General features: G+C 59.1%; 54 protein-coding genes and 2 tRNA genes (1 of these 56 cut by a window edge). 24 read left to right on the top strand and 32 right to left on the bottom strand.

The features are described from left to right. The first annotated feature begins 41 nt into the window (after positions 1 to 41). Entirely contained in the window at positions 42 to 947 is a 906-nt protein-coding gene (locus QRN38_RS12975) for a LysR substrate-binding domain-containing protein (protein WP_007246000.1), read from the top strand. Between the two features lie 46 nt (positions 948 to 993). Here the strand turns inward: QRN38_RS12975 and QRN38_RS12970 are convergent, their stop codons facing one another. From QRN38_RS12970 to ribBA, 5 genes are all read right to left on the bottom strand, one after another. After that, complete coding sequence (locus QRN38_RS12970) at positions 994 to 2,148, bottom strand: ABC transporter ATP-binding protein (RefSeq protein ID WP_057418133.1); 1,155 nt, start codon at positions 2,146 to 2,148, stop codon at positions 994 to 996. Further along, a complete protein-coding gene (locus tag QRN38_RS12965; protein ID WP_057418134.1) occupies positions 2,145 to 2,960 on the bottom strand; it encodes an ABC transporter permease in 816 nt (271 codons plus the stop codon). The genes QRN38_RS12970 and QRN38_RS12965 overlap by 4 nt, the downstream gene beginning before the upstream one ends. 6 nt (positions 2,961 to 2,966) lie before the next feature. After that, positions 2,967 to 3,923: an ABC transporter permease gene (locus tag QRN38_RS12960; RefSeq protein ID WP_080395365.1), complete on the bottom strand. Its 957-nt coding sequence runs from the start codon at positions 3,921 to 3,923 to the stop codon at positions 2,967 to 2,969. Next, entirely contained in the window at positions 3,908 to 4,933 is a 1,026-nt protein-coding gene (locus QRN38_RS12955; RefSeq protein ID WP_005762684.1) for an ABC transporter substrate-binding protein, read from the bottom strand. The genes QRN38_RS12960 and QRN38_RS12955 overlap by 16 nt, the downstream gene beginning before the upstream one ends. A gap of 289 nt (positions 4,934 to 5,222) precedes the next feature. Further along, on the bottom strand, positions 5,223 to 6,332 hold the full coding sequence (gene ribBA / locus QRN38_RS12950; RefSeq protein ID WP_057415295.1) for a bifunctional 3,4-dihydroxy-2-butanone-4-phosphate synthase/GTP cyclohydrolase II: 1,110 nt from the start codon (positions 6,330 to 6,332) through the stop codon (positions 5,223 to 5,225). A 94-nt stretch (positions 6,333 to 6,426) separates the two neighbouring features. Here ribBA and QRN38_RS12945 point away from each other — a divergent pair, with 94 nt between their 5' ends. Beyond that, positions 6,427 to 6,717: a DUF1330 domain-containing protein gene (locus QRN38_RS12945; protein WP_005762682.1), complete on the top strand. Its 291-nt coding sequence runs from the start codon at positions 6,427 to 6,429 to the stop codon at positions 6,715 to 6,717. Positions 6,718 to 6,803: 86 nt separating this feature from the next. On the opposite strand, the gene QRN38_RS12940 is transcribed toward QRN38_RS12945, so the two are convergent. From QRN38_RS12940 to QRN38_RS12915, 6 genes are all read right to left on the bottom strand, one after another. Then, complete coding sequence (locus QRN38_RS12940) at positions 6,804 to 7,367, bottom strand: NUDIX hydrolase (protein ID WP_057418136.1); 564 nt, start codon at positions 7,365 to 7,367, stop codon at positions 6,804 to 6,806. Position 7,368: 1 nt separating this feature from the next. After that, positions 7,369 to 8,121: a GntR family transcriptional regulator gene (locus QRN38_RS12935; protein ID WP_057418137.1), complete on the bottom strand. Its 753-nt coding sequence runs from the start codon at positions 8,119 to 8,121 to the stop codon at positions 7,369 to 7,371. Positions 8,122 to 8,327: 206 nt separating this feature from the next. Further along, positions 8,328 to 8,813, bottom strand: coding sequence for a flavin reductase family protein (locus QRN38_RS12930; RefSeq protein ID WP_003382778.1), 486 nt, complete (start codon positions 8,811 to 8,813; stop codon positions 8,328 to 8,330). Positions 8,814 to 8,826: 13 nt separating this feature from the next. After that, positions 8,827 to 10,308 (bottom strand): aldehyde dehydrogenase, encoded by a 1,482-nt coding sequence (locus tag QRN38_RS12925; protein ID WP_057418138.1) that lies wholly within the window; start codon positions 10,306 to 10,308, stop codon positions 8,827 to 8,829. Further along, positions 10,305 to 11,153 (bottom strand): alpha/beta fold hydrolase, encoded by an 849-nt coding sequence (locus QRN38_RS12920; RefSeq protein ID WP_007246008.1) that lies wholly within the window; start codon positions 11,151 to 11,153, stop codon positions 10,305 to 10,307. Before QRN38_RS12920 ends, QRN38_RS12925 begins: the two co-directional genes overlap by 4 nt. Before the next feature lie 34 nt (positions 11,154 to 11,187). Then, a complete protein-coding gene (locus tag QRN38_RS12915; RefSeq protein WP_005762667.1) occupies positions 11,188 to 11,778 on the bottom strand; it encodes an amino acid synthesis family protein in 591 nt (196 codons plus the stop codon). Positions 11,779 to 12,064: 286 nt separating this feature from the next. Here QRN38_RS12915 and QRN38_RS12910 point away from each other — a divergent pair, with 286 nt between their 5' ends. The 5 genes from QRN38_RS12910 (at position 12,065) to QRN38_RS12895 (ending at position 17,201) form a co-directional block, all read left to right on the top strand. Next, entirely contained in the window at positions 12,065 to 13,204 is a 1,140-nt protein-coding gene (locus tag QRN38_RS12910) for a glutathione-independent formaldehyde dehydrogenase (RefSeq protein WP_003382771.1), read from the top strand. A gap of 94 nt (positions 13,205 to 13,298) precedes the next feature. Further along, positions 13,299 to 14,159, top strand: coding sequence for a glucose 1-dehydrogenase (locus QRN38_RS12905; protein ID WP_007246009.1), 861 nt, complete (start codon positions 13,299 to 13,301; stop codon positions 14,157 to 14,159). Between the two features lie 200 nt (positions 14,160 to 14,359). Continuing rightward, positions 14,360 to 15,334, top strand: coding sequence for a lytic transglycosylase domain-containing protein (locus QRN38_RS12900; RefSeq protein WP_080269950.1), 975 nt, complete (start codon positions 14,360 to 14,362; stop codon positions 15,332 to 15,334). Between the two features lie 284 nt (positions 15,335 to 15,618). Next, positions 15,619 to 15,846, top strand: a complete 228-nt coding sequence (locus QRN38_RS28025; RefSeq protein ID WP_225982993.1) for a low affinity iron permease family protein — start codon at positions 15,619 to 15,621, stop codon at positions 15,844 to 15,846. After that, entirely contained in the window at positions 15,771 to 17,201 is a 1,431-nt protein-coding gene (locus QRN38_RS12895) for an NAD-dependent succinate-semialdehyde dehydrogenase (RefSeq protein WP_057418139.1), read from the top strand. Before QRN38_RS28025 ends, QRN38_RS12895 begins: the two co-directional genes overlap by 76 nt. Before the next feature lie 75 nt (positions 17,202 to 17,276). On the opposite strand, the gene pbpG is transcribed toward QRN38_RS12895, so the two are convergent. Beyond that, positions 17,277 to 18,218 carry a D-alanyl-D-alanine endopeptidase gene (pbpG, locus tag QRN38_RS12890; RefSeq protein WP_010213291.1) on the bottom strand — a complete coding sequence of 314 codons (942 nt, stop codon included), beginning with the start codon at positions 18,216 to 18,218 and terminating at the stop codon, positions 17,277 to 17,279. Between the two features lie 260 nt (positions 18,219 to 18,478). On the opposite strand from pbpG, the gene QRN38_RS12885 reads away from it, so the two are divergent. Beyond that, positions 18,479 to 19,039, top strand: a complete 561-nt coding sequence (locus QRN38_RS12885) for a hypothetical protein (RefSeq protein WP_054091089.1) — start codon at positions 18,479 to 18,481, stop codon at positions 19,037 to 19,039. Between the two features lie 102 nt (positions 19,040 to 19,141). On the opposite strand, the gene QRN38_RS12880 is transcribed toward QRN38_RS12885, so the two are convergent. Next, the gene (locus tag QRN38_RS12880; protein ID WP_005737770.1) at positions 19,142 to 19,324 is read right to left on the bottom strand and encodes a hypothetical protein; all 183 of its coding nucleotides are present in this window, start codon (positions 19,322 to 19,324) and stop codon (positions 19,142 to 19,144) included. 172 nt (positions 19,325 to 19,496) lie between these two features. Then, the gene (locus QRN38_RS12875; RefSeq protein WP_003410180.1) at positions 19,497 to 19,853 is read right to left on the bottom strand and encodes a hypothetical protein; all 357 of its coding nucleotides are present in this window, start codon (positions 19,851 to 19,853) and stop codon (positions 19,497 to 19,499) included. A 201-nt stretch (positions 19,854 to 20,054) separates the two neighbouring features. On the opposite strand from QRN38_RS12875, the gene QRN38_RS12870 reads away from it, so the two are divergent. Beyond that, positions 20,055 to 20,870: a shikimate 5-dehydrogenase gene (locus tag QRN38_RS12870; RefSeq protein WP_005762648.1), complete on the top strand. Its 816-nt coding sequence runs from the start codon at positions 20,055 to 20,057 to the stop codon at positions 20,868 to 20,870. 24 nt (positions 20,871 to 20,894) lie between these two features. Here the strand turns inward: QRN38_RS12870 and QRN38_RS12865 are convergent, their stop codons facing one another. Continuing rightward, positions 20,895 to 21,560, bottom strand: a complete 666-nt coding sequence (locus QRN38_RS12865) for a YceH family protein (RefSeq protein ID WP_057418140.1) — start codon at positions 21,558 to 21,560, stop codon at positions 20,895 to 20,897. A gap of 155 nt (positions 21,561 to 21,715) precedes the next feature. Between QRN38_RS12865 and QRN38_RS12860 the strand changes: the two genes are divergently transcribed. Then, a complete protein-coding gene (locus QRN38_RS12860; protein ID WP_005762644.1) occupies positions 21,716 to 22,225 on the top strand; it encodes a DUF1993 domain-containing protein in 510 nt (169 codons plus the stop codon). A 263-nt stretch (positions 22,226 to 22,488) separates the two neighbouring features. Beyond that, positions 22,489 to 23,643, top strand: coding sequence for an MFS transporter (locus QRN38_RS12855; RefSeq protein WP_057418141.1), 1,155 nt, complete (start codon positions 22,489 to 22,491; stop codon positions 23,641 to 23,643). Here QRN38_RS12855 and nhaR read toward each other — a convergent pair. Continuing rightward, positions 23,640 to 24,542 (bottom strand): transcriptional activator NhaR, encoded by a 903-nt coding sequence (gene nhaR / locus QRN38_RS12850; protein ID WP_007246017.1) that lies wholly within the window; start codon positions 24,540 to 24,542, stop codon positions 23,640 to 23,642. The genes QRN38_RS12855 and nhaR overlap by 4 nt on opposite strands. A gap of 133 nt (positions 24,543 to 24,675) precedes the next feature. Here nhaR and QRN38_RS12845 point away from each other — a divergent pair, with 133 nt between their 5' ends. Next, on the top strand, positions 24,676 to 24,918 hold the full coding sequence (locus tag QRN38_RS12845; protein ID WP_005762638.1) for a hypothetical protein: 243 nt from the start codon (positions 24,676 to 24,678) through the stop codon (positions 24,916 to 24,918). A gap of 34 nt (positions 24,919 to 24,952) precedes the next feature. After that, on the top strand, positions 24,953 to 25,714 hold the full coding sequence (locus QRN38_RS12840) for a TerC family protein (protein WP_011104146.1): 762 nt from the start codon (positions 24,953 to 24,955) through the stop codon (positions 25,712 to 25,714). Positions 25,715 to 25,815: 101 nt separating this feature from the next. On the opposite strand, the gene QRN38_RS12835 is transcribed toward QRN38_RS12840, so the two are convergent. Next, on the bottom strand, positions 25,816 to 25,995 hold the full coding sequence (locus QRN38_RS12835; RefSeq protein WP_007246018.1) for a hypothetical protein: 180 nt from the start codon (positions 25,993 to 25,995) through the stop codon (positions 25,816 to 25,818). Positions 25,996 to 26,214: 219 nt separating this feature from the next. Between QRN38_RS12835 and QRN38_RS12830 the strand changes: the two genes are divergently transcribed. Beyond that, the gene (locus tag QRN38_RS12830) at positions 26,215 to 26,910 is read left to right on the top strand and encodes a peptidase C39 family protein (RefSeq protein WP_024667989.1); all 696 of its coding nucleotides are present in this window, start codon (positions 26,215 to 26,217) and stop codon (positions 26,908 to 26,910) included. 71 nt (positions 26,911 to 26,981) lie between these two features. Here the strand turns inward: QRN38_RS12830 and QRN38_RS12825 are convergent, their stop codons facing one another. Then, positions 26,982 to 28,265 (bottom strand): NAD(P)/FAD-dependent oxidoreductase, encoded by a 1,284-nt coding sequence (locus QRN38_RS12825; RefSeq protein ID WP_057418142.1) that lies wholly within the window; start codon positions 28,263 to 28,265, stop codon positions 26,982 to 26,984. A gap of 182 nt (positions 28,266 to 28,447) precedes the next feature. Here QRN38_RS12825 and QRN38_RS12820 point away from each other — a divergent pair. Next, positions 28,448 to 28,524: transfer RNA gene (locus QRN38_RS12820), tRNA-Val, on the top strand. Positions 28,525 to 28,689: 165 nt separating this feature from the next. Beyond that, positions 28,690 to 28,766 (top strand) — tRNA-Val (locus tag QRN38_RS12815). A 125-nt stretch (positions 28,767 to 28,891) separates the two neighbouring features. On the opposite strand, the gene QRN38_RS12810 is transcribed toward QRN38_RS12815, so the two are convergent. From QRN38_RS12810 to QRN38_RS12800, 3 genes are all read right to left on the bottom strand, one after another. Then, the gene (locus tag QRN38_RS12810) at positions 28,892 to 29,953 is read right to left on the bottom strand and encodes an SDR family oxidoreductase (protein WP_005762629.1); all 1,062 of its coding nucleotides are present in this window, start codon (positions 29,951 to 29,953) and stop codon (positions 28,892 to 28,894) included. Positions 29,954 to 30,064: 111 nt separating this feature from the next. Beyond that, positions 30,065 to 30,451 (bottom strand): NUDIX hydrolase, encoded by a 387-nt coding sequence (locus tag QRN38_RS12805; protein ID WP_005762628.1) that lies wholly within the window; start codon positions 30,449 to 30,451, stop codon positions 30,065 to 30,067. Between the two features lie 323 nt (positions 30,452 to 30,774). Beyond that, positions 30,775 to 31,851, bottom strand: coding sequence for an NAD(P)-dependent alcohol dehydrogenase (locus QRN38_RS12800; RefSeq protein WP_044389807.1), 1,077 nt, complete (start codon positions 31,849 to 31,851; stop codon positions 30,775 to 30,777). A 290-nt stretch (positions 31,852 to 32,141) separates the two neighbouring features. On the opposite strand from QRN38_RS12800, the gene QRN38_RS12795 reads away from it, so the two are divergent. Next, the gene (locus QRN38_RS12795; protein WP_024666566.1) at positions 32,142 to 35,036 is read left to right on the top strand and encodes a bifunctional diguanylate cyclase/phosphodiesterase; all 2,895 of its coding nucleotides are present in this window, start codon (positions 32,142 to 32,144) and stop codon (positions 35,034 to 35,036) included. A 179-nt stretch (positions 35,037 to 35,215) separates the two neighbouring features. Beyond that, positions 35,216 to 35,770: a hypothetical protein gene (locus QRN38_RS12790; RefSeq protein ID WP_024666565.1), complete on the top strand. Its 555-nt coding sequence runs from the start codon at positions 35,216 to 35,218 to the stop codon at positions 35,768 to 35,770. A gap of 397 nt (positions 35,771 to 36,167) precedes the next feature. Here the strand turns inward: QRN38_RS12790 and QRN38_RS12785 are convergent, their stop codons facing one another. From QRN38_RS12785 to QRN38_RS12750, 8 genes are all read right to left on the bottom strand, one after another. After that, positions 36,168 to 37,106, bottom strand: a complete 939-nt coding sequence (locus tag QRN38_RS12785; protein ID WP_057418143.1) for a carbohydrate kinase family protein — start codon at positions 37,104 to 37,106, stop codon at positions 36,168 to 36,170. Positions 37,107 to 37,130: 24 nt separating this feature from the next. Continuing rightward, the gene (gene xylB / locus QRN38_RS12780) at positions 37,131 to 38,612 is read right to left on the bottom strand and encodes a xylulokinase (protein WP_057418144.1); all 1,482 of its coding nucleotides are present in this window, start codon (positions 38,610 to 38,612) and stop codon (positions 37,131 to 37,133) included. 10 nt (positions 38,613 to 38,622) lie between these two features. Then, positions 38,623 to 40,104, bottom strand: coding sequence for a mannitol dehydrogenase family protein (locus QRN38_RS12775; protein ID WP_122223114.1), 1,482 nt, complete (start codon positions 40,102 to 40,104; stop codon positions 38,623 to 38,625). An 18-nt stretch (positions 40,105 to 40,122) separates the two neighbouring features. Further along, positions 40,123 to 41,229: an ABC transporter ATP-binding protein gene (locus QRN38_RS12770; protein ID WP_003382859.1), complete on the bottom strand. Its 1,107-nt coding sequence runs from the start codon at positions 41,227 to 41,229 to the stop codon at positions 40,123 to 40,125. A 31-nt stretch (positions 41,230 to 41,260) separates the two neighbouring features. Next, positions 41,261 to 42,094 carry a carbohydrate ABC transporter permease gene (locus QRN38_RS12765; protein ID WP_003382858.1) on the bottom strand — a complete coding sequence of 278 codons (834 nt, stop codon included), beginning with the start codon at positions 42,092 to 42,094 and terminating at the stop codon, positions 41,261 to 41,263. Between the two features lie 10 nt (positions 42,095 to 42,104). Further along, on the bottom strand, positions 42,105 to 43,037 hold the full coding sequence (locus QRN38_RS12760; RefSeq protein WP_005762613.1) for a carbohydrate ABC transporter permease: 933 nt from the start codon (positions 43,035 to 43,037) through the stop codon (positions 42,105 to 42,107). 87 nt (positions 43,038 to 43,124) lie between these two features. Then, positions 43,125 to 44,447 carry an ABC transporter substrate-binding protein gene (locus QRN38_RS12755; RefSeq protein WP_003382856.1) on the bottom strand — a complete coding sequence of 441 codons (1,323 nt, stop codon included), beginning with the start codon at positions 44,445 to 44,447 and terminating at the stop codon, positions 43,125 to 43,127. Positions 44,448 to 44,687: 240 nt separating this feature from the next. Next, positions 44,688 to 45,593: an AraC family transcriptional regulator gene (locus tag QRN38_RS12750; protein WP_005762608.1), complete on the bottom strand. Its 906-nt coding sequence runs from the start codon at positions 45,591 to 45,593 to the stop codon at positions 44,688 to 44,690. Between the two features lie 127 nt (positions 45,594 to 45,720). Between QRN38_RS12750 and cobF the strand changes: the two genes are divergently transcribed. Next, positions 45,721 to 46,506, top strand: a complete 786-nt coding sequence (gene cobF / locus QRN38_RS12745; RefSeq protein ID WP_005762606.1) for a precorrin-6A synthase (deacetylating) — start codon at positions 45,721 to 45,723, stop codon at positions 46,504 to 46,506. Here cobF and QRN38_RS12740 read toward each other — a convergent pair. Both QRN38_RS12740 and QRN38_RS12735 read right to left on the bottom strand, forming a co-directional pair. After that, positions 46,491 to 47,813 carry a glycosyltransferase gene (locus QRN38_RS12740; RefSeq protein ID WP_005762604.1) on the bottom strand — a complete coding sequence of 441 codons (1,323 nt, stop codon included), beginning with the start codon at positions 47,811 to 47,813 and terminating at the stop codon, positions 46,491 to 46,493. The genes cobF and QRN38_RS12740 overlap by 16 nt on opposite strands. Continuing rightward, the gene (locus QRN38_RS12735) at positions 47,806 to 48,165 is read right to left on the bottom strand and encodes a response regulator (protein WP_005762602.1); all 360 of its coding nucleotides are present in this window, start codon (positions 48,163 to 48,165) and stop codon (positions 47,806 to 47,808) included. The genes QRN38_RS12740 and QRN38_RS12735 overlap by 8 nt, the downstream gene beginning before the upstream one ends. Positions 48,166 to 48,511: 346 nt before the next feature. Here QRN38_RS12735 and QRN38_RS12730 point away from each other — a divergent pair, with 346 nt between their 5' ends. From QRN38_RS12730 to QRN38_RS12710, 5 genes are all read left to right on the top strand, one after another. Continuing rightward, positions 48,512 to 52,024 (top strand): response regulator, encoded by a 3,513-nt coding sequence (locus tag QRN38_RS12730; protein WP_057419308.1) that lies wholly within the window; start codon positions 48,512 to 48,514, stop codon positions 52,022 to 52,024. Between the two features lie 79 nt (positions 52,025 to 52,103). After that, on the top strand, positions 52,104 to 52,925 hold the full coding sequence (locus QRN38_RS12725) for a CheR family methyltransferase (protein ID WP_057415272.1): 822 nt from the start codon (positions 52,104 to 52,106) through the stop codon (positions 52,923 to 52,925). Beyond that, entirely contained in the window at positions 52,922 to 53,536 is a 615-nt protein-coding gene (locus QRN38_RS12720; RefSeq protein WP_011104154.1) for a chemotaxis protein CheB, read from the top strand. Before QRN38_RS12725 ends, QRN38_RS12720 begins: the two co-directional genes overlap by 4 nt. Then, positions 53,530 to 54,711 carry a hybrid sensor histidine kinase/response regulator gene (locus QRN38_RS12715; protein ID WP_011104155.1) on the top strand — a complete coding sequence of 394 codons (1,182 nt, stop codon included), beginning with the start codon at positions 53,530 to 53,532 and terminating at the stop codon, positions 54,709 to 54,711. Before QRN38_RS12720 ends, QRN38_RS12715 begins: the two co-directional genes overlap by 7 nt. A gap of 91 nt (positions 54,712 to 54,802) precedes the next feature. Next, positions 54,803 to 55,180, top strand: coding sequence for a response regulator (locus QRN38_RS12710; RefSeq protein WP_057419307.1), 378 nt, complete (start codon positions 54,803 to 54,805; stop codon positions 55,178 to 55,180). A 27-nt stretch (positions 55,181 to 55,207) separates the two neighbouring features. Here QRN38_RS12710 and QRN38_RS12705 read toward each other — a convergent pair whose 3' ends face one another. Beyond that, positions 55,208 to 55,841, bottom strand: partial view of a response regulator gene (locus QRN38_RS12705; RefSeq protein WP_057419306.1) — the final stretch only. Its footprint extends 1,397 nt past the window's final position; the window shows 634 of its 2,031 coding nt (coding positions 1,398–2,031); its start codon lies off the right edge, out of view; the stop codon is at positions 55,208 to 55,210.

Here is a 55,841-nt window from a genome sequence, read left to right as displayed (position 1 = left end):
AAAGATAATCAGCCGATTAATGGATTGAGAAAACACGATTCATGAATTATCCAAACCTCGATGACCTGAACGTGTTCATTCACGTCGCTCGACGCTCGAGCTTTGTTGGCGCTGCCAATGAACTGGGCATGTCTGCCGCGTACGTCAGCAAGCGCGTCAAGCTGCTGGAGCAGAACATGGGCGTGGTGTTGCTGCACCGTTCCACAAGGCAAGTGTCGATTACCGAAGATGGCGAGCGGGTTTATGAGTGGGCCAAGGGCATTCTGGAGTCTGTGCAGCAGATGGGCGATGAGGTCGCGGCGCTGCACGGCGAGCCCAGCGGGCTGTTGCGAGTGGTCAGCAGTCAGGGCCTGGGTCGCCGCTTCGTGGCACCGGCCTTGTCGGAGCTGGCGGCGCGTTACCCGAAGCTGGATATCCGCCTGGACATTCAGGATCGGTTGGTGGACCTGATCGAGGAGGGCGTGGATCTGGACATTCGCGTCGGCAACGACATCGCCCCGCACCTGCGCGCCAGGCATCTGGCCAGTAATTGGCGCGTGCTGTGCGCAAGCCCCGCGTATGTGCAGCAGCACGGCGTTCCGCTCAGTCTGGCTGAACTGGCCAACCACGATTGCCTGGTGATCAAGGAGCGTGACCGGCCGTTCGGTATCTGGCATCTCAACGGCTCGCAAGGTGCTGAAACCGTGAAGGTGACCGGCAGCCTTTCCACCAACCACGGCGAAATCGCCCGGCAGTGGTGTCTGGACGGGCGCGGGGTGTTGTTGCGTTCGCTGTGGGATGTGCGTACCGATCTGGCTGAAGGCCGGTTGGTTCCAGTGCTGCCCGAATACCGGCAGGATGCCGATATCTGGGCAGTTCACACCTCGCCGCTGATGAGTTCGGCCAAGGTCCGTGTCACGGTGGAGTTCTTGCGTGAGTATTTTGCCGTGCACCACGCGCCTGTCTGATTCTGGGTCGTGATTGTGTGGTACGACTCTGAATCATGACTCTGAATCAGTGTGCGCCAGCCGCCTTGTTCAGATCGCTGTCGGTCCATTCGGTGTAGATACACGCATCGGCGGCGGCCCAGCGCACGCGCACCGGATCTGCGGCTTTTAAGGGCATGCCGGTGGCGGACAGCGCTTTGACGGTCATCGCTGTGCCGCCAGTGGTCACCACCGAGCACGTCTGGCTTTCGCCGAGAAACAGCACCTCGGTGACAGTGGCGCTGACCTCGTTCCAGCCGGCTTCCAGCGGCGTGGCGGCGGCCTGGGCCACACTCAGTGCCTGGGCTTTTTCCGGGCGCACCATCAGCAGCACGTCCTGATCGGTTTTGAGGTTGGAGGTCAGCCGAATCGCCAGCGAACTGCCTTCAAACGTCGCGACGGCGTTGCCCTGTGCCTTGAGCTTAAGGAAGTTCGAGTTGCCCAGAAACGAGGCGACAAAGGCATTCGGCGGGTTCTGATACAGGTCGTAACCGGTGCCCAGACCGACGATCTTGCCGTGGCTGAAAATCGCGATGCGCTGGGACAGGCGCATGGCTTCTTCCTGATCGTGGGTCACGTAGACAATGGTGATGCCTAGCCTGCGGTGCAACTGGCGCAATTCGTCCTGCAGGTCTTCGCGCAGCTTCTTGTCCAGCGCACCGAGGGGTTCGTCCATCAGCAGGATGCGTGGCTCGTACACCAGCGCCCGGGCAATGGCGACCCGTTGCTGCTGGCCACCGGACAATTGCGAAGGGCGACGATGAGCGAAGGCTTCCAGTTGAACCAGCTTGAGCATGGCATCGACCTTCTTTTCGCGCTCGGCCGCGGGCAGCTTGCGGATCGCCAGCGGGAAGGCAATGTTGTCGCGAACCGTCAAGTGCGGGAACAGCGAGTAGCGCTGGAACACCATGCCGATGTCGCGCTTGTGCGGCGGCACATTGACCAGCGATTTGCCGCTGACCAGGATTTCACCTGAACTGGGCGTCTCGAAACCGGCGAGCATCGACAACGTGGTGCTTTTACCCGAGCCACTGGAGCCCAGAAACGTCAGGAATTCACCGTCCTGAATCTCCAGAGAAATATCATCGACGGCGGCGAAGTCACCGTAATGCTTGTTCAGGTTGCACAGCGCAACCAGCGGTTTCTGATGCGCTGGGGCGGGGTCTTTGATCACGGCACTCATGATGTACTCCTGGCTTCGTTGCGGCGACGCAGGGTCGCGGCGATGAACATGATCAGCACCGACAGGGCGATCAGCAGCGTTGAGGCGACGGCGATGACCGGCGTCAGGTCCTGACGCAGGGTGGTCCACATTTTCACGGGAAGGGTTTGCAGGGTCGGGCTGGCCATCATCACGCTCAGCACCACCTCATCCCACGACACGAGAAACGCGAACAGCGCGCCGGCCATCATGCCCGGACGGATGCCGGGGAAGGTCACCTTGTAGATCGCCTGCAAGCGTGACGCGCCGCAGATCACCGCAGCGTCTTCAATGGACTGATCGAACAGCTTCAGCGAATTGATAATCGAGATGATGGTGAACGGCAAGGCGACGATCACATGGCTGACCACAAAGGAAAACAGCGTCCCGGTATAGCCCAGCTTGAGAAACAGCGCGTAGACCGCCACGGCGATGATCACCAGCGGCACGATCATCGGCAACGTAAACACGCCGTACAGGATGTCGCGTCCCGGAAAGCGGCCGCGCACCAGTGCGAACGCGGTCGGCAGGCCGAGCGCCACCGACGCGATGGTGGTCAGAATCGCCACCTTGAAACTGGACATGGCGGCGGCCATCCAGTCAGGGTTTGAGAAAAACTGCTGATACCACTTCAGCGTCCAGCCGGGCGGCGGAAACACCAGCCACTGCGAGGAACCGAACGACAACAGGATGATGAACAGGATCGGCAGCAACAGAAACAGCGCGATCAGCGCGGTGGTCAGGTACAGACCCGTGCGCAGACCAGGGCTCATGGCATTGGGCGTCAGGAGCATGGCGGTTTACCTCGCGTTGCTGGCGCCGACCGGAGATTCCGGCTGGAGCTTCAGGTAAAAGTAGAACAGCACCAGCGTGATCAGCACCAGCAACGCAGCGGCGGCACTGGCCAGCCCCCAGTTGAGGAACGACTGCACCTGCTGGACGATGAATTCGGGCAGCATCATGTTCTGCGCGCCGCCGAGCAGCGCCGGGGTGACGTAGTAACCGAGCGACATGACAAATACCATCAGGCCTCCGGAAAACAGCCCCGGACGGCACAGTGGCAGAAACACTCTGAAAAAATTGCTCCACGGGCTGGCCCCGCAGATCGAACCCGCCTGCAGCACCATCGGATCGATGGCCTGCATGGTCGCCTGCAATGGCAGGACGATGAACGGAATCATGATGTAGCTCATGCCGATCACCACACCGGTCAGGTTGTGGACCATTTCCAGCGGTTGATCGATGATGCCCATGCCCATCAGCGCCTTGTTGATGACCCCGGACGCTTGCAATAGCACCAGCCAGGAGTAGGTGCGCGCCAGCAGGCTGGTCCACATCGACAACAGCACGATATTCAGAATCCAGCGTCCCCAGCCGCGTGGCACCAGGGTGATCACCCAAGCGAGCGGGAAGCCCAGCAGCAGGCTGAACAGCGTCACCAGGCCCGCTACGGAAAAGGTATTGAGCAGCACCCGCGAATAGGCCGAGTTGGCGAACAGTTGCTCATAGTTGCCAAGGCCGGGCACCGGTTCTAGTACCCCGCGCAGCAACAGGCCGATCAGCGGAGCGAAGAAAAACAGGCCCAGAAAGATCAGCGCCGGCAGCAGGTTGCGGCTGCCACGCCAGCGCTGCGCAAGGGAAGGGGATGGCTGCATGCTCGTCGCCTTATGGTGTGCCGTGCCGGCGGTGCTGGGTGCACCATCGGCCGGGATGGGTTGACGAGGAACGGCAGCCGTCATTTTTACTTGACCAGCCATTCGTTCCACCGTGTCGCAATGTCGGAACCGTTCTTGGCCCAGTAGGCGAAGTCGAGGGTGATCTGGTCGGCGACATGCGCGGTCGGCAGGTTAGGCGCCAGCGTGGAGTCCAGACGCGCCACACTTTGCGTGTTGACCGGTGCGTAGGCACTCAGGTTGGAGAAGTCGGCCTGGCCTTTGGCGCTGGTCGCGTTGGCGATGAACTTCATCGCCGCGTCCTTGTTTTTTGCGCCTTTGGGTACGACCAGAAAATCAGCCATGACCAGGTTCTGCTTCCAGCTCACGCCCACCGGTGCGCCGTCCTGTTGCAAGGCGTAGACTCGGCCGTTCCACATCTGGCCCATCGACACTTCGCCGGAAGCCAGCAGTTGCTGCGACTGTGCACCGCCGCCCCACCAGACGATGTCTTTCTTGATGGTGTCGAGTTTCTTGAAGGCGCGATCCAGGTCCAGCGGGTAAAGCTTGTCGGCGGCTACGCCATCGGCCAGCAGGGCCAGTTCCAGCACGCCGGGGCTTGGCCATTTGTACAGGGCGCGCTTGCCGGGGTAGGTCTTGGTGTCGAACATGGCAGACCAGTCCGCAGGCGGCTTGGCGCCTACCTTGCTCTCGTTGAAGCCGAGCACGAAGGAGAAGAAGAACGAACCGGCGCCGTGATCGGTCACGAAACGTTTGTCGATTTCGTCCCGCTTGATGGTGTTGAAATCCAGCGGCTCCAGCAGACCTTCACTGGCGGCACGCAAGGCAAAGTCGGCTTCGACATCGACCACGTCCCACTGCACGTTACCGCTTTCGACCATGGCCTTGAGTTTGCCGTAGTCGGTCGGGCCATCCTGCACGACCGTGATACCACTGGCCTTGCTGAACGGTGCCGCCCAGGCCTCTTTTTGAAAGTCTTGGGTCGAACCGCCCCAACTGACGAAGTTGACGCTGTCGGCAGCCAAGGCGGCGGCGCTGGAAAAAGCCAGCACGCCTGCTGCCAGGACTGCCGTTGCACGTTTGTTCAACACCATGTTCACGCCCTCATTTGTTGTGTTTTGAGCGGGCTTTTGTCGCCCGCTTAGTCGGGAGCAGTAGGTCCAATGGGCCTTGAAACTGAAAACTGTCAGGTGCTTTTATTGGTGTTTTTGCTTGCCGATGTACCTGACAAAATATTCGGTTGATGGAATGTCATATTATGGTATTCCAAGCTTTCTGCAAGCGTTTTGCCCTGTCAAAATGCCTTCATCGCCTGTTTTCAACGGTGAATACCAGAGGCTGCCAGTGGCCGGTTATCGTGCTTGCCTGGCCTGATCATCTGGCTCAGCCGGGAAATGGAATACTTTCAATCACTTCCAGATCGTAGCCGGTCAGGCCGGCATATTTGAGCGGCGGGCCGAGGTGGCGCAGCTTGCCGATCCCCAGGTCCTGCAAAATCTGCGCGCCGGTGCCGACCTCGGAATAGATACGTGATTGCGAGCGGGTGTACTGGCGCGGTGGCTGGGTCAACTGCGGAATGCGCTCCAGTAACGCTTGTGACGATTCGTGATTGGCCAGCACCACGACCACGCCGCAGCCTTCTTCTGCGACGCGCTGCAAGGCGGCCCAGAGCGTCCAGTTGGCCGGACCGGTGTACTCGGCGCCGACCAGATCACGCAGCGGGTCAACCACATGCACGCGCACCAGCGTCGGGTCTTCGCGACGGATATCGCCCATCACCATGGCCATGTGCACGCCGCCTTCGATGCGGTCTTCGTAGCTGAACAGGCGGAAGGTGCCGTGCACCGTGGGCAGCTCGCGCTCGCCGATTCTGACGATGGTGTGCTCGGTGCTCAGCCGGTAATGGATCAGGTCGGCGATGGTGCCGATACGGATGCCGTGTTTTTCGGCGAACAGCTCCAGGTCAGGGCGACGCGCCATTGTGCCGTCGTCATTCATGACTTCGACAATCACCGAGGCGGGGGTAAAACCTGCCATGCGTGCCAGGTCGCAACCCGCTTCGGTGTGCCCGGCGCGGGTCAGCACGCCGCCGTCGCGAGCGCGTAACGGGAAAATATGGCCCGGCTGCACCAAGTCGTCAGGCACTGCCCCCGGATTGACCGCCGCCTGCACGGTGCGCGCGCGATCTGCTGCGCTGATGCCGGTGGTCACGCCCGTCGTCGCTTCGATGGACACAGTGAACGCGGTGGCGAAAACGCTGCCGTTGCTCGGCACCATCTGTTCCAGCCCGAGGCGTTTACAGTGCTCGTCGGTCAGCGTCAGGCAGATCAGCCCGCGTGCTTCACGAGCCATGAAACTGATCGCCTGGGCTGTGCAGCAATCGGCGGCAAGCAGCAGATCACCTTCGTTTTCACGGTCTTCATCATCGACCAGCAACACCATCTTGCCTTGGCGATAGTCTTCAATGATGTCTTCGATGCGATCGAATGCCATGCTCATGATCCCGGTTTTATGGATGAATGAATCGTGGTATACCATAAGACAGAATATTTCATAGATTCCCTATCATTGAAACAGCGAGATCGTGATGAAGGCTTATTGGATTGCCCACGTGGATGTGACCGACCCTCAGCAGTACAGCGAATACACCCAGCGCGCGCCAGCCGCTTTCCAGCTATTTGGCGGCAAATTTCTCGCCCGGGGCGGCCGCTCGGAAGCGATTGAAGGGCGAGCAACGCCGCAACGCACGGTGATTATCGAATTTGAATCCTACGAACAGGCAGTTGCCTGTTACCACTCGCCCCAATACCAGAATGCCATGAGCCATCGGCAGGGCGCGGCAAAGGCCGAAATCGTGATAGTTGAGGGGCAGCCTTAGGGTGTCAGCTGCAAGCTACAAGCAAAATCAGGTACGCCTTGGACCGCTTCACTTGCAGCTTGCAGCTAACCGCTTGCAACTGCTCTTCACCTTATAAAGTGGACCTTGCCGGTGTCGTCGTTGCCGATATAGATGCCGTAGACACCGGCCTGGCGTTCTTCAATATAGCGCTCAAGAATCTGGCGGATGGCGGGGTAGTAGATGCTGTCCCAGGGGATGTCTTCGGGGGCGAAGAATTTGTAGTCCAGGGTTTCCGGGCCGAACTGACCAGTGACTTCCAGCGCGATGGCGCGGAACACGATGTACACCTCGCTGATGCGCGGCACGCTGAAGATGGAGTAGGGCGAGACGACTTCGGCGCGCACGCCGCTTTCTTCCCAGACTTCACGCAGCGCCGCCTGCTCGGTGGTTTCGCCACTTTCCATAAAGCCGGCTGGCAGTGTCCAGGTGCCGGGGCGCGGCGGGATGGCGCGCTGGCAGAGCAGGTACTTGCCTTCCTGTTCGATGATGCAGCCGGCAATGATCTTCGGGTTGACGTAATGAATGTACTGGCAACTGCCGCATATCAACCGCGCATGGGTGTCGCCGCCGGGGATGCGCTGAGCCAGGTCAGCGCTACCGCATTGAGGACAGAAGCGCGGTGTCACCATGTCAGCGACCTATGCGAGGTTCTTTGAGGACCACAGGCGCGACGATCTCGCGGACTTTGGTGCCTTCGTCCTGCTTGGATTTCAGGTATTCCAGCGCAACTTTGGCGGCGTTACGGACGTGATCGACCGACGCCTGATGCGCGGCCAGCGGATCGCCGCTCTTGATGGCGTCGACCATCAGTTCCATTTCCTTGTTACTCGCACCGCGGCGGTTTTCCTGGGAGACCGAGGTGGCGCGCAGGTAGCTGATGCGTGCCTGCAACTGACGTAGCTGGGTGGCGGCAACGTGGTTGCCCGAGCCCTCCAGCAATACGTCGTAGAAACCCTGCACCGAATCGATGACCTGCTGCAACTCGCCTTCCTTGAGCGATTGGCGATTCACTTCCAGCGCCTTTTCCAGCGCGCGGATGTCCTTGGGGCTGGCGCGCAGGGTGAACAACTGGACGATCAGGCCTTCCAGCACGCAGCGCAACTCGTAGATATCGCAGGCATCTTCCAGCGTAATGATGGCCACCCGTGGGCCTTTGGCGTCGGCGAACTCCACCAGCCCTTCGGACTCCAGATGGCGCAGTGCTTCGCGTACCGATGTACGGCTGACCCCAAGCCGGTCACACAGGTCCCGCTCGACCAGACGATCGCCCGGCAGCAGCTGGAAGTTCATGATCGCGCTGCGCAGCTTGTCCAGCACAATCTCCCGCAGGGTGACGGGGTTGCGGTTGACTTTGAAGGTGTCGTCGAGTGGCAGGCGTTTCATCGGGTGTGCTCGAAATGGGCTGTCAATGTAGAAGGCTGGCAATGTAGAAGGCTGGCAATGTAAAGAAGTGACCTTAAGCATAGCCTGAATCCTATCGGCAGTCCGCTGAGTACGCGGGCTGCTGCGTGCCCCGAAAGTTCAGACCCGGAGCGCGGCCGAGTTTATCACGCTCATGCCCGCAACCACCAAAAGCGCCCGATGCCGCCTCAGACGATCGGCGCCAGTGCCCCCATCTTGCCCCGGTGATAAATCATCGGTGTCACGGGAATGGCGGGCAAAATCAGGTTTTTCACCGCGCCGACGATGATCGCGTGATCGCCGCCGTCGTATTCGCGCCACAGTTCGCACTCGATGATAGCCGTTGCCTTGCCCAGCAGCGGGTTGCCCAGCTCGCTCAGGTGCCACTCGATGCCTTTGGTCTTGTCCTTGCCTTTGCTGGCGAACGCATAGGCTTCGACCTGCTGGTCGGCAGACAACAGGTGAATGGCAAACTTCTTGCTGTCACGCAGCACCGGGTAGGTGTCGGAGGCGTAATTGGGGCAGAACAGCACCAGCGCCGGGTCAATGGACAGCGCGCTGAAGGCACTGGCGGTGATACCGACCAGATTGCCTTCAGGGTCCAGCGTGGTGACTATCGTCACGCCCGACGGGAATGACGCCATGACTTCTTTATAGATACTGGGTTCGATCATCGCAGCGGCCTCGTTAACGCATGACAAATGGATCAGGCATGGGCGCCTGCGAAAGGTTGATCCACACCGTTTTCAGCTCGGTGTAGGCCAGCACGGAGTCTATCCCGCTCTCGCGGCCGTAGCCGCTATTTTTGAAACCACCGATGGGCGCCATCGCCGATACGGCGCGATAGGTGTTGACCCAGATGATCCCGGACCGAATATCCCGTGCCAGCCGGTGGGCGCGGCCCAGGTCGCGGGTCCAGATCCCGGCAGCCAGGCCGAACTGCGAGTCGTTGGCGATCGCCAGCGCCTCGGCTTCGTCCTTGAAACGGATCACAGAAGCGACCGGGCCGAACACTTCTTCCTGCATGATCTTCATCGAGTTGTGGTCGCACTCGAACAGCGTCGGCTCATAAAACCAGCCTTTGCTGTCCAGCTCGGGCCGTTTGCCGCCCAGCCGCAGGCGTGCGCCTTCGGCCAGCGCGTCGGCTACCAGGCTTTCTACCACCGCCAACTGCTGGGCAGTGGCCATCGGGCCCATTTCGGTGCTTTCATCCTGCGGGTTACCGATGCGGATACGGCTGGCGCGTTCAGCCAGACGCTCGACGAATTCATCGTAGATCTCGTCCTGCACCAGCAGCCTGGAGCCGGACACGCAGCTTTGCCCGGACGCCGCATAAATGCCAGCGACCGCGCCATTGATGGCGCTGTCCAGGTCGGCGTCGGCGAAAATGATATTGGGTGATTTGCCGCCCAGTTCCAGCGACAGTTTGGCGAAGTTTTCGGCGCTGCTGCGCACCACATGACGCGCCGTGGCTGCGCCGCCGGTGAAGGCAATCTTGCGCACCAGCGGGTGGCGGGTCAGGGCTGCGCCGGTGGTCGGTCCGTAGCCGGTGATGACGTTGACCACACCGGGCGCAATGCCGGCTTCAAGCGCCAGTCGCGCCAGTTCCAGCACGGTGGCCGACGCGTGTTCCGAAGGCTTGAGGACGATGGTATTGCCGGCAGCCAGTGCGGGTGCCAGCTTGATGGCGGTCAGGTACAGCGGGCTGTTCCAGGGGATGATCCCGGCAACCACGCCCATCGGCTCGTGCACCGTGTAGGCAAACAGGTCCGGCTTGTCGAGGGGCAGGGTGCCGCCTTCGAGTTTGTCAGCCAGCCCGGCGGTGTAATGAAAGAACTCTGGCAGGTAACTGACCTGGCCACGGGTTTCGCGAATCAGTTTGCCGTTGTCGCGGCTTTCCAGTTGCGCCAGGTGTTCCTTGTTCTCGGCGATCAGATCACCCAGCCTGCGCAGCAACTTGCCGCGTGCGGTGGCAGTCAGGCCTCGCCACTCCTGGCTTTCAAACGCTTTTTGCGCCGCCTGCACGGCGCGCTCGACATCCGCCTCACCCGCGTCGGGCAACTGCGCCCAGGGTTCGGCCAGTGCCGGGTTGAGGCTGTCGAAGGTGTTGCCGGACAGCGCATCGACCCACTGGCCGTCGATGCACATCTGAAAGCGGGTAAGGCTCATGCAACGCTCCCCTTTATCGAACTGTCGGCGGATGCCGGGTTGGCGAGGCCGATTTTTTCAAAGAACCCGAGTAACACCTGGTTGACCAGACGTGGCGACTCAACCGGCATCATATGACGTTGATCGGGCAATATCGCGACGTCTGCACCGCTAATACGCATGGCCAGCTCGCGAGCCATTCCCGGCGTGGAGCCAGGGTCGAGTTCACCAGTGGCGATCAGCGTCGGCGCGCGAATATCGCCCAAATCCTCTGCACGGTACATGTCTTGTGTGGCAAACAGCTTGTAGGTGGTCAGATAGCCCTGCGGATCATTGCTCGCCAGATTCTGCCTGATGGCGGCGATCTGTGCCGGGTTGGCCGCCTGGTATTCGTGGCTGAACCAGCGCGACAGCGCCTCGCCTGCGTTGGCGTCCGGGCCATGCTCGGCTGCCTGGCTGGTGCGTGCAATGACGCCCGCCCGCTGTTCCGGGCTGCGATTGAACACGCTATTGAGGATGACCAGCCCCGACAAAAGCTGAGGGAATTGCAGCGCGAACGCCCGCGCCACAAGCCCGCCCATCGAGAAGCCGACAACCGATGCCTGCGGCACGCCAAGGTGTGCCAGCAGTTCGCGCAATTGCTCGGCGTAGCCCGGCAGGCCGGTGTCCGGATCAGGCCGCGGGCTGGCGCCGTGGCCCAGCATGTCGTAGGCAATAACCCTATAACGCGGGGCCAGCCCGACGATCTGGCCGCCCCACATCTCTTTGTTCAGGCCCACCCCGTGAATCAACACCACGGGATGGCCTTGGCCGGTAGCCAGGTAGCTGGTACCTGCCGGGGTGCGCTCAGCGGTGAGCTGAATCATGGATCGCTCCTGCGCAGACGTTGAGAGGGGTGGGTTACTGAGCCTTTTCAGCGGCCAGTTCTTCCAGATCGATATAGCGATTGCCGATGCGCGGGTGCAGACGTCCGCCGTTGGCAGCGCCCAGGACGATGATGATTTCGTCGGCGCGTGGCGAATCTTCGATGTGCATTTCCAGGGTGATGTAGTGCGAGCGCAGGCCTTCATCGTCCTTGTGCATCATCGGCACCTGAATGGACGTGCCCGGACCGCCGCGTTTGTTGGTAAAGCTCAGGTAACTCTTGGCCTTCACCGCTTCACGGTAATGATTGCCGAAGCGCAGGGTGTGAATCACCGCCGAAGCGTGTTCGATCTCGCCGTCCGCACCGACCACTGCAGCCTTGCCATAGGCCTCAATGTTGTCTGCGCCGCCGATGGCATCGGTAAGGCGCTTGACCATCAATTCACCGAGGTCCGAACAGTTGGCGCGGATCTCCGGTTTCAGGTCTTCGACAAACCCGCGACCCAGCCACGGGTTCTTGATCACCACCGCCAGGCCAGTCATGGTGACCGGTTTGTCGGTGGCCTTGCCGCCTTCGATGAAGGTTTCTTCGGTGTAATTGACGATCTTGCGAATTTCAAAACTCATGACGACTCCCGGATCGATCACTGTTGTATTTCGTATGATGGTATACCATAAGATTGGGCATGCAAGCGCTTTATTTGCAGGTCTTGCCGCGCCTCTTCGCCTGGCTGCGCCGTCGCAAAACATAAGGCAATGACGACATTGCACTGACTGCGCCGACGACCACTCGTCAGGTCTAGGGGCAATCGCTTTGAACAGGGCTGCTCTCGTTTTGACAGACATTCAGTGAGTCATAAAAAGCTTCACTGAATTTTTCACTTCGCAAATTTACACGTCAGGAGAGCCCTACATGAAAGCCATCGTCTATAACGGTCCGCGCGACGTCAGTGTCAAAAACGTGCCGGATGCGAAGATAGAGAAGCCGACAGATGCTCTTGTCAGAGTGACGACCACCAATATCTGCGGCTCGGATCTGCACATGTACGAAGGTCGCACGTCATTCGAGACCGGACGTATTTTCGGTCATGAAAACATGGGCGAAGTTATCGAGGTCGGCGCAGGCGTGGACCGTGTCAAGGTTGGCGACCGGGTTTGCCTGCCATTCAATATTGGCTGCGGGTTCTGCGAAAACTGCGAAAAAGGCCTGACCGGTTACTGCCTGACCGCCAACCCCGGCAGCGCAGGTGCTGCCTACGGTTTCGCTGAAATGGGCAGCCACGAAGGCGGCCAGGCCGAACTGCTGCGCGTGCCTTACGCCGATTTCAACTGCCTGCTGTTGCCCGAAGACGCCGCCGAGCGTGAAGACGATTACGTCATGCTCTCGGATATTTTCCCTACCGGCTGGCACGCCACCGAGCTGGCGGGCCTGTTGCCCGGCGAAAGCGTCGCCATCTATGGCGCAGGCCCGGTCGGGCTAATGGCCGCCCACTCGGCAATGATCAAAGGCGCGTCGCAGGTATTTGTCGTGGACAACCACCCGGATCGCCTCGCGCTTGCAGCGAAGATGGGCGCCACTCCGATCAACTCGCTGGAGCAGGGCGCGGTTGACCAGATTCTCAATCTCACCGACGGCCGAGGTACCGACCGCGGCTGCGAATGCGTCGGTTATCAGTGCTGCGACCGGCACGGTCATGAAGCCAACCACGTCACCATGAACAACCTCGTGGCCTCGACCAAGGCCACTGGCGGGATCGGCGTCGTGGGCGTCTTTGTACCGCAGGATCCGGGCGCTCACAGCGACCTGGCGAAGGAAGGCAAGATGGCCTTCGACTTCGGCTCGTTCTGGTTCAAGGGCCAGCAGATCCGTACCGGTCAGGCCAACGTCAAGGCCTACAACCGTCGCCTGGCCGAGCTGATCCACCATGATCGCGCCAAGCCTTCGCAGATCATTTCCCATCGCCTGAAGCTAGAAGAAGGCCCGGCTGCCTACCAGCACTTCGATGCTCGTGACGATGGCTGGACCAAGGTCGTGCTCAAGCCAAACGGCTGATCGACCGCGCGCCTCTGGTGAGCCCTGTCGTGCTGGTAACGCCACCGACAGGGCTCGCTGACCGACCGAAAACCCTTTTCGAGGAGATACCCACATGAATGAAGACTATCCCAAACCGCCGTTTGCCAGTCAGCCCCAGAATGTACCTGGCGAGCAAGGCCGGATGGATCCGTACCCGGATTGCGGAGAAAAAAGCTACAAAGGCTCAGGACGTCTGCAAGGCAAGATCGCGCTGATCACCGGCGCTGACAGCGGCATCGGCCGCGCTGTCGCGATTGCCTTTGCCCGCGAAGGCGCGCAGGTTGCGATCTCGTACCTGAACGAGCACGAAGACGCTCAGGAAACCAAGCGCTGGGTTGAAGAGGCGGGCATGAGATGCCTGCTGCTGCCCGGTGACCTGGCGCACAAACAGCAGTGCGAAGACATCGTCAGCAAGACTGTCGCCGAGTTCGGCCACATTGACGTGCTGGTCAACAACGCTGCATTCCAGATGACCCATGAGGCGTTGGAAGACATCTCCGACGAAGAATGGGTCAAGACGTTCGATATCAACATCACTGCGATGTTTCGCATCTGCAAGGCCGCAGTCCCGCACATGCCGCGCGGCGGTTCGATCATTAACACCAGCTCGGTCAATTCCGACATGCCCAAGCCGACATTGCTGGCCTATGCCGCCACCAAAGGTGCAATTGCCAACTTCACCGGCGGCCTGGCGCAATTGCTCGGCGAGAAGGGCATCCGCGTCAACAGCGTGGCTCCCGGCCCGATCTGGACGCCGCTGATCCCTGCGACCATGACCGATGAAGACGTGAAAACCTTCGGCAGCGAGACACCCTTGGGTCGCCCCGGCCAGCCGGTCGAGGTTTCGCCGATTTATGTGCTGCTGGCCTCTGACGAAGCCAGCTACATCTCTGGTTCGCGCTATGGCGTGACGGGCGGCAAGCCTATTCTGTAGCAGCGAAAACGTCTGCGGTTGAAACGGTGCCTGAACAGGCATCGTTTTTTTGTCCCTGTCAGCAGCAGGTCCATTCTCCGGGGAACCGAGTCACTCAGTGAACCACTCAGTTGTGTTTGTCTTTATTTCGATTATGCCTCTGTCGCGCCACGGCACATTCCAGGAGGTATTGATCCATCACTTGAGTGAGGTAACTGGCTATGACCATGGGTGTTTCACCTATTCGTAACTCAAACTCCCTACCGATCGATTTTTCGTCGTTGAGCGCAAAGAGTGGCGGGCATAACGGGCTGGGCAGCGGAGACAATTCGACTATCGACCCGAGTACGTTGTTGTTCGGCAATCAAGGGCAGACGCAGGTCAATTTCGCTCCGCCCAACAGCACGGACTCCTCAACCAGCGGTGTGAACGCTGCGTCAGGTAATACGGCGTCCGGCCTGGTCGAGCAAATCATGAGCCTGCTGAAACAATTGATGCAGATGCTGATGCAAAACAACAATGCTTCCAGTAACCCTCAGACTGATTCGTCAACGCCAGGCGTCGGCAGTGGCAACAGCGTCGGGAGCGGCGGTACTGGAAGCAGTCTCGCAGGCAGTGACGGTGGCGACGAAACGTCCGGTGTCGGTAACGGCGGTTTAGGCGACGCGGGCAGCACGCCAACAACGAGCGCGGCCGATGGTGTGCCCTCGGATACTTCACTCACGGGTAGCGGTGGGCTGCATTTGCCTCAACAGCTTGAGCAGTATCGAGGCGACATTATGGACGCCGCCAAAGCCACCGGCGTGCCGCCCAGCGTGATCGCCGGGCAGATATGGGCTGAGTCGCGCGGTCAGTTGAATGCGGCCACCACCAACGTCAACGGCAAGGCCGATGCGGGCCTGATGCAGGTCAACGCAGACACGTTCAAGTCATTGCAGCAGCAAAACCCGGGGTTGCTGGGCAACGACGTCAACGATTCGCACACCAACATCATGGCGGGCGCGCTCTACCTGCGAGACCAGAACAAGGAGTTCGGCGACATGGGGGCAGCACTTCGCGCATACAACTCCGGGCCCGACAAGGTCAATAAAGCCGACCTCAGCGACACGGGAGGCGTGGGTGGCAGCAGCTACCCGGCGGACGTACTGAACTTCGCGAAAATCATCGAGAGTGGGCAGGGCAATTTACCCGCTTGATGCCTGTGTCGAACGGCCCGCGCAACGCGGACCGTTTTTAACTGCACAGGGCAGGGTGCACCTGACCGACAAAGCTGTCGATAACCTGAACGGGTGACGGACAGCAGGACATTTCAAGCCACGCGGGTGTCCATTCATGACTCCCGCGTTCAGGCACCCATTGATAAGCTTTTCAAGATTTGTCCGTCCACTTTTGAAGTGGAGGCAGCCCGGATACATTTGCTTGCGCCGTTGTGCTGAATTGTCTGTGGGCATTTACAGCCCTGTGATTTCACTGCAACGATATCTGGCAGTTCATTATCAATACCTCGACTACCATCACCACATCCCCTATAGCTTTCTTGATCCAGAACACGCAGAGCCGCTGTCGGGCCATGAACAAAAGGCCTGACCAGTCGGCTAATTCGTTTTCGTTCCACTACCTATGGAGATTTTCATGTATCCAGACGTACAGCTTTATATCGATGGCCAATGGCGCGCGAGCCGCGATGGTCGCTCCATTCCTGTTATAGACCCTGCTACCGGCCAGTCGCTGGGCAGCGTGGCGCATGCCGGTATCGCCGATCTTGATGAAGCACTCGCAGCAGCGGAGCGTGGCTTTGCCACCTGGCGCGCGACCTCGGCGTATGACCGTTACAAGCTGATGCAGAAAGCCGCCGATCTGGTTCGTGAGCGGGCGGACAGCATCGCCAGAATCATGACTCAGGAACAAGGCAAGCCGCTGGCTGAGGCGCGCATGGAAACCCTGTCGGCTGCTGACGTCATCGACTGGCTGGCTGAAGAGGGCCGTCGCAGCTATGGCCGTATCGTGCCGTCGCGTGGCGTGTCCATCGAGCAGAAGGTTATCAAGGAGCCCGTCGGCCCGGTTGCTGCGTTCACACCATGGAACTTCCCGATCAATCAGGTGGTGCGCAAGCTGTCTTCGGCGCTGGCAGCCGGTTGCTCGATCATCGTCAAAGCCCCGGAAGAAACTCCGGGGTCACCTGCCGAGCTGATTCGGGCGTTTGCCGATGCGGGCGTTCCGGCAGGCGTCATTGGTTTGGTGTATGGCGATCCGGCGGAAATTTCCGGCTACCTGATTGCGCACCCGGTTATTCGCAAAGTGACTTTTACCGGTTCTACGCCGGTCGGCAAACAACTCGCGGCATTGGCCGGCAAGCACATGAAGCGCGCCACCATGGAGCTGGGCGGGCATGCGCCAGCACTGGTGTTCGACGACGCCGACATTGACCTGGCGGCTCGCGTGCTGGCCACCGCCAAGTTCCGCAACGCCGGGCAGGTCTGCGTGTCGCCGACGCGTATTCTGGTGCAGCGCAAGGTGTTGCAGGCGTTTACCGAGAAATTCGTCGGCCTGACCCGTGAAATCAAGGTGGGCAACGGTCTGGAGTCGGGTACGACCATGGGCCCGGTGGCCAATGATCGACGTATCCCGGCGCTGGTTGATCTGATTGAAGACGCAGTCAGTGCTGGCGCGACCGTTTCTGCAGGTGGCAAGGCTGTCGAGGGACAGGGCTACTTCTTCGAGCCGACCGTACTCAGTGGCCTGACGCCAGCCATGCGCATCATGAACGAAGAACCGTTCGGGCCGGTTGCGCTACTGGTGCCGTTCGACACCGTGGAAGAAGCCATTGCCGAGTCCAACCGGGTGCCGTTCGGGCTGGCGTCCTACGCCTTCACGACCTCGATGAAGACCGCTCAGGCGCTGAGCACCTACATCGAAGCGGGCATGCTGTCGATCAACCACCAGGGCATCGGCTTGCCGGAAGTGCCGTTCGGCGGGATCAAGGATTCCGGCTACGGTTCCGAAGGCGGCACCGAGGCCATCGAGGCCTACCTGAACACCAAACTGGTCACTCAATACAGCTGAGTGCGGTTCGGTTAAAACAAAACGGTCGCGATGTGCAAGCATCGCGACCGTTTTTCGTTACCGCGTCAGGACTGATCAGTCCCTGGCCTGAATGCCGGTCTGCTTCATGACCAGATTCTTCTCTTTCTTGTACTGCAGCGCGACTTCCGGCGCTGGGCCGCTCTGGCCGGTTTCCATCCACTTGCGTATGCGGCTGGCATCGGCGAAGTGGGTGTATTTGCCGAAGGCGTCGAGAATCACCACAGATACCGGACGGTTGGCCATGCTCGTCAGCAACACCAGGCAATGACCCGCCTGATTGGTAAAGCCGGTCTTGGTCAGTTTGATGTCCCAGTTTTCCTTGCGCACCAGGTGGTCAGTGTTGCTGAAACCCAGGATGTAGGTCGGTTTACGAAACGTGACGGTTTTCTGTTCGGTGGTGCTCAGTTCGCTGAGCAGCGGGTATTTGCGGGCCGCCATCACCAGCTTGGTGAGGTCGCGCGCGGTCGACACGTTGTAGACCGACAGGCCGGTAGGTTCGACATAAGCGGTGTGTTTCATGCCCAATGCCTTGGCCTTGGCGTTCATGGCCAGAATGAACGCCGGATAACCACCGGGGTAACTGTGCGCCAGGCTGGCCGCCGCGCGGTTTTCCGACGACATCAGGGTGATCAGCAGCATGTCCCGGCGGTTCATTTCGCTGCCGAGTTTGACGCGTGAAAAGACGCCTTTCATTTCCGGCGTCTGGGAAATATTGACGGGAATGACTTCGTCCATCGATTGTTTGGCATCAAGGACAATCATCGCGGTCATTAACTTGGTGACCGAGGCAATCGGCACAATCACGTCAGGGTTGCTGGAATACAGGACCTTGTCGGTCTGCAAGTCGACGACCATTGCGCTGCCCGAGGCCAGGTGCAGGTTGGAAGGATCACGATTCAGAACAGCGGATTCGTTTGCCAGAGCGGTGGTGGAAAACGCCGGGCCGGTAAGTACACATAATAGGCCCAGAAGAGACAGACGAATTTTCAAGAGCAAGGCTCACTCGATAAAGTGTGGTAATGGAATGGATCGCGTCAAAACGCTGCATTTTATGAGCAGACTTTGATGCGTGTCGATGGGCGCTGTAGGGCGTTTCGTCAATAAGTGCGGGAATATGGATTTCGTTAAGTTGCGGTTAAGTAGCTTTCTGCTTTCACTGAGGCTAAAACCGCCCGGAAATTGAATAGTCGTGGTGTGAGACGCTCGCACCGATTAGCATTCCTGCCATTCTGGTCACCGATTCAAGGAGTCATGCAATGCTCAAGGGGTTTGTCAGCAAGGATTACGTGGTACTGGTGATCGTCGCTTCTCTGATTGTCGTGCTGTTGCTGGGCGTCGGCTTTACGTCCCGGCCGTCTGACTGGGCGGGCTGGATGCAGGCAATTGGTCTGATCGTCGGGTTGATGGCCGCCGTTGCCGTGCCAGCCATTCAGCGCAAGCAGGAAGCCGCCGTTGCGCGCAAGCAACTGCAGGACCGCGAAGTGGGCTACGCCCGGCGCATGCAATACCTGTGTGGTGAACTGAGCGAGCTGCAAGGGCGCATCAGCCTGAACCTGACTCATCTGCGCGCCAGTGACCGACACAGTCTGAAATATACCTTGCAGGACTATCTGCACCGTCTGTTCGAGTCCCATAAACAGGACCTGAACGATGACCGCGTGGTGCTCGCTCACGAGCTGCGCCAGGTGGCCAATGACCTGATTGATGAACTCGACAGCGGCCGCACTGACCGCGTGGTGTTCATGGCCCTGGAAAAGCGCTTGCAGAAACTGACCCACCGGTGTCAGGTCAATGCGGCCATGGCTGAGCGTGGCTGAACGCGATATCGCACAGAACAGCAAATCACAGCGCAAAAAAAACCCGCATCAACAGAGGCGGGCAAGGGGATGTGCGGAGCAACGCACGAAGTTCGGGAACATTCAGCTGTTGAGGGTGTGCGGCTGCATCTGCCTGGACAGCGCCTCGGCAACCGGCAACGATGCCAGCGGGCCGCTGACCGGCTCGCCATCCTGAATCAGGTACCAGCAGGCCAACAGGCCCCGTGCTCTGAGCGTGGCGGGAACTGCGCTACCGACGACGGACATGATGTGTACCTTGGTCATAACTGCCTCCTCAATCATGCCGCTACTGTAAGGGGCAATGAGGCCAGGCAGAAATCGACGCTCTCAATAGTCGTCATTGATAACAACAGCGGTTGCCTGCCTTGCATGCGCAGGCAATGGTGTGCGCACAGCCATAAAAAAACCCGCCTGAAGGGGCGGGTTTTTTGTTCCGTTACCAGCGACCGCGTGGCGGGCCGTAGTAATAGCCGGGGCCTGGAGGCGGGCCATAGCGATGGTAGTAGCCTGGCGGTGGCGGTGGCGGGTAGCGCTCGACCACCTGATAAACCGGGGCCGGCTGATAGTAGACAGGCGGCGGCGCGTAGTAGACCGGCTGCTGCTGTACATAAACCGGCTCGCGCTCGACGTACACCGTCCTGTCGCGGCCTGAAGATACCGCCGCCCCGACAACGGCAGCGCCTACGATAGCACCTACCACGGCAGGGCCACCCCAGCCACGGTCAGCATTCGCCTGGCCAGCAAGGGCCAGGGCACCTACAAACAAGGCGATCTTGGGGATTTGACGAATCATGACTGTTCCTCGCTCTCAACCCGTTGTCGCGCGCCTGCATCACTCTCAAGCACTGCCACGGGATAACACTATGACATCGAAATTGTAAGAATCTGCGAAAGTGCTGAGTAAATTTTATGTAAGGTGCTCAACAGGGCGCTTGCAATGCGTAGCTTACGCTTCTGTGGAAGATTCAAGCCATTACCGTCTGGAGGAATTTACATGCCCGTTATCGCCAACAGGGATACGCAGCTGTGTATGTCGATGGCCGCACGTCCCGGAAACTTCGGCGTACGTTTTCATAATCACCTTTTTCAGCAGTTGGACCTCAACTTCTATTACAAGACATTTTCGCCCAATGACCTGACGGCAGCTGTTGCCGGTATACGCTCACTGGGAATACGCGGCAGCGCGGTGTCGATGCCGTTCAAGGAAGCCTGCATCGAGCTGGTCGACGAGCTGGACGTATCAGCGGCCGCGATCCAGTCGATCAATACCATCGTCAATACCGACGGGCACTTGAAGGCGTTCAACACGGACTACATTGCCGTGGCGCAACTGATGGAAAGCCATGCCGTGCCACACAGCGCATTTGCCCTGCGCGGCAGCGGCGGAATGGCCAAAGCGGTGGCGTTTGCCCTGCGCGATGCAGGTTTCACCGACGGGTTGATCGTGGCGCGTAACCAGCAGGCCGGGCAGCGCCTGGCAGAGGCGTGTGGTTTTCGCTGGCAGGCTGACCTGGGAAGCGCGCGCCCACCGTTGCTGGTCAATGTCACGCCGCTGGGTATGCAAGGCCCGCAGGGCGATGAGCTGGCGTTTGATATGCAGGCAATCGAAGCCGCTGACACGATTTTCGATGTGGTCGCCACGCCCGCCGATACACCGTTGATTCAGGCTGCACGTCGTCTGGGCAAGCGGCTCGTGAGCGGCGATGAGGTGGCCGCTATCCAGGCGCTTGAGCAGTTCGTGCTGTACACCGGCATTCGCCCGACCGATGAGCAGTATCAGCAGGCGGTGGCATTTGCCCGCGCCGGCTAGTCTCGGGGTGAGCCAGGCATCAGCTTATTCCAGTCTGGCCAGCCGCTCTTCGAGTGCTACGATGCGCGCTTCCAGCTCATCCAGACGCTGAGTGGCAGCAGGGCTTGCCGCGTTGCCGCGCTCCGGCGCTTGCTGGCGGGCGGCAAGAAGGTCCTGCAGGTCCTCAGGGTCACCGATCAGGTGCATATAGCGGTCTTCGCGCTGGCCGGACTGACGCGGCACCAGCGTTGCCAGGCCTCTGGCGATCAAGCGCTCCAGTTGATGAACGACCTGCTCGCTGTCCTCGAAATCGTGCATGCGATTGCTGCGGGTCAGCAGTTCACTGACTGTTTGCGGGCCACGCAGCAGCAACAGGCCGGTCAGTATCACCTGCGCAGGCACCAGTTCCAGGCCCTTGTCGACCTTGTGTTCCCAGCGATCAGCGCGACTGCCCATCACCAGGCGTGTCAGGCCACGGCCTTCCAGCGCGCGCAGGCTCTGGCCGACCTGACCCTGGGTGAGGTTCATGACCGGGTCGCGGCTGGTCTTCTGGTTGCAGGCGATGACCAGTGCATTGAGGGTCAGGGGATAGGTTTCCGGGTTGGTCGCCTGTTTCTCGATCAGGCAGCCCAGAATGCGCACTTCGGTGCTGTTGAGCTGCAACGCTTCGGCATTCGGGGTGGTTGGGGTGGCGGACGATTCGATGGACATGACGCTTTTCTGAGTAATGACGGTGGATCAGCGTAGGGTCTGGCAGGGATTATTGCCAGCGTGCGCTGCACTCATCTGCGCGGCTGCAGAAAAGTGTCACGGTGTTCTGCGCCGGGTGGGTCTATAATCGCGTCTTTCTCACATCAGGATATGTCATGTCTATCTCCCTGTACGCCGCTTCCGTTCCTGTCTTCCAGCAAATGCTCAATGCGCTGAGTGACGTTCTGACCAAGGCCGAAGCCTACGCGACCGAGAAGAAAATCCAGCCGCCGGCTCTGTTGCAGGCGCGCCTGTTCCCGGACATGCTGCCGTTCACTCGTCAGGTCCAGATTGCCGTCGATTTCGCCAAGGGTGCTTCGGCCCGTCTGGCAGGCGTCGAGATCCCGCAATACGACGACACGGAAACCACCTTCGCCGAATTGCAGGCATTGCTCGCCAAAACGCTCGCGTTCATCGGCAGCATCACGCCCGAGCAAGTCGATGGCAAGGAAAGCATCGAAATCGTTCTGCGCCCTGGTACTGAAAAGGAAAAACGCCTGAACGGTCAGGCTTACCTGCTCAGCTATGCCTTGCCGCAGTTCTTCTTCCATGTCACCACGGCCTACGACCTGCTACGCCACAACGGCGTCGAAATCGGCAAACGTGACTTCATGGGCAAGTTCTAAAGTCCACCCGTCTTGTGGGAGCGACCGGGGCGGCGCTCCGCACTCTCGCGAAGGAGCTGGTGCAGGCCATGAGTATGGGGCATTTCGGCCATTGCCTTCGCGAGCAAGCTCGCTCCCACAAAGACCGTACTTGTTGATCAGGATACGAGCCCGGTCTTTCGGGCTCTTTGGCATTTGTGCATAGTGAAAAGCGCTAGCCCCCCGCTTTAATCCCTCGCAGGTTGCGCCGTCATCGCAGCCTGTATCGTTGTTCTGGAGTTTTCATGTTGTTGCCCATACTGCTGTTGTCGGCCGCCGGTTTCACCGTGCTGACCACAGAGTTCGTTATCGTCGGTCTTTTACCCGCCATTGCCCGCGACCTGGACGTCTCGGTTTCGCAGGCCGGGCTGCTGGTGACGCTGTTTGCGTTCACCGTCGCAGCCTTTGGCCCGTTTCTGACCGCGTATTTTTCGCGCTTCGAGCGCAAGCGTCTGTTTATCAGCATCCTCATCCTGTTCGGGCTGGCCAATGCGCTGGCTGCGTTGGCCCCTGATAATGCGGTGATGGGCGTCGCGCGCTTGATTCCGGCGTTAGGCCTGCCGGTGTTCTGGGCGCTGGCCAGCGAAACCGCCGTGGACATCGTCGGACCGGAGTTCGCCGGGCGGGCGATTGCCCGCATCGGTTTCGGGATTGTCTGCGCCACGGTGTTCGGCATCCCCGTTGGCACCCTGATTTCGGATGCGTTCGGCTGGCGCAGTGCGTTCTTCGTGCTGTCCGGGCTGGCGTTTGCCAAGGCGCTGTTGCTGGCGGTGTATCTGCCACGGACGGCCGCAAAGAAAAACCCGGTTTCAATCCTCAAGCAATTCGGCATTTTGCGCAGTCCGATCATGCAGGGGCATGTGCTGCTGTCGGTTCTGGTGTTCAGCGGTATGTTCACGGCCTATACCTACCTGGCAGACATGCTCGAGCGGCTGGCCGGGTTCGACGGCAATCTGGTGGGCTGGTGCCTGATGGGCTTTGGTGCGGTCGGTTTGCTCGGCAACTCGCTGGGCGGGCGCATGGTCGACCGGCATCCGTTGATGGCCAGTCTGGTGTTCTGCGCCTTCATGGTGGTCGGCATGACGGCCGTGGTGCCGAGCATTCATTCGGCGTTTGCCTTGCCACTCGCGCTGGCGGTATGGGGCATCACCCAGGCGGCGCTGTTTCTGGTCAGTCACGTGCGGCTGATCAAGGCCGCGCCCCAGGCGCCTGCGTTCGCTGCCTCGCTGAACATCGCCGGGGCGAACCTGGGCATCGGCATCGGAGCGTTCATCGGTGGCAGGGTCATTGATCATCTGGGGCTGGGCAACGTCGGTTTCGCCGCTGCGGGCATCATTATTCTGGCCATTGTGCTGGCGCTTTTGCTGATCAAACGTGATCCCGGCCCGCTCGCTGCCTAGCCTGCATCGGTAAACAGCTGATTTCGGGCACTTTCGGCAATGGCGACAACGCCGGGGTGCCTGACCTTGCGCTCCACGGTGATGGCGTAAAAAGACTCCGTCACCGCGTCGGTCTGGCCAATCACCTGAACACCGTACTGGCTCTGTACTTCGTCGGCGATCACGCTGGGCGCGACAAAGATGCCGCTGCCGGATTTGCCGAAAGCCTTCATCAGCGCACTGTCATCGAACTCGCCAATGATGCGTGGCTGAATTTTCTGCTCGGCAAACCAGCGCATCAGTCTGCCTCGAACCACGGTTTCCTGCCCCGGAATCAACAGCGGTGCACCGTGCAGGCACTGTGGAAAGTCGCTGCCGACGCGCTCGGCCACTTCACGGGTCGCGAAAAAAGTGACCCCGCATTCCCCCAGTTTTTGACTGTAGCCCTTGATGTCCAGATGCGGCGGCATGGGGCTGTCCGATATCACCAGGTCCAGACGCTGGATGGCCAGGTCAGCCAGCAGCCGTTCGAGTTTGTCTTCGCGGCAGGTGATGCGAATGGGTTCAGCAAGCTCCATCGTCGGTGCAATCAGCCTGTAAACGATGGATTTGGGCACCACATCAGCAACGCCGATGCGCAACAGCAGTTGCTGCTCGTCAGGTTGCGAACGCAGCAGGCTTTCCAGTTCATCGCCCAACTGAAACATTTGTTCGGCGTAGGGCAGGGCGAGGCGACCGGCTTCGGTCATTTCCAGCCGGCGCCCGACGCGCTGGAACAGATCGACCCCCAGCGCCGCTTCCAGCAGGCTGATCTGCCCGCTGACAGTTTGCGCTGTCAGGTTCAGCTGTTCGCAGGCGCGCACAATGCTCCCGGTCTTGGCCACTACCCAGAAATAGTGCAGTTGTCGGTAATTGAGCATACTGATCGCCGATTCGTTAAAACCGAAGTATACGCCCCATAAAATCGAATTTTCCTTATGTTTCAAAATATCTAGAATCCGCCTCAACGCCGGACTGGACACACCGTCTGGCCCCTGTCTTATCGAGGAGCCCATGAATAAATCCATTTACGCTGCGCTGTTGAGCTGTTCGCTGCTGGTAATGGCAGGATGCGATCAGATAGAGTCGTCTACTAAACAGGTGCTGGGTACCGCAGCCAACACTGCCAAACAGGCGATTGATGACACGCATCAGGCCGCGACCAAAGCGCTTGATGAGGCCAGACAGGAACTTTCGGTACAAGAGCCACCACAAAGCTCGGCTGAAACCGAAAAAAATTCAGATAAAGACATTTAACCCACAACTATTGGCTCAGGCAGGGCAGTGATCTATGGAATACCTATTGGAACTGGCGACAAGTCCCGCAGCCTGGATCGCCTTGGCGACACTGGTGGTGATGGAAGTCGTGCTGGGCATCGACAACCTGATTTTCATTTCGATCATCACCAACAAGCTTCCGGAACATCAGCGCGAAAAGGCCCGCAAGCTGGGTATCGGCATGGCTCTGGTGATGCGCCTGGGCTTGCTCAGTACCGTCGCTTACATCGTCCAGCTGACAGAACCTGTGTTCGAGGTGTTCAACCAGGCGTTCTCGTGGAAAGACATGATCCTGATCGCCGGTGGTCTGTTCCTGGTCTGGAAGGCAACCACTGAAATCCATCACAGCATGGACATCAAGACCGATGAAGAGAAGGCCCTGGGTTCGGTTGTGGCATTGAGCATGGGCGCGGCCATTGTGCAGATCCTGATGCTGGACCTGGTGTTCTCCATCGACAGTATCATTACTGCCGTCGGCATGACCGAACACCTGCCTATCATGATCATCGCCGTGGTGTCCGCTGTGGTCGTGATGCTGGTTGCCGCCAACCCGCTGGCGAAGTTCATCAACGACAACCCGACTGTGGTCATGCTGGCACTGGGCTTTTTGATCATGATCGGTATGACGCTGATCGCCGAAGGTTTTGGTGCCCACGTACCGAAAGGCTACATCTACGCTGCCATGACATTCTCGGCAGCCATTGAAGGCCTGAACATGCTGGTGCGCAAGGCAAGACGCAAAAAGGCTGCCGCTGCTCAGGCATCCACTCACTGATAAACGGTTTCACTGAAGAAAAAACGGTCGACCCGGCTACCCGGATCGACCGTTTTGCATTCCACGTTTTGTTCAGGCACATGCCAATCGGCAGGCAGGTTTCAACTGATGACGGCAGCCTGAGCCTTCACAGGTTTTGCCACGACCGGCCGCTGTGGTACAGGCGGCTCGACACCGCGTGGGTGATAACGACGCGAAACACGCATGACGCCCCATAACATGGCGCTGGCAACTGCCAGCCACGAAGCGATCAGCATCACTATTGTCAGTTCCAGGCTCATAAGTGCCTCCCCATTCCTGCTTTTCTTGCGGTCTTGATAACTGACAGTCTAGTACGAAGCATGTTTCGGTTAGTTGACCAATGGCATCGGGCTATGAACGATTTGTGCTGTGAACACCAGCGGACTGCTGCACAACGCTATACCCCGATCGCCGACGGCTCTATGATCGGCACTCAGGCCGGGTCGCGGGTTGCTCGGCATCAGTTGAAGTGAGTGAACATGTTGTCGGTTTCTCTTTTTGCCGCTACTACCGGCGCCAGGCGTCCGTGGCTGGTTTTGGCGCTTATCGTCGGCCTTGCCGGCTGTTCATCGATGGTGACGCCCCAGATCAAACGCTTGCCGGACCGGGTCGAACTGACCTCGGTGCCGTTCTTTCGCGGTAATGCCTATCAGAGCGGGCCGGGCGCGCTAGCAAGCATGCTGGCCAACCAGCACGTGCAGACCACGCCCGGCCTGCTCGACAAGCCGCTGCAACTGCCGGCTGGCGAAGACCGTTTAGAGCAGAACATGCAGAACGTCGCGCGGGAATACGGCTTTATGGTCTATCCGCTGGGTGGCGAATTGCAGGATCTGCTGGCTCAGGTATCGGCGGGGTATCCGGTGATGCTGCGGTTTGCGCAGGGTTCTGTTCTCTGGAAAGGACCGCGTTATGGCGTATTGATCGGTTACAACCGGGTAAAGGAAACCGTCTTGCTGAATGCGGGCATGGACCGTCGCCATTCGATGAGCTTCAGCAGCTTCACGTCTGCCTGGAAAGACGCCGGCAGTTGGGCGGTGCTGGTTCAGTCGCCTCGGCAATTGCCTGCCGGGGTCGATCAGCAGCGTTGGCTGCAGGCAGCTGACGCATTGTCCAAAGCAGGGCAAGAGCAGGCGGCCGGCGAGGCGAAAAGGACTCTGGAACGAAGCGTTAAATGAAATCAACGCAGCGTTAATGAAAACGGCACCCATGAAGGTGCCGTTTTTAGTACCTGCGACCCGAATCGAGTCTAGAAACCCAAACGGTCACGCAAGCTGTAGTACCAGGCACCCAGTGCCGTGAGCGGCGTGCGTAGCATCTGCCCGCCGGGGAACGGGTAATGGGGCAAATCGGCGAACGCATCGAAACGTTCGGCCTGCCCGCGCAGGGCTTCGGCCAGCACCTTGCCGGCCAGATGCGTGTACGTCACACCATGCCCGCTGCAACCCTGCGAGTAATAGATGTTGTCGCCAAGCCTGCCAACCTGCGGCAGGCGAGACAGGGTCAGCAGGAAATTGCCGGTCCACGCGTAGTCGATCTTCACGTCCTTGAGTTGTGGGAATGCCTTGAGCATCTTCGGGCGAATAATGGCTTCGATGTTGGCCGGATCTCGTGCGCCATATACCACGCCGCCACCGAATATCAGGCGCTTGTCGGCGCTAAGGCGGTAGTAATCGAGCAGATAATTACAGTCCTCGACGCAGTAGTCCTGCGGCAGGAGTATTTTAGCCAGCTCATCGCTCAACGGTTCTGTGGTAATCACCTGAGTGCCGCACGGCATCGATTTTGCCGCCAGTTCCGGTACCAGGTTACCCAGATAGGCGTTGCCTGCCACGATAATGAACCTGGCCCTGACCTTGCCCTGCGCTGTATGAACAACCGGGTTGGCGCCACGCTCGATACGAATGGCCGCCGATTGCTCGTAAATGGTGCCGCCCAGGGTTTCGACCGCCGCCGCTTCGCCCAGCGCCAGATTGAGCGGGTGAATATGGCCGCCGGTCATGTCCAGCAACCCCCCGATGTATTGATCGCAGGCCACGACTTCGTTGATCCGGCGCTTGTCCATCAATTCCAGGTGGGTATGGCCGTAGCGTTCCCAGAGCCGTTGCTGGGCTTCCAGGTGCGCCAGTTGCTTGCTGGTCAGCGCCGCAAACACACCGCCGTCCTTCAGGTCGCACTGAATGCCATAGCGGGAAACCCGGTCACGAATGATGGCCGCACCTTCAAATGCCATCTGCCCCAGCAACTGCGCCTGACGCGGCCCTACGGTGCGCTCGATCACATCGATGTCGCGGCTGTAACTGTTGACGATCTGCCCGCCGTTACGGCCCGATGCGCCAAACCCGACCTTCGCCGCTTCGAGCACCGTGACCCGAAAACCGTTTTCCAGGAGAAACAGCGCGCTGGACAGGCCTGTATAGCCAGCCCCGATGACACACACGTCAGTCTCGACCTCGCCCTGCAAGGCGGGACGTTCCGGTACGGGATTGGCCGAAGCTGCGTAATAGGATTGAGGGTAGGGCGTGTTCGCCATCCTGAGACTCCGTTTAATATTCTTGACGATGGCGCTGATCGTACCCGAGATACCGGGCCGCTGCCAGCAACACAGAAAAACAGTTCTGGCCTGATCCCCTGCAAAAAACGCTGTAATTCATGGGCTTAGGATAAAAACGCATTGACAGGCAGTTGAATATCCGTAAAATGCCGACCCACAGCAGGCAAGTAGCTCAGTTGGTTAGAGCACCACCTTGACATGGTGGGGGTCGTTGGTTCGAGTCCAATCGCGCCTACCAAACAAAATCCGCTCTGCTGGGCGGTAAAAAAAGGGTCAACCGAGAGGTTGGCCCTTTTTTGTTTTTGCTCTGTGCGCAGGGAGCAAAAATTTCACGTATTCAGAGAGTTACTGCAAAAAAGAATTTGACAGGTATTCGAATATCCGTAGAATGCCGACCCACAGCAGGCACGTAGCTCAGTTGGTTAGAGCACCACCTTGACATGGTGGGGGTCGTTGGTTCGAGTCCAATCGCGCCTACCAAACAAATCCGCTCTGCTGGGCGGTAAAAAAAGGGTCAACCGAGAGGTTGACCCTTTTTTGTTGTACCTGTTTCGCCCCCGGCTTTTGTGCCAACGCAGAGCCTTGGCACAAGAGGGCAAGCAGCCTCAGGGAATCAGCCGATCACGACGCAGCTTTTCAAACACCTCGAAAAACGCATCATCACTTGCCTGAAATGCAGTAAAGCCCAGCTTGCGGCTTTTCGACATGTCGGTGACCACTTCGATCGGCCGGCCAAGGTCGGCGTCGGTGTGCCACGGTGAGATCAGCCGGTTGATGTCGCTTTCCTTGAGTTGATGCTCCTGGGCGATGCGGGTCCAGGCTGTCTGATCATCTGCCATCTGAGTTTCCAGCAGCGCAGGCTGGCTTGGGAAGTCTGCCGGTTCCAGGCCGAAGTACCCGGCGATCTGCCCCCACATCCAGCTCCAGCGGAACACGTCGCCGTTGGTGATGTTGAATGCCTGATTGGCCGCTGCCGGGGTCGTCGCGGCCCACAACTGCTGATGGGCCAACTGGCGCGCATCGGTCATGTCCGTCAGGCTGTCCCACTGAACGCGCGAGCCCGGAAACACGAAAGGTCGGCCAGTGGCTTTGCAGATCGATGCGTAAACGGCCAGGGTGGTTGCCATGTTCATTGCGTTGCCGACGGCGACGCCTGTCACGGTGTGCGGACGATGCACGCTCCAGGTGAACCGGTCTTTTTCAGCTGCGGCGAACACTTCATCTTCTTGCGCATAATAGAAGTTCTCGATATCCAGGCGCGGCTGCGACTCCCGGAAAGGCGTTTGCGGCAAGGTGCCCTTGCCGTAGGCCTCGAACGGGCCGAGGTAATGCTTGAGCCCGGTGACCAGCGCCACGTGTTTCACGCTGCCAGCAGGCCGTACAGCGTCCAGTACATTGCGCACCATTGCGGCGTTGACGCGGATATTCTCCGCTTCTGTCGCCTGGCGTGACCAGGTGGTGATGAAAATGTGGGTGGGCCGCAGATCGGCCAGCGCAGCAGTGACGGACGCGGGGTCCTGAAGGTCTGCCGCGACGGGAATCACGCCGGGCCGGGTCGATGGGCTTCGGGAGAGGGCGGCAACCTGCCAATCGTTTTCCAGCAACAACTGCGTGATTGCGCTGCCGACAATGCCACTTGCGCCTACAACCAGGGCGGTCTGAGTCATGGGGATCTCCTGAGACGGGGGTGAAAGTAATGAACCGTCTGCTGTTTCAGAACAGCATCAGGCCATACCGTTCAACCCGATCGTCATGATTACCCATACAACATGGCTGTTCTAGTTAGCGCTGAGTAAACCGTCTTCAGCCTGGCGGCCATACGACTTGACGATAGCCTTGGTCGCGCTGCTGGCCTTAAGGTCGCCAAGATTTTTGGGCGCAAGCCATTTGCAGGCAGAAATCTCGTTCTGGGGCGAAGGCTCGCTGTAGGCAGGAACCTGAGTGGTGAACACGTAATGCGTGACCTCGCCTTTCTCGTACACCGCCAGGTACAACAGGTCGAGATTTTCCAGACCGGTTTCTTCGCAAAGCTCGCGCACGGCAGCCTGGAAAGGCGTTTCCCCGGCTTCAATCTTGCCACCTGGCAAAGCCCAGCGGGATTTTGGTTTGCGTACGTAAAGCACCTGGCCGTCACGTTTGCAGATGACTGTCGCTCGTTGTTTCATAATTCGTTCACCTGTCGAACGTCCGTTGCCATCAGTATCTGCAAGGACTTTGTGAACTTGAGACCCAAAGGCAGTCAACAATAGTCACTAGCTTGTAATAAAAAGTTCACATATTTGACGAGGTCAGCCATGCAGCGCATTGAAACGGGCTGAATGCAGCGTGAAAGCGAGAGATTGTCTCAGTACTATCTCCTTGCAAGGAGTATGGACGTCAGTGGGCCATTGCCAGAAAACAGTTCCCGTATTGCGACGTACGGCATGTTCTCAGAACGCCTTGCCATCCTTGGCGACAGGCCTGCTCCTGCGATAAGCCGCGCGGTACCTTACGCCGCGTTCGAGTCGGCAGACACTTCCTGCTTGAGGCTGGCCATATCAATGACGAAACGGTATTTCACGTCGCCCTTGAGCATCCGCTCGTAAGCCTCGTTGATGTATTGCATGTCGATCACTTCAATGTCTGAAACAATGCCGTGCTCAGCGCAGAAATCCAGCATTTCCTGGGTCTCCTGAATGCCACCGATCAACGAACCGGCCAGGCTGCGGCGCTTGAAGATCAGGTTGAAGACGGCGGGCGACGGGTGCGGTTCTGCCGGGGCACCGACCAGCGTCATGGTGCCATCGCGCTTGAGCAGCGAGAGAAAGGCATCCAGGTCATGGGGCGCTGCGACCGTGTTGAGAATGAAGTCCAGGCTGTTGACCTGCGTTGCCATCTGCGCAGGGTCTCTGGACACGATCACTTCGTCTGCACCCAGACGCAAGCCGTCTTCGCGTTTGTCAGGCGAGGTGGTGAACAACACCACATGAGCACCCATTGCATGGGCAATCTTGACGCCCATATGGCCCAGGCCGCCGAGCCCGACGATGCCGACTTTAGTGCCCGGCCCGACTTTCCAGTGCCGCAGTGGAGAGTACGTGGTGATGCCCGCGCACAGCAGTGGCGCGACAGCGGCCAGATTATCGTCATGGGAGATGCGCAGAACGAATTTCTCCTTGACCACGATCTTGTCTGAGTAGCCGCCCAAGGTATTTTCACCGCCGAATACCGGGCCGTTGTAAGTACCGGTAAAACCGCTCTCGCAATACTGCTCGTCGCCCTCTGTACAGGAGGCACATTGCTGGCAGCTGTCGACCATGCAGCCGACACCGGCGAGGTCGCCGACCTTGAATTGCTTGACGCTGGCGCCCACCGCAGTCACCCGACCGACGATTTCGTGACCCGGGACCGAAGGATAAAGTGTGTTGTGCCATTCATTGCGCGCAGTATGCAGATCGGAGTGGCACACGCCACAGTAGAGAATGTCGATCTGCACATCATCGTCGCCTGGCGTGCGGCGCTCGAACTGATACGGCTGGAGCACGTCCTGGGCAGATTGTGCTGCATAGCTGTAAGCCTTGACCATGAGTGTCACCTGTTTGATGGATAGATGAGTTTTACATCGCAGGTCAGCGTAGTAGAGCTTCGCTGATTTTCCCTTTGAACCTCGCGACATGCTTGAATCTGACCGGTAATACGGCCCGATAGTGCGATTGAACAGTGCCGCACGTCACATAGGCACCTTATACATGCCGCTGGAGAGTCAAGAGATCTGCCAAAAAGGTATGAACTTTGCAACAATGTCGCGACACACTTGTAACTTTTGGTCATGGGGTTTTCACATGACCGCCGTTGGCTCATGTATCTGGTGTTTTCATGACAGTCTCACATCTGGCTACAGGCCTGTGTCCAAGCGTCGCTTGCGCGTCCAACTCCGATGCTGGCTCCACTCCAGCCGCCAGCCACGATACGTTTGCCCGTCATGGCTCCATCGCCGCACTGATGAGCGCCGCACACCAGCAGATGCCAGACATTGCCTGGGCGGCCTACGCGGCCGGTGAGTTGAAATGCCTGCTGGGGCAGGGCGACGACAAGGTCGTCTGGCCCGCGCACATCGCCGCTGAAGACTTTGATACCTTCTGTAATCATTTGCAGCTTCATTGCCGAGTCGCCGGCCAGGGCGAGGGCGTGCTGGGCTGGTTGCTGGCGCCCATCGCCGATAAAGATCATCCGCTGCTGGTGGAGCTGGCTGCCAGCCTGGGTTCACTGCTGCAGACGACGGCATTGATCAGGGCGCAGAACACTCAGCGAGTGCTCTATGAAATCAGCCTTCTGGCCAGTTCGACCCTTGATCGCGGCGCATTTTTACGGGGCATTCATGAGCAATTAGGTACGCTGATCGATGCCGAGAACTTTTACGTGGCGCTTTACGACCAGCAGAGCGGCAAGATCACCTACCCGTATTACATCGATCGGTTCGACGACGAAGCGATGGCGCACGAAGCGTTCGAGTTCATCAATACCGATCGAATCTCGCTGACCGGCTATGTCCTGAGCAGCGGGCAGCCCATGTTTCTCAATGCGTCCTGTATCGAGCAGGCCAAGGTTGACGGGCGTTTTTTCTGGGTGGGACGTCTCCCCGAGTTCTGGATGGGGGCGCCCTTGAAGAACGCCTCGGATGAAGTGTTCGGCATGGTGGCGATGCAGGTCTACGACGTGTCCCGGGTCTACAGCGCTCAGGACCGCGCCTTGTTTGCCGTGGTGTCGCGGCATGTGGCAATGGCGCTGGACCGCCTGTTGCGCCGCACGGACCTGGAGCAGATCGTGGCGCTGCGCACGCAACAGCTGTCGGCCGCCAACGACGCGTTGCGCCAGGAAGTGAAAGATCGCGAGCGCGCCGAGCACTTGCAAAGCGCCCTGTTCCAGATCGCTGCGCTGTCCAGCCAGCCCGGTGACATGAACGAACTGTTTCGTAGCCTGCACATGATTGTTGGTGAACTGCTGGTGGCGCTCAACTTCTACATCGCGCTATACGACGGCGCCACCGGCGAAGTGACCTTTCCTTACTACATCGACGAACACCAGCACACACCACCGCGATCACGGCGCGGGCAACGTGGCTTTACCGAATACGTGATCGGCCAGCGGCGGCCGTGCCTGATCGATTACGACGACGCCCGCAGGCTGGAGAGCCTCGGGGAAATCGAAGTGCAGAGAGACGCCGGTCGATCGTCTTCCTGGCTGGGCATTCCATTGTTCGACAGCGGGCAGGTGCGTGGCGTACTGGTGGTGCAGAGTTATTCCAAGGATGTCAGCTATACCCTGCGCGATCAGGAACTGCTGACCTTTGTGTCACGCCATATCGACACGGCGTTGTCCCGTCGCAGCGCCGCCGAAGCGATTCACACCGCCAACGTACTGCTCGAGGCGCGGGTTCGCGACCGTACCCGCGAGCTGGATCAGGCCAATGCCAGGCTGCAACACGAAAACTCCCACGACTCGCTGACCGGTTTGCCCAACCGCAGTCAGTTGCAACATCGTCTGCGACAGGCATGGCAGGACTTCTGCCGAAACGGCCGGCAACTGGTTGTCATGTTCATCGATCTGGATCGCTTCAAGATGATCAACGACAGCCTCGGCCATCATTGCGGCGATATCCTGCTGATTCAGGCTGCCGAGCGATTGCGCAGTTGCATGCGCGAAGAGGACCTGCTGGCCCGCCTGGGTGGCGACGAATTTGCTGTGTTGAGCATCGATACGCCGTTGCAGACCGGCACGGGCATCGCCCAGCGAATACTGACGGCGTTCGAGCAGCCGTTCGTGATTGACGACCATACGATTTTTTCTTCGTGCAGCATCGGTGTGGTGGGTGCCGACAGCCAGTTTCATCAAGAGCCGGCAGACCTGCTGCGCGATGCCGATACGGCCATGTACCGAGTCAAGAATGGCGGCCGTGACAGCTTCGCAGTGTTCAATCAAGCGCTGCGCCGGGAGGTTTCGGATCAGGTCGAGCAGGAAGGCGCGTTGCGCACGGCTCTGAAACGCACCGATCAACTGATCCCTTATTTTCAGCCAGTGATCTGTGTCAACACCGGTGACCTGCTGGCGCTGGAGGCGCTGATTCGCTGGCGCATGCCCGACGGGCGAATCATCGCGCCGGAAAGTTTTTTGCCAGCGCTGGAGGGGCTTCGTCTGATTGGTCGTCTGGACCTTTACATGCTCAAGCGGGTCATCACCATTCTCGCGCAACCCGAAAACGGCCATTGGCCGCCGGTGCATGTGAACTGCTCCAGTTACAGCATCACCCGTCCGGCATTCGCCGCTGAAGTGCTGGCCATGCTCGCCGAGCACAATGTCGCGCCCGGGCGTCTGTGTCTGGAGCTTACCGAAGGCGCGCTGGTGGCTGACCCGGAGCAGGCGCGCCTGTCCATGAAACAATTGGCCGAGCAAGGTATGTCGGTGATGCTGGACGATTTCGGCGCGGGGTTCTCTTCCCTCAGCTACGTGCATCAGTATCATTTCAGCGGTTTGAAGATCGACAAGTCATTTATCTTCGGCCTGGCCTCCAGCGTGCGCAGCCGGGCGATCGTTCGCGCCATTGTGCGGATGGCCGAGTCACTTGACCTGACCGTGGTTGCCGAAGGCGTCGAAGACCTCGAAACGCTGGAGCTGCTGCGCGAGATTGGCGCGACCCAGGCCCAGGGCTACTACTTCTCGGCGCCCTTGCCGATTGAGCAACTGGTGATCAGCGCGGGTCGTGCGGCAGGCTGAAGAACACGTTTTTTCGGCGAAGACTTGCCGCACAGGGCAAGGCTTATCCGATTATTGACGGTATCAACCACCGTGCATTTTTAGGGTCACCATAAGAATCAACAGGTTAGCGCCATAGTGCGTACTTGGCACCAGACTTGCTTTTGAACCTGCGCAGCATGTTCATCAGGAGGTGAAAGATGATTATTGGCACGAGTGCGCTTGAACAGCTTGTTTCCCGGGCTGTGGTTGGGCGCAAGACCGTCGATGAGGTGTCCCAGGACGCTTTCAGCGCGGTCGCCGCCGCTGGCCTGAATTCAGGCACGGCACCGGTCGTTGCGCAAACCAGCAATTCGACATCGCAGGACAGCAAGCAGGACAACAGCGGTTACAACGAATCCTTTGCACGGATGATGATCAACCTCAAGTCTGCCGGTGATACGTCACTGTCGGAAAAGACGGCTGATCGCGACAACGGCGTTATCGGTTCAGTGGCTAACACCACCAGCGCCAACGATGTTGCATCGACGGGTTCGGCAGAACAGAAATTCATGGACTCTCTGAAGCAGACAGCCGAAGAGAAAGTGCGCGAGAAGCTGACAGGCGTCAGCCAGAAAGACTACGACGCCATGGCACCTCAGGACCAACTGGCAATCGACCAGAAAGTCCAGGACGCGCTCAAGGACAAACAGAACGATGTGGCGGATGACATCAACACGCGCATCAGGGGTATCAAGGCCGGAATGGTGGCCTGATCGAGGTGACCTGTTCAGTTGTTTGTTCGTTGACTGTAACGGCCTCTTCACTTGCTAACAAAGCCTGTCTTTGACGGATCGTGCCAATGCCCGCATTGGCATGCATCCGTGGTGCTCTACGTCACAACCAAGCTGCCGCGCAACGTCATGCCTGCCCCGTATTCACTGCACATAAACAAAAGCGCTTCTTCACCGCGATATCACTGACGACGCAGAGTGCGACGTAAGCGACAGGGCGCAGAGGGGCGAAAAGGTGCCTTGAGCCGTAAACAAACATCACTGACCTTGCAGAACCGCTGTGTGACGCGGAGCGCCACAAAGAGGACGCAGAGCGTCCAGAACTGCATGCGACGCGGAGCGCCGCACGATAGTTGAAGCAATCGAAAAGGGCCGCTTCTCACCCCAACTGATGCCGATACGGCAGATCCGGGCCGACTTTGGTGCAGGTCAGCGCGGCTGCGCCGACGGCGAAATTGAGCATCTCATCCAGCGTTTCTCGCGAGAGCGTCGACAGGCCTTGCGGTGTGTCCAGCTGACGTTCGCTCAGAAAGGTCAGCAGTGCGGCCTGAAACGTGTCTCCAGCACCCACTGTATCGGCAGTCACCACGGTTTTGGCGGGCACTGACCAGGTGCCGTGCTGGCGGGTAAACACGCTGGCGCCCTGAGTGCCACGGGTGACGATTACCAGTTGCGTACGCTTGCCAAGCCAGCCCTCGGCGATCTGCTGTGGATCGCTGTCCGGGTACAGCAGGTGCAAGTCTTCGTCACTGACCTTGATCAGATGCGCATGTTCGGCGAACGCGGCAATCTGCGTGCGCCAGCGTTGGATGTCCGGTGCCGGGTTCAGACGCACATTGGGGTCCAGCGAGATCAGGCGCCTGGCGCTCTCACGGGCGACCAGTGCCAGCAACGTGTCGGCAATTGGCTGCACCACCAGCGAAAACGACCCCACATGAATCCCGCGTACCCGCTCATCGAGTTCCGGCAAGTGTGCCAGTCGTAACTGTCGATCTGCGCAGCCGTCGCCACGAAAGCTGTAGCTAGGCGAACCGTCGCTGCCCACCGCAACCATCGCCAGTGTGGTAGGCGCATCGAATTCGATCAGGTGCTCGGCATTGACCGTTTCCTGTTCCAGCACGGCGCGCAGGCGGCGCCCCAGGTAGTCGGTGGACAGCCCGGCAAAAAATGCCGCCTCCACGCCAAGCCGGCGCAAACCGATGGCCACATTGAAGGGGGAGCCGCCGGCAATGGCGTCAAACCCCAGTCTGTTCAGGGAACCGCCGTCGTCAGCGCGGGTGAAAATATCGAACAGTGCTTCGCCGCAAACCAGAAACATAAGTACTCCATGAAAAGACTGTGTTCAAACCTTGCGCAATTGCGCCTGATAACGCTGATAGACCTGCTGATAGGCTGCCACGTTCTGCGCAACCGGGTGGGTCTCGCTGTCTGGATCGAGGCTTACGCACCGTTCGCACAGCTGTAGCAGCGCCTCGGGCGTACCGTCAGCCTTCGACCGGCACCAGGCCGCCTGAATGGCCGCGCCCAGCGCGGCGGCTTCCGGCTGCACGGTGCAGATCACCGGGGTGTTCATGATATCTGCCACGATCTGTCGCCACACCGCACTTTTGGAACCGCCACCGATGAGCCGGATCTTCTCGCTCTTGATGCCGCTGTCGCGCAGCAGGTCCAGGCCGTAGCGCAAGCCGAACGTGGTGCCTTCGACCACGGCGCGGCACAGGTTGACCTGGGTCAGGTTGGTGCTGTCCAGCCCGACGATGCTGGCGGTGGCGTCGGGCAGGGCGGGTACGCGTTCGCCATTGAAAAACGGCAGCACCAACACGCCTTCTGCGCCGATCGGTGCCTGAGCGATGGCCTGATTGAAATCCTTGATGTCCAGGGCGAACAGCTCGCGGATGGCCGTGGTCGCATTAGTCAGGTTCATGGTGCAGATCAACGGCAGCCAGCCGCCGGACGACGAACAAAACGTTGCGACCGACTCATGCTCGCTGACCCGCACCTCATCGCCGTAAGCGTACACCGTGCCCGACGAGCCGAGGCTCATGGTGATCAGCCCTGGCTGAATGTTACCGGTGCCAATCGCGCCCATCATGTTGTCGCCACCGCCACTGGACACCAGCGCGTCCGGGTTGAGGCCCAGCAGCAGGGCGATGTCGGGAAGCAGCGTGCCAACTGGCGCGTCGGCCTCAAGCAATTGAGGCAGCGCTTTGCCCAGTCGTCCGCTTGGGTCGATATGGGCGAGTAATGGCAGGTCCCACTCGCGGTTGCGCACGTTGAAATAGCCGGTGCCCGACGCGTCGCCGAACTCGGTGCAGCAGCGCCCGGTCAGCCAGTAATTCAGGTAGTCGTGGGGCAGCAGCACCTTGTCGATACGCTCGAACACCTGTGGGTGCTGCTCTTTGGTCCATAATAGCTTGGACACGGTGTAGCCCGGCGCGATGACCAGACCGAGGCGTTGCAGCGAACCTTGTGCGCCGCCCAGATAATCCAGTAAACGCTGGTTTTCCGGGGCGGACTCGGTGTCGCACCACAATTTGGCCGGGCGCAGCAATTCACCTTGAGCATCAAGCAGCACCAGGCCATGTTGCTGGCCCGAAACACCGATGCCCTGAATCTGCTGCCCTGACACGCCCGCCTGCGCCAAGGCATCGCGGGTCGCCTGTTGCAGTGCGTCCAGCCACTGCTGGACGTCCTGCTCACGGCGGCCGTTATGGTCGCTGATCAGGCTATGGGGTGCTGAACCTTCGCCCAGTACCTTGCCGCTTTCGGCATTGAGCACCAGCACCTTGGTGCCCTGTGTGCCACAGTCGATTCCAAGAAACATGGGGCGTCCCTCAGAGGCCGTTGGCCAGAATTTTTTCCAGTGTGCCACTTACACCCAGCGAGCGCAGATCAGCGAGGTTCTGCTCGAACGCCGCAACAAATTCGGGCGACTGAGGAATGGCCAGACCGAATATTTCTTCCACCTGCAACAGGCGCTGGGCAATCAGTGCATCGTCAGCCACCAGCCCCTGACAGAACTCGGCGCGTGGGTCGGGAATCGTGTAGATCACACCGTTTTCGTCAACGCCCTTCAAATAAAGGGCCCAGGCAGCGACCACCAGCGAGGCGCGCTGGAAATTGCCCTGATCGACGATCAGCCGATTGATGGTTGGGACCGTGAATTTAGGGAATTTCGATGAGCCGTCCGAGCAGACCCGCGCCAACTGGTCGGCAATCGCCTGATTGGAAAAACGCTCGATCAGCGTGTCCTTGTAGCCTTCCAGATCGATGCCGGGCACCGACGCCAGTTGCGGGGTGACATCTTTGTCCATGTAGGCACGGATGTAACGCACGAACAAAGGGTCGTTCATGGTTTCATGGACGAAACGATAACCCTTGAGAAAGCCCAGGTAGGTCAGGGCCAAGTGGCTGCCGTTGAGCAGCTTGATCTTCATTTCCTCGTAGGGCGTCACGTCGTCTGTGAACTGCACGCCGACCTTTTCCCAGGCCGGACGGCCGTTGACGAACTTGTCTTCCAGCACCCACTGTACAAATGGCTCACAGACTACCGGCCAGGCGTCGTCGATGTGCTTTTCGTCCGCCAGCTTCAAGCGATGTGCCGCACTGGTCATCGGCGTGATGCGGTCGACCATCGCGTTGGGAAAGCTCACGTTGGCGGCGATCCAGTCATGCAGATCGGCATCGCGCAAGGCCGCAAACGTCAGCAGTGCCTTGCGGGTCACTGCGCCGTTGTGCGGCAGGTTATCGCAGGACATCAGGGTGAACGCGGGCGTGCCTTCGGCGCGGCGGCGGGCCAGCGCCGCGCAGAGGAAGCCAAATACCGTCTTCGGCTGGTTGGGGTTGGCGAGGTCGTGCTGGATCTGCGGCAGGTGGGCCATGAACTGGCCGTTGCTGTCGTCGATGCAATAGCCGCCTTCGGTGATGGTCAGCGAGACGATGCGAATGTCCGGGCTGGCCAGCTTGTCGATCAGCGCCTGAGGGCTGTCTTCGGCCAACAGCATGCCGCTGATCGAGGCAATGATGCGGGTTTCGGTATCTGGCGTGTCGCCCAGTTCATAGAGCGTGTACAGATAATCCTGTTGCGCCAGCGCATCGCGCACGGCGCGGTCTTCGGCACGCAGGCCTACGCCGCAGATACTCCATTCAAAGCCTTCGCCGCTGTTCATCAGTGCATCGGTGTAAAACGCCTGATGCGCCCGGTGGAAACCGCCGACGCCGATATGGGCAATGCCCTGGCGGGTGTCGTCGGCGCTGTAGGCGGGCAGGGCGATGTCTGCGTCCAGTCGTGAAATATTGTTCTTGTTCAGTTTCATGAAAAGGCTCTCCGGAACTCAGGCGGCGGCAGTCTGCAAGGCTTTGGCAATCACCAGGCCTTGAGCGTCGAACAGATGGCATTGGCTGCTATCGAGGTGCAGATTCAGCGTCTCGCCGTACTGGCTGGCCAGGTCACCGCGAATACGCAGGGTCAGCGGCTCGCCCGAGCGGGTACGCACGTGGCAATAGGTGTCGCTGCCAAGACGCTCGCTGACATCAGCGATGACCTGCAACTGACAGTCGTTGTTCTGGGCGAGATTCAGGTGTTCCGGGCGAATGCCCAGCGTGACCGGCGCGCCGACACTCTGGCCCGCACCGTTGACCGGCAGGCTGATGCGCGTTCCGGCGTCCAGTTCGACCTCGCAACTGGCGCTGTCGACGCGGCTGAGTTTGCCCTTGAGAAAGCCCATCTTCGGCGTGCCCAGAAAACCTGCGACGAACAGGTTGGCCGGGTGGTGATACAGCTCCAGCGGCGAACCGACCTGTTCGACCTTGCCGCCATTGAGCACCACCACCTTGTCGGCCAGGGTCATGGCTTCGACCTGATCGTGAGTCACGTAAATCATGGTGGCCTGCAGCTCTTTGTGCAGGCGCGACAGCTCCAGACGAGTCTGCACGCGCAGCGCGGCGTCGAGGTTGGACAGCGGTTCGTCGAACAGAAAGATTTTCGGGTTGCGCACGATGGCCCGGCCGATGGCCACACGCTGGCGCTGGCCGCCGGACAACTGCTTGGGTTTGCGCTCCAGCAGCGGGCCGAGCTCCAGAATGCGCGCAGCTTCATCGACCTTTCTCTTGATCTCGGCCTTGTCGCCCCCGGCCAGGTCCAGCGCAAAGGACAGGTTCTTGCCCACTGTCATGTGCGGATACAACGCGTAGGTCTGGAACACCATCGCCAGGTCACGCTTGGCCGGAGTGACCTGGGTGATGTCGCGGCCATCGAGTTCGATGGTGCCCGAGGTCACTTCTTCGAGCCCGGCGATCAGCCGCAGCAGGGTGGACTTGCCACAGCCCGACGGCCCGACGAACACCACGAACTCACGGTCTTTCACGTCCAGATCGATACCTTTGATGATCTGGTGACCGTCAAAGCCTTTTTGCAGATTGCGGATGCTCAGGTTAGCCATGTTGGACTCCTTATTGTTCTTGGGGCCGGGGCTATTTGACAGCGCCGAACGACAGGCCGCGAACCAGTTGTTTCTGACTGATCCAGCCGAAAATCAGGATGGGCGCACACGCCAGGGTCGAGACCGCCGAGAGCTTGGCCCAGAACAGCCCTTCGGGGCTGGAGTAGGACGCGATCAGCGCGGTAAGGGGCGCAGCGGCAGACGAGGTAAGGTTCAGCGACCAGAACGCTTCGTTCCAGCACAGAATCAGCGACAGCAACGCGGTGGATGCCAGACCACCCTTGCAGATCGGTATCAGCACGCGAAAGATCTCCTGCCGGGTGCTGGCGCCGTCCAAGCGCGAGGCTTCGAGGATTTCGCCGGGAATGTCCTTGAAGTAGGTGTAGATCATCCACACCACGATCGGCAGATTGATCAGCGTGTAGATGATGATCAGCGCCAATCGCGAATCCAGCAGGCCGAAGGTCTTGGCCAGCAGGTAGATCGGCATCAGCACGCCCACTGGCGGCAGCATTTTGGTCGAGAGCATCCACAGCAGCGTGCTTTTGGTGCGTTTGGTCTCGAAAAATGCCATGGAATACGCCGCAGGGATGGCGATCAGCATGGCCAGCGCCGTAGCGCTGAAGGAAATCAGCACCGAGTTCCAGGCAAAGTGAAAGTAATCGCTGCGTTCCTGAATGTGCAGGTAGTTTTCCAGGGTCGGGGTGAAGAACAACTGCGGCGGCGTCGCGAAGGCGTCGATCTCGGTCTTGAAGCTGGTCAGCACCATCCAGAAGATCGGGAAGAACACCAGGGCGGCGATCAGCCAGGACAGGGTCCCGAGCAGCAGGCTTTGTAAACGACGCGATTGTTTAAGGGTCATCATGGCAAGGTCCTCATGACTTGTCGGTGAGGTTTTTGCCGATCATCCGGATCAGGATGATCGCCGCGATGTTGGCGATGACAACGGCAATCAGCCCGCCCGCCGAGGCCATGCCGACGTCGAACTGCAGCAGCGCCTGGATGTAGATCAGGTAGGCCAGGTTGGTCGAGGCAAAGCCAGGGCCACCGTTGGTGGTGGTGAAGATTTCAGCGAACACCGAGAGCAGGAAGATCGTTTCGATCATGACCACCACGGCAATCGGCCGCGCCAGGTGCGGCAGGGTCAGGTGCCAGAAGATCGCAATGGGGCCGGCTCCATCCAGACGCGCTGCCTCCTTTTGTTCCTGGTCTAGCGACTGCATCGCGGTCATCAGAATCAGGATGGCGAACGGCAGCCACTGCCAGGACACAATGATGATGATCGACAGCATCGGGTAATGGGCAAACCAGTCGATGGGCTGCGCACCGAAGAATTTCCATACCGCCGCGAGCACGCCGGAGACCGGGTGGAAAATCAGGTTTTTCCAGATCAGCGCACTGACCGTGGGCATGATGAAGAAGGGCGAGATCAGCAGTACGCGAACGATGCCTCGTCCGAAGAACTCGCTGGCTTCGAGCAGCGCCGAAATCAGTACGCCGAGGATCACACTGATCGCCAGCACACTGCCGACCAGCAACAAGGTATTGCCGGCACCGGGAAGAAAGCCGCTGTCGGTCACGAAATACTGGAAGTTTTCCAGCCCGACGAATTCGTTTTCGCCGGGTGACAGCAGGTTGTAGCGGATCAGCGAGAAATAAATGGTCATGCCCAGCGGTACGATCATCCATACCAGCAAAAGCAGCACAGAGGGGCTGACCAGAAACCAGCCAGGTTTGAATCGACGACTTTTGAGCGGTGGCTGTTCGCCGGACAGGTCCGAGCGTTCAGGGGAGGCTGAGGTATTCATGGGGAGCTCCGAACCGGATTGCACCAGGGTTGTTGCGCAGTTGAGCGGCAGGGTGAAAGCCGCGGCCTTCACCCTGTTGCAGAGCGTTTACTTTTTAGGGTAACCGGCTCGTTTCATGTCCCGCTCGGTGGCGGTCTGCGCATTTTCCAAGGCTTTTTCAACCGTGGACTGGCCGATCAGCGCGGCCGAGAACTGCTGGCCGACACTGGTGCCGATGGCCTGGAATTCAGGGATGGTAACCAGCTGAATACCGACGTAAGGCACAGGCTTGAGCGTCGGAGACTTGGGCGTCACAGCCTTGAGCGACTCCAGCGTGATATTGGCAAACGGCGCGGCCTGTTTGTAGGCATCGCTGTAGGTCGAGGCACGGGTGCCTGGCGGTACGTTGGACACGCCGTCGGTGTCGGCCACCAGTTTGGCGTACTCTTTGGAGGTCGCCCACTGGGTGAATTCGGCAGCGTCCTTGGTGTTCTTGGCACTGGTCGGGATCGCCAGCGACCACGAATACAACCAGGCAGAACCCTTGTCGGTCACTTCGTGCGGGGCGTAGGTAAAGCCGACGCTGTCGGCAACCTTGCTTTGCTTCTTGTCGGTCACGAACGAACCGGCAACGCTGGCGTCGACCCAGATGGCGCACTTGCCACTGTTGAACAGCGCCAGGTTTTCGTTGAAACCATTGCTGGAAGCACCCGGCGGGCCGGATTGCTTCATGGTGTTGACGTAGAAGTTAAGCGCGTTCTTCCATTCCGGCTGGTCGAACTGTGGTTTCCACTGCTCGTCGAACCAGCGTGCACCGTAGGCGTTGGCCAGGGTGGTGATCAGCGCCATGTTCTCGCCCCAACCCGCCTTGCCGCGCAGGCAGATGCCGTACTGTTCCTTGGACTTGTCGGTCAGTTTGCCGGCGAATTCGGCAATCTGGGTCCAGGTCGGGCGTTCCGGCATGGTCAGGCCAGCGGCCTTGAACAGGTCGGTACGGTAGTAAGTGATAGACGCTTCAGCGTAGAACGGCAGGGCGAACAACTTGCCGTCCACTGACAGGCCATCGCGCACTGAAGGGAATACATCATCCAGCTCATAACTGGCGGGCAGGTCTTTCATTTCCTGCAGCCAGCCTTTCTGCCCCCAGAGTGAGGCTTCGTACATGCCGATGGTCAATACATCGAACTGACCGCCTTTGGTGGCGATATCGGTAGTCAAGCGCTGGCGCAGCACGTTTTCTTCGAGCACAACCCAGTTGAGCTTGATGTCAGGGTGCTTTTCTTCGAAGGTCTTGGAGAGGCGCTGCATGCGGATCATGTCGCTGTTGTTGACCGTGGCGATGGTCACGGTCCCGGCCGTGGCGCTGCCACTGAACACGAAACAGGTGCTGAGGACGGAACTGGCGAGCAGAAGCTTTGCTGAGGTCTTCATTGATCACTCCTCTTCTACGCCCAACAGGCTGCAGAAGGATGGTTATTGTTTTTTTCTCTTCCGGAGGTGAGGAAGATGTGCATTGATTACAACGGCGTTCGGGTCGAAAGACAAATCCTGCGCAGCACTCTGACTGATACTTTTTCGCACTGCGGCCTGAAATGTAAACATCGCTGAATCGCCCATAGGCTGGCTTCGGCGCAACGCAAGCGTAGACGCTGAGCGCAACGGCAGGGCGAATCAGTACAGGTTTTGTTCGGTCAGGCGCTGAACGGCGAGACGACGATAGTGCGAGGGGGTCATGCCCTTGAGCTGCTGGAAACGCCGATTGAAGTTGGAAATATTGTTGAAACCGGACTCGAAACACACGTCAGTGACCGTTTTGTCGCCGTCGGCGAGCAGTTCACAGGACTTGCTGATGCGCAACCGATTGACGAACTCGACGAAACAGCGCCCCGTGGCCTGCTTGAATACCCTGGAAAAGTAAGTGGGTTTCATGCCCAGGTACTCGGCAACTTCTTCCAGCGGCAGCTCCCGGCTGTAGTGAGCAAAAATATAGTCCACTGCGCGGTTGGTACGATCGACGCTGTGCTCATCGGCCGTGTGGGCGACGGCGGTGCCTGACAGCAACTGATAATCATCGCTGGCGGCCAACAGCTCAAGAAGAATGAAAAAGTGCCCCAGACGTGTAATGCCGCGCGAGTCGGCAATTTTCTGCATCTGCTTCATGGCCTGACGAATTGTGCGCTTGCAGCGAAATTCGATGCCGTAGCGGGCGCGTTCCAGCAGTGGGGTGAGGGTCTTGAGTTCGGCAAACACCTGATTGCCACTTTCCAGCAGTTCATCGGTGAAATTGACCAGCATGTCGCGCCGCGCCACGACTTCACCCTCGTCAACCTGGCTGATCCAGTTATGCGGCAGGTTAGGCCCGGTCAGGAACAGGCTGGCAGGGTTGAAGTTACCGATGTAGTCACCGACGAAGACCTTGCCGGAGCTGGCGACAATCAGATGCAGCTCGTATTCCTTGTGGAAGTGCCAGCGCACCAGCGGGCACGGAAAACCATGCTCGCGATAAATGATCGACAAGCCGTTATGGTCGTCCATCAGCTCGTAGGAAGGGTCAGTAATTTTTGTTGTTTTACTCATGGCGTCATTCTATTCAGCAGTTGCCAGCGCGCTAATGTGCCTGATTTTTTGTTTCGATGCCCGGTCGTTGGCAAAATCGCCTACGATCAGGCACCTGAAATGACTGCCACAATGGAGTGGTTATCCAATGAAACAGATCCTCCTGATCGGCATGGGCGCCGGTGATCCGGAGCAGATTACCTTACAGGCTGTCACTGCCCTGAATCGCGCCGAGGTTATTTTCATCATCGACAAGGGCTATGTCGATGACGAGCTGCTGCGTCTGCGCAAGGCGCTCTGTCAGCGCTACATCACTCACGATCGCTATCGGCTGGTTCAGGTTCAGGACCCGGTTCGCGGGCATGCAGGCCGCGAAGGCGAATCCGGCGCCTACGCGCAAGGCGTCGAGGACTGGCATCACCAGCGCGCGGTATTGTTCGAGCGGCTGCTGACCGATGAGCTGGGTGATGATCAGGTCGGCGCGTTTCTGGTCTGGGGCGATCCGGCGCTGTATGACGGCACAATGCGCATTCTGGACCAGGTGTTGGCGCGCGGTGCGCAGGCCTTCACGTATCAGGTGATACCGGGCATTACCAGCGTGCAAAGCCTGGTGGCGCAGCACCGGATACCGCTCAATCGCATTGGCGAGTCGATTCTGATCACCACCGGTCGGCGTCTGGCGGCCGATCCGCCTGAAAGCCACCACAACGTGGTGGTGATGCTGGATGCGCACTGCACGTTCGAGCGTTACGTCGGGCAGGGGCTGGACATCTATTGGGGAGCGTATCTGGGCACTGCGGATGAACTACTAGTGGCGGGCCGACTCGATGAGGTCTGCGAGCAGATCAAGCAACTGCGTACCGAAGCACGCAGTCGCAAGGGCTGGATCATGGACACCTATCTGTTGCGTAAACCCGTTCAGGCGTCTGGCTGACTGAGCGGGTTGCGATTCTTGGCTTCGATCCACTGCGCCATGTACTTGGTGCTCTTATGGTGATGGTGCCGAAGCATGCTGCCGGTGAAGTTCGCCAGCCGGTGTTCGGGCAGTTCGTCGCGCAACGTCTGGATACGCGCCATCAGGCTCTCGCAATGTTGCCGGTGCTGAAAGCGCGACTGCAGCAGCGCCTGGCCTGCGTGTTGCGCCTCCAGCCAGAGGTTCTCGTCCTGATAAAGCCTGACCGCTGCTGCGGCGATCTGCTGCGGGTTGTCGGCAATCAGCCCGGGCCAGGCCAGATCTCCGCTCATGGCTTCCGCGCCAATCGGGGTGGTGACTGACGGGGTGCCGCACACCATGGCGTCCATCAACTTGCCCTTGATGCCCGCACCGAAGCGCAGGGGGGCGAGGCAGACCCGCGCACCGGCCATCACCTGCAAGGCATCCTCAGCCCGGTTTTTCACGTGAAAACCCTGCGCTGCGTTGTGCAAGGCCGTTGCCTTGGGTGGCGTGTAAGCCCCGTAAATGTGCAACTGCGCGGCCGGCAGTTGTTGCCTGATCAGCGGCCATATGGCGGTTTTCATCCACAGCACGGCGTCCCAGTTGGGCGCGTGACGGAAATTACCGATGCTGAGAAAGTGCGCGCGCTCGGCGAACGGCCGGAAGCTGTCGGGCACGCCGTCGATCATCAACGGGCACCAGTGCAGCAACGCGGCGGGCAAGCTGAACATGCCGGTCAGCAGGGCTATTTCAACGTCCGAGGTCATCAGGTTGAGGTCGCAGCGGTAGAGCGAGGCGACTTCGCGTTGCGCCAGGTCACTGGCGGCTATCTCGCGAAACAGTGCGCTTTGCGAGCAGCCGAAAACGCTCTGCAGATCATCCGGCGCGCTCTTGACCAACTGATGGCGGGCGTGACGCAGGCTCTGGAAGTCCGACGTTTCCAGAATGCGCAGAGCGTCAGGGCACTGCTGTTCGACGCGCCAGCCAAACTGCTCCTCAATCATGAACTGGTCGAAAAGCACCACGTGCGGCTGCAGCTCGCTCACGAATACGTCAAAGCTGCTGTCGTTGAGCGCAATACGGACTTCGTGGATGCCTAGGCTGATCAGGTCGGCCCGGTGCTCGCCTTCGGTGGCAGGGCTGGCAAAGGTGATGTGCCAGTCCTGTTCGAGAAAGCATTGAATCAGCTGCATCATGTGACCGCTGGCAGCCGACGAACCAGGCTCGGGCCAGACGTAGCCAATGATCAGCAAACGGGTTGTGGGGGCTTCACTGCGGTGCGCAGCGGCAGTATCGATATCAGACAAGGATGCTTTTTACCTTGTCGCGCAACTGGTCGATCGAGAACGGCTTGCCTATCGCGTACATGCCTGGCGGCACGTCGATGTTTTCGGAGTAGCCGCTGGCGAACAGTACCGGCAGTTCAGGGCGCAGCTCAATGACCTTTTTGGCCAGTGCAGTGCCTTTCATGTCCGGCAGCCCCTGATCTGTCATCAGCAGATCAATGTGATTAGCGTTGTCGGTAACGATGGCAAGGGCTGTGGTGGCGTCTTCGGCCTCCAGGACGGTGTATTCCAGCTCCTCGAGCACGTCGACAATCAGCATGCGCACAATGGCGTCGTCCTCGACCACGAGAATGGTGCGGGCGGTGTCCGGCATGATTGACTCCTTTTAAACCTGAAAAATGGTTGTAGCGCAAACAGAGTGGAATGCCATGCATCCTTTCTCGCCGACTCAGCATAACCGAGCCCGGCCTGTTCACTGTTGATATCGTCCCTGTATCAGTAAATAAAACCTGCATGGAAGTTCAATCAACCGACAAATGCCGAGAATCGTGGCGACGATTCACAGCCTGCCCAGCCATCACTGAGCCAGCACACAGAACGTGCCCGAGCTTATCGCCGATTTATGTGTGAAATTTCAATCCTCTATGTCAGAAATAAGAGTGTTTTTTGTAGGTTTACGGCAAACTCCGTGGTTTTGATCCACTTGTCAGGGATATTTCATGAATCGGACGCCTTCCGTCGATGAGCAGCGCTTTCGAAAATTGCTGGGGCGCAATGTCGGGTTGCCGCTGGGTGTCGGCGTACTGAGCGCAGTTTTTTTCATTCTGCTGATCAGTTATCTGCTTAACGCCATTCAGTGGGTTGAACATACGGACCGCGTGATCAACAACACCAACCGCTCGATGAAGCTGTCGATTGACATGGAAACCGGCATGCGCGGCTTCCTGCTCACAGGCGATCAGCATTTTCTCGACCCCTATGAAATCGCCAAGCCGTTGCTGGTTGCCGAACTCAACGGCCTCCAGGACCTGGTCCAGGACAACCCGACGCAACAGGACCGGTTCAGGCGCTTGTTCACCATGCAACAGGAGTGGAACGTCTTTGCTCAGGACATGATCGACCTGCGGCGCAACAACGGCGACTTTCAGACGCCGGTGCTGGCCGGACGTGGCAAGCGCATTACCGATCAGATTCGCACCGAGTACGAACAGGCTGTCGAGATGGAGCAGCAACTTCGCCTGACCCGCAATGCCGAGGTCACGCGCAGCACGGTCATTTCCGTCACGCTGTACCTGATATTTGTGGTGATCGTCAGCGGCATTCTGGCGTACATAGGACGCAGGGATCTGCTGTCTCTTTCGGCCACCTACAGCGCAAATCTGAGGCAGCAGGAAGTCAATGCCGAGCGTCTGCAGAAAGTGGCATGGCTGCGCAACGGCCAGAGCGAGCTGGCCGAACAGGTGCTCGGGCAACTGACGCTGAACATGCTGGGCCGCAATATTCTGCAATTTCTGACGCAATACCTCGGCGCTTCGGTGGCGGCGATGTACATCCGTCAGGACCACGGCGGCTTGACGCGTGCGGCTTCCTACGGGTTTTCCCGCGAGCAGGAGCAACAGGATCAGACCATTCACAGCGATGAAGGCGTGGTGGGACAGGCGGCATCGCAGGACCGGATCATTACGCTGGACGAGCTGCCGGAGAATTATTTCAAGGTGGCTTCCGGGTTGGGCGAGGGTTCACCGCGCAGTGTGGTGGTGGTGCCTATCAGCAATGACGATCAGGTCAACGGCGTGGTTGAACTGGGTTTTCTGCGCCCTCTGACCGAGCAGGACGTCGAGTTTCTTGAACTGGTCTCGGATAACATCGGTACGTCCATCGAAGCGGCTCGCTATCGCCAGCGTCTGCAGGAAGTTCTGGCCGAGACTCAACAGCTCAACGAAGAGTTGCAGGTGCAGCAGGAAGAACTGCGCACGGCCAACGAAGAGCTGGAAGAGCAGTCGCGCATTCTCAAAGAGTCCCAGGCGCACCTGGAGACCCAGCAGGCCGAGCTGGAACAGACCAACGAGCAACTCGCCGAGCAAAGTCAGGCGCTGGCCGATCAGCGCGATGCGCTGGACCGCAACAATGAAGAGCTGAATATTGCCCAAGGCGAGTTGCAGGCCCGTGCCGACGAGTTGCAACGTGCCAGCAAGTACAAGTCCGAGTTCCTTGCCAACATGTCCCACGAGCTGCGCACGCCGCTCAACAGTTCGTTGATCCTTGCCAAGTTGCTGGCCGAGAACCCGAGCGAAAACCTCACCGCCGAGCAGGTCAAGTTTGCTGAATCGATCTATTCGGCGGGAAATGACCTGCTCAACCTGATCAACGACATTCTGGACATTTCCAAGGTCGAAGCCGGCAAACTTGAAGTGCGCCCGGAAAACAGCAGCGTGTCACGTCTGGTCGAGGGCTTGCGTGGCTTGTTCCAGCCGCTGGCCGCGGAGAAGAAGCTGGCGTTCACGGTCGACATCCAGGCCGGCGCGCCGACCATGCTGTTCACCGATCGCCAGCGTCTGGAGCAGATCCTCAAGAACCTGCTGTCCAACGCGATCAAATTCACCGAAGCGGGCGCGGTCAGCATGGTGGTTTCGCGCCAGCCGGGCGCTGGCATCGTGTTCAGTGTGCGCGATTCGGGCATCGGCATAGCCGAGGAGCATCAGCAAGGTATTTTCGAGGCGTTCCGTCAGGCGGATGGCACCACCAACCGGCGTTATGGCGGTACGGGGCTGGGCTTGTCGATTTCCCGCGATCTGGCCGCGCTGCTGGGCGGATCGATCAGTGTCACCAGCGCACCGGGGCAGGGCAGTATCTTTACCCTGGTGCTGCCGGAGCAGTATGTCGAGCAGGACCCTCAGGCGCCGGGCAGCGAGCCTTTGGTCATGCACACGCCTGCCGTGCTGCAACTGTCGGTTCCCGCGGCGCCGGTCATCCAGCCGCCGCTGCCAGCGCCTGTCGAGACGCCTATCGCCGTATTTGCCGATGACCGTGACAAGGCGCCGTTCGAGCGGCGCTGCATTCTGGTGATCGAGGACGAAGTGCGGTTCGCCCAGATCCTCTTCGATCTGGCCCATGAACTGGGTTACGACTGTCTGGTGGCGCATGCCGCCGATGACGGTTTCAACCTGGCGTCGCGCTACACGCCGGACGCGATTCTACTGGACATGCGCCTGCCGGATCACTCGGGCCTGACCGTGCTGCAGCGCCTCAAGGAGCTCGCCCCCACGCGGCATATTCCGGTGCATGTGATTTCCGTCGAGGACCGTCAGGAAGCGGCATTGCACATGGGCGCCATCGGCTATGCGGTCAAGCCGACCACCCGCGAAGAGCTCAAGGATGTATTTGCCAAGCTGGAGGCCAAGCTGACCCAGAAGGTCAAGCGCATCCTGCTGGTCGAAGACGACGACCTGCAACGTGACAGTATTGCGCGGCTGATCGGCGACGATGACATCGAAATCACCGCCGTAGGTTTCGCGCAACAGGCGCTGGACCTGCTGCGCGACCACATTTATGACTGCATGATCATCGACCTGAAACTGCCGGACATGCTCGGCAACGAGCTGCTCAAGCGCATGTCCACCGAAGATATCTGCGCCTTTCCACCGGTAATCGTTTATACCGGGCGCAACATGACCCGCGATGAAGAAGCCGAGCTGATGAAATATTCGCGCTCTATCATCATCAAGGGCGCGCGCTCCCCGGAACGCCTGCTCGACGAGGTCACGCTGTTCCTGCACAAGGTCGAGTCGCAGCTGTCCAGCGAGCGGCAGAAAATGCTCAAGACCGCACGCAGCCGCGACAAGGTCTTCGAGGCGCGCAAGATTCTGGTGGTCGATGACGACGTGCGCAACATCTTTGCCCTGACCAGCGCGCTGGAGCACAAGGGCGCCGTGGTGGAAATCGCCCGCAATGGCCTGGAGGCGATTGCCAAACTCAATGAAGTCGAGGACATCGATCTGGTGCTGATGGACGTGATGATGCCCGAAATGGACGGCTACGAAGCCACCATCGAGATTCGCAAGGACCCACGCTGGCGCAAGCTGCCGATCATCGCCGTGACCGCCAAGGCCATGAAGGACGATCAGGAGCGCTGCCTGCAGGCCGGTTCCAACGACTACCTGGCCAAGCCTATCGATCTGGACAGGCTGTTTTCGCTGATTCGCGTCTGGCTGCCGAAAATGGAGCGCATTTGAATGGGCGTAAAACGCAGGCGTGTTTTCGTTTTCGATGCTGCTTTCGAGAATGCTTCCGATGACAGTAACGGACGTCACCATGCACCTTGACCGTAGCGTCGAGATAGAGCTGCGTCTGTTGATCGAGGCGATCTATCTTCAGTACAGCTACGACTTTCGCGATTACTCCGGGGCATCGATCAAGCGCCGGGTCATCCATGCGTTGCGTCAGTTTGACTGCGCGACCATCTCGGCCCTGCAGGAACGGGTGCTGCACGACCCAGCGGCGTTCATGCAGTTGCTGCAGATTCTCACCATTCCGGTGAGCGAGATGTTTCGCGACCCGTCGCACTTTCTGGCGATCCGCAAGGAAGTCGTGCCGGTGCTGCGCACCTACCCCTCGATCAAGGTCTGGATTGCCGGGTGCAGCACCGGGGAAGAGGTGTACTCCACCGCCATTCTGTTGCGCGAAGAGGGGTTGCTGGAACGCACCATCATTTACGCGACCGACATCAACCCCAGCTCGCTGGCCAAGGCCAAGCAGGGCATTTTTTCCATGGACAACCTGCGGGCCTACACCGAGAACTACCGCAACTCGGGTGGCCAGCGCAATTTTGCCGATTACTACACCTCGGCCTACGATTACGCGATTTTCGACAAGACCCTGTGCGAGAACGTGACCTTCGCCGATCACAGCCTGGCGACAGATAGTGTATTCTCCGAAACGCAACTTGTTTCATGTCGTAACGTATTGATTTACTTCAATAAAAAATTACAGGACCGGGCTTTCGGGCTGTTCCATGACTCGCTGTGTCATCGCGGTTTTCTGGCGTTGGGCAGCAAGGAAACCGTGGATTTCTCTGCCTACGGCGATGCCTTCGAGACATTGGTAAAGCCCGAGCGGATTTACCGAAAGCGATGAGAACTACGTTTGGCGATGCCCCGTCTTCTCATGACCTGCCTGTGGTCGATGCCATCGTTGTCGGTGCCTCGGCAGGCGGTGTAGAGGCTCTGCTGAAGATATTCAGTTATTTGGGACCGGATTTCGGTCTGCCGATCCTGACGGTGTTGCACGTGCCGGAAGATCGCCGCAGCCAGTTGGCCCATGTGTTTCAGAATCGTCTGGCGATCCCGGTCAAGGAAGCCGATGACAAGGAGGATATTGTGCCGGGCACCCTGTATTTCGCGCCGCCGGGTTATCACGTGTCGGTGGAGTCTGATTTTTCTCTGTCATTGAGCCAGGAGGATCGGGTGTTTTATTCAAGGCCCAGCATCGACATTCTGTTCGGCTCGGCCGCCGATGCCTATGGCCCGCGACTGGCTGGCATATTGTTGACCGGCGCCAATAATGACGGCGCTCGAGGGCTGATGCAGATCAAGAAGTATGGTGGTTTCACGGTGATTCAGGACCCTTCGCAGGCGCAGGTGTCGACCATGCCCGAAGCTGGCCTGGCGCTGCATGCGCCGGATTACCTTCTTTCCCTGAACGATATTGGCCGTTTGCTGGTCGAGCTGGAACGAACCGCATGTTAAGTGAAATTCAGGCAAAACTGCTTATCGTTGACGATCTGCCGGAAAACCTGCTGGCGCTCGAAGCGCTGATCAAGCGTGCCGATCGCATCGTCTACAAGGCGCTGTCGGCGGACGAGGCGCTGTCGCTGCTGTTGCAGCACGAATTTGCCCTGGCCATCCTTGACGTACAAATGCCCGGCATGAACGGCTTTGAACTGGCCGAGATGATGCGCAGTACCGAAAAGACCAAGAGCATCCCGATTGTGTTCGTCAGCGCCGCCGGTCGCGAACTCAATTACGCCTTCAAAGGCTATGAAAGCGGCGCAGTGGACTTCTTGCACAAGCCCCTGGACATTCATGCGGTCAAGAGCAAGGTCAACGTGTTCGTTGATCTGTATCGGCAGCGCAAGGCGATGAAAATACAGGTCGAGGAGCTGGAACGCAGCCGCCAGGAGCAGGAGGTGTTGCTCAAACGCCTGCAATCGACTCAGGGCGAGCTGGAGCATGCGATTCGCATGCGTGACGACTTCATGTCCATCGTCTCCCATGAGGTGCGCACGCCCCTCAACGGCCTGATTCTGGAAACCCAGCTACGCAAGCTGCACCTGGCCAAGGACAACGAATCGGCGTTTACCATGGAAAAACTGCGCGCCATGGTCGATCGCGACGAGCGGCAGATTCAGAGCCTTATCCGCCTGATCGAAGACATGCTTGATGTATCCAGGATCCGTACCGGCAAGTTGTCGATCAGGCCCAGCCCGTTCGATTTGAGCGAGTTGGTCAGTCAGTTGCTGGAAAGCTTCGCCGCGCAGATCGCCGCCGCCAACTCCACCATCAGACAGTTTGCCGACGGGCCGGTGATTGGCGTCTGGGACGAGTTTCGCATCGAGCAGGTGGTCGCCAACCTGCTGACCAACGCGCTGCGCTATGGCGCGCGCAAGCCGATCGAAGTGCATGTGTACAGCAAGGAAGCCGAGGCTTTCATCGAGGTCAGGGATCAGGGCATCGGTATTACCGCTGAAAACCAGAAGCGCATCTTTCAACAGTTCGAGCGGGTCACGAGCAATCATGCGGTCGCCGGGCTGGGCCTGGGGCTGTTTATTTCCGAGCAGATCGTCATGGCGCATGGCGGCCGTATCGAGGTGGAAAGTGAAGAGGGCCAGGGCTCGGTGTTCCGGATTTGCCTGCCTTTGTGACGAGCGATCAAGTTAAATCACAGGCCGGCGCAACCTCCCATGCAAGCCGTGGTCGTAATGGCAGCTATCTACACGATCGAAGGCAGTTCCAATGAGCGCTGATGCAGAAAACGTCGTACTAATCGTCGAAGACGAACCCCTGATCCTGATGTTGCTGTCCGATTATCTGTCTGGTGAGGGCTATCGCGTTCTGCAGGCCGAGAATGGCGAGCAGGCTTTCGAGATTCTGGCAACCAAGCCCCACCTTGATTTGATGATCACCGATTACCGATTGCCCGGTGGTATCTCGGGTGTGCAGATTGCCGAGCCCGCGGTCATGCTACGGCCTGAACTGAAGGTGATTTTCATCAGCGGCTATCCGGCGGAAATTCTCGATTCAGGCAGCCCCATTGCGCTGAAAGCGCCGATCCTCGCCAAACCCTTCACCATGGAAACGCTGCAGTCGCAGATTCAGCGCTTGCTGGCCTGACCAGCAGCCTGAGCCCTTGAGCGGTGCTCAGGCTTCGATCATTTGCCGCACTTTCGAGGTCAGGTGGTCGAAGGCGAAGGGTTTGGTGATCAGTTCCATGCCCGTGTCCAGAAAGCCTGCGCGCACGGCGGCGTGTTCTGCATAGCCGGTAATGAACAGCACCTTGAGTGCGGGGCGCAGTTGCCGGGCGATTTCTGCCAGTTGCCGGCCGTTCATGCCCGGTAGCCCGACATCGCTGATCAGCAGGTCGATACGCTGAGCGGATTCCAGTATCGGCACTGCATCTGTCGCCTGGCCGGCCTCGATAAACGCATACCCCAGCTCGCTGAGCACTTCACTGACCAGCGCCCGAACAGCAGGGTCGTCTTCGACGATCAGCACCGTTTCGCCGTTCTCGGCATACAGTGCACTGCTCTGCAAGGTTGGCTCGGCTTCTTCCTTGAGCCCCTGAAAGCGTGGCAGAAACAGCTGCACGGTAGTGCCCAGACCGACTTCGCTCTTGATCGAAACGTGACCATGCGACTGCTTGCTGAAGCCATAGATCATCGATAGGCCCAGGCCGGTGCCCTGACCAATGGGCTTGGTGGTAAAGAACGGATCGAAGGCCCGACTGATGACCGTCTCTGGCATGCCGCAGCCATTGTCACTGACGCTCAGCACC

It is taken from the genome of Pseudomonas sp. CFBP2511 (assembly GCF_030209255.1).
Classification (GTDB): Bacteria; Pseudomonadota; Gammaproteobacteria; order Pseudomonadales; family Pseudomonadaceae; genus Aquipseudomonas; species Aquipseudomonas avellanae.
Note: the sequence above shows the minus strand (reverse complement) of the source record. Positions and strands in the feature narration are given on the sequence as shown.

Excerpts from the sequence above, each read along its gene's own strand:
- QRN38_RS12865 (WP_057418140.1), bottom strand. The coding sequence starts at position 21,560 with ATGTCCATCGAATCGTCCGCCACCCCAACCACCCCGAATGCCGAAGCG.
- QRN38_RS12915 (WP_005762667.1), bottom strand. The coding sequence starts at position 11,778 with ATGAGTTTTGAAATTCGCAAGATCGTCAATTACACCGAAGAAACCTTC.
- QRN38_RS12750 (WP_005762608.1), bottom strand. The coding sequence starts at position 45,593 with ATGAGTAAAACAACAAAAATTACTGACCCTTCCTACGAGCTGATGGAC.
- QRN38_RS12785 (WP_057418143.1), bottom strand. The coding sequence starts at position 37,106 with ATGTTTCTGGTTTGCGGCGAAGCACTGTTCGATATTTTCACCCGCGCT.
- QRN38_RS12715 (WP_011104155.1), top strand. The coding sequence starts at position 53,530 with ATGTTAAGTGAAATTCAGGCAAAACTGCTTATCGTTGACGATCTGCCG.
- QRN38_RS12845 (WP_005762638.1), top strand. The coding sequence starts at position 24,676 with ATGAATAAATCCATTTACGCTGCGCTGTTGAGCTGTTCGCTGCTGGTA.
- QRN38_RS12975 (WP_007246000.1), top strand. The coding sequence starts at position 42 with ATGAATTATCCAAACCTCGATGACCTGAACGTGTTCATTCACGTCGCT.
- QRN38_RS12940 (WP_057418136.1), bottom strand. The coding sequence starts at position 7,367 with ATGGTGACACCGCGCTTCTGTCCTCAATGCGGTAGCGCTGACCTGGCT.
- QRN38_RS12710 (WP_057419307.1), top strand. The coding sequence starts at position 54,803 with ATGAGCGCTGATGCAGAAAACGTCGTACTAATCGTCGAAGACGAACCC.
- QRN38_RS12875 (WP_003410180.1), bottom strand. The coding sequence starts at position 19,853 with ATGATTCGTCAAATCCCCAAGATCGCCTTGTTTGTAGGTGCCCTGGCC.
- QRN38_RS12770 (WP_003382859.1), bottom strand. The coding sequence starts at position 41,229 with ATGGCTAACCTGAGCATCCGCAATCTGCAAAAAGGCTTTGACGGTCAC.
- QRN38_RS12760 (WP_005762613.1), bottom strand. The coding sequence starts at position 43,037 with ATGAATACCTCAGCCTCCCCTGAACGCTCGGACCTGTCCGGCGAACAG.
- QRN38_RS12935 (WP_057418137.1), bottom strand. The coding sequence starts at position 8,121 with ATGAAACGCCTGCCACTCGACGACACCTTCAAAGTCAACCGCAACCCC.
- QRN38_RS12965 (WP_057418134.1), bottom strand. The coding sequence starts at position 2,960 with ATGCTCCTGACGCCCAATGCCATGAGCCCTGGTCTGCGCACGGGTCTG.
- QRN38_RS12855 (WP_057418141.1), top strand. The coding sequence starts at position 22,489 with ATGTTGTTGCCCATACTGCTGTTGTCGGCCGCCGGTTTCACCGTGCTG.
- xylB (WP_057418144.1), bottom strand. The coding sequence starts at position 38,612 with ATGTTTCTTGGAATCGACTGTGGCACACAGGGCACCAAGGTGCTGGTG.
- QRN38_RS12910 (WP_003382771.1), top strand. The coding sequence starts at position 12,065 with ATGAAAGCCATCGTCTATAACGGTCCGCGCGACGTCAGTGTCAAAAAC.
- nhaR (WP_007246017.1), bottom strand. The coding sequence starts at position 24,542 with ATGCTCAATTACCGACAACTGCACTATTTCTGGGTAGTGGCCAAGACC.
- QRN38_RS12775 (WP_122223114.1), bottom strand. The coding sequence starts at position 40,104 with ATGAAACTGAACAAGAACAATATTTCACGACTGGACGCAGACATCGCC.
- QRN38_RS12790 (WP_024666565.1), top strand. The coding sequence starts at position 35,216 with ATGATTATTGGCACGAGTGCGCTTGAACAGCTTGTTTCCCGGGCTGTG.
- QRN38_RS12960 (WP_080395365.1), bottom strand. The coding sequence starts at position 3,923 with ATGGCTGGTCAAGTAAAAATGACGGCTGCCGTTCCTCGTCAACCCATC.
- QRN38_RS12835 (WP_007246018.1), bottom strand. The coding sequence starts at position 25,995 with ATGAGCCTGGAACTGACAATAGTGATGCTGATCGCTTCGTGGCTGGCA.
- QRN38_RS12900 (WP_080269950.1), top strand. The coding sequence starts at position 14,360 with ATGACCATGGGTGTTTCACCTATTCGTAACTCAAACTCCCTACCGATC.
- QRN38_RS12830 (WP_024667989.1), top strand. The coding sequence starts at position 26,215 with ATGTTGTCGGTTTCTCTTTTTGCCGCTACTACCGGCGCCAGGCGTCCG.
- QRN38_RS12840 (WP_011104146.1), top strand. The coding sequence starts at position 24,953 with ATGGAATACCTATTGGAACTGGCGACAAGTCCCGCAGCCTGGATCGCC.
- cobF (WP_005762606.1), top strand. The coding sequence starts at position 45,721 with ATGAAACAGATCCTCCTGATCGGCATGGGCGCCGGTGATCCGGAGCAG.
- QRN38_RS12755 (WP_003382856.1), bottom strand. The coding sequence starts at position 44,447 with ATGAAGACCTCAGCAAAGCTTCTGCTCGCCAGTTCCGTCCTCAGCACC.
- QRN38_RS12930 (WP_003382778.1), bottom strand. The coding sequence starts at position 8,813 with ATGATCGAACCCAGTATCTATAAAGAAGTCATGGCGTCATTCCCGTCG.
- QRN38_RS12860 (WP_005762644.1), top strand. The coding sequence starts at position 21,716 with ATGTCTATCTCCCTGTACGCCGCTTCCGTTCCTGTCTTCCAGCAAATG.
- QRN38_RS12905 (WP_007246009.1), top strand. The coding sequence starts at position 13,299 with ATGAATGAAGACTATCCCAAACCGCCGTTTGCCAGTCAGCCCCAGAAT.
- QRN38_RS12730 (WP_057419308.1), top strand. The coding sequence starts at position 48,512 with ATGAATCGGACGCCTTCCGTCGATGAGCAGCGCTTTCGAAAATTGCTG.
- QRN38_RS12800 (WP_044389807.1), bottom strand. The coding sequence starts at position 31,851 with ATGGTCAAGGCTTACAGCTATGCAGCACAATCTGCCCAGGACGTGCTC.
- QRN38_RS12895 (WP_057418139.1), top strand. The coding sequence starts at position 15,771 with ATGTATCCAGACGTACAGCTTTATATCGATGGCCAATGGCGCGCGAGC.
- QRN38_RS12765 (WP_003382858.1), bottom strand. The coding sequence starts at position 42,094 with ATGATGACCCTTAAACAATCGCGTCGTTTACAAAGCCTGCTGCTCGGG.
- QRN38_RS12925 (WP_057418138.1), bottom strand. The coding sequence starts at position 10,308 with ATGAGCCTTACCCGCTTTCAGATGTGCATCGACGGCCAGTGGGTCGAT.
- QRN38_RS12885 (WP_054091089.1), top strand. The coding sequence starts at position 18,479 with ATGCTCAAGGGGTTTGTCAGCAAGGATTACGTGGTACTGGTGATCGTC.
- QRN38_RS12920 (WP_007246008.1), bottom strand. The coding sequence starts at position 11,153 with ATGATTCAGCTCACCGCTGAGCGCACCCCGGCAGGTACCAGCTACCTG.
- QRN38_RS12735 (WP_005762602.1), bottom strand. The coding sequence starts at position 48,165 with ATGCCGGACACCGCCCGCACCATTCTCGTGGTCGAGGACGACGCCATT.
- QRN38_RS12825 (WP_057418142.1), bottom strand. The coding sequence starts at position 28,265 with ATGGCGAACACGCCCTACCCTCAATCCTATTACGCAGCTTCGGCCAAT.
- QRN38_RS12970 (WP_057418133.1), bottom strand. The coding sequence starts at position 2,148 with ATGAGTGCCGTGATCAAAGACCCCGCCCCAGCGCATCAGAAACCGCTG.
- QRN38_RS12945 (WP_005762682.1), top strand. The coding sequence starts at position 6,427 with ATGAAGGCTTATTGGATTGCCCACGTGGATGTGACCGACCCTCAGCAG.
- QRN38_RS12795 (WP_024666566.1), top strand. The coding sequence starts at position 32,142 with ATGACAGTCTCACATCTGGCTACAGGCCTGTGTCCAAGCGTCGCTTGC.
- QRN38_RS12725 (WP_057415272.1), top strand. The coding sequence starts at position 52,104 with ATGCACCTTGACCGTAGCGTCGAGATAGAGCTGCGTCTGTTGATCGAG.
- QRN38_RS12810 (WP_005762629.1), bottom strand. The coding sequence starts at position 29,953 with ATGACTCAGACCGCCCTGGTTGTAGGCGCAAGTGGCATTGTCGGCAGC.
- QRN38_RS12805 (WP_005762628.1), bottom strand. The coding sequence starts at position 30,451 with ATGAAACAACGAGCGACAGTCATCTGCAAACGTGACGGCCAGGTGCTT.
- QRN38_RS12955 (WP_005762684.1), bottom strand. The coding sequence starts at position 4,933 with ATGGTGTTGAACAAACGTGCAACGGCAGTCCTGGCAGCAGGCGTGCTG.
- QRN38_RS12870 (WP_005762648.1), top strand. The coding sequence starts at position 20,055 with ATGCCCGTTATCGCCAACAGGGATACGCAGCTGTGTATGTCGATGGCC.
- QRN38_RS12720 (WP_011104154.1), top strand. The coding sequence starts at position 52,922 with ATGAGAACTACGTTTGGCGATGCCCCGTCTTCTCATGACCTGCCTGTG.
- QRN38_RS12880 (WP_005737770.1), bottom strand. The coding sequence starts at position 19,324 with ATGACCAAGGTACACATCATGTCCGTCGTCGGTAGCGCAGTTCCCGCC.
- ribBA (WP_057415295.1), bottom strand. The coding sequence starts at position 6,332 with ATGGCATTCGATCGCATCGAAGACATCATTGAAGACTATCGCCAAGGC.